Raw genomic sequence first — 55,681 nt, 5'->3', positions numbered from 1 at the left:
GATTGCCAGGTGTCTCACGAACATCCTGACAACCAGCGAATTGCTGCGGCGAATAGCGAGAACGCGAGCGGATACCGAGCTCAGCCCGCAGCGGTCTCCGCGCGGTAGGCGCCCGACGTCTCGAGCACCCACGCGAACTCGAACGCGACCTCGCGCCACTTCTCGTACCGGCCCGACACACCGCCGTGTCCCGCGCTCATCTCCGTCTTGAGCAGCAACGGCGCATCGCCGGTCTTCGTCGCGCGCAGCTTGGCGACCCATTTCGCGGGTTCGACGTAGAGCACGCGCGTGTCGTTGATGCTGGTGATCGCGAGGATCGCCGGGTAATCCTTGGCCTCGACGTTCTCGTAGGGGCTGTACGAGCGCATGTACTCGTACACCTCTGGGTTCTCGAGCGGGTTGCCCCACTCGTCCCATTCGATCACCGTGAGCGGCAAGGACGGATCGAGGATCGACGTGAGCGGGTCGACGAACGGGACGTTCGCGAGGATGCCCGCGAACAGCTCGGGTGCGATGTTCGCGACCGCACCCATGAGCAGGCCACCGGCACTGCCGCCGTCGGCGACCAGCTTCTCCGGGCTCGTGACGCCGGCGTCGATCAGGTGCCGCGCGCACGCCACGAAGTCGGTGAAGGTGTTCTTCTTCGTCAGCGACTTGCCGTTCTCGTACCAGTGCCGGCCCATCTCGCCGCCGCCGCGCACGTGCGCGACCGCGAAGACCATGCCCCGGTCGAGCAGCGACAGGCGTGCGACGGAGAAGGCCGGGTCGATGCTCACTTCGTACGAGCCGTAGCCGTACAGCAGCGTGGGCGCGTTCTCGGGGGTGCCCTTGCGCGCGACGATCGACAGCGGGATCTTCGTGCCGTCCTCGGCGGTCGCCCACTCGCGGCGCTGCTCGTAGAGCGTCGGGTCGAACTCGCCGAGCACCGGCTGCGACTTGAGCAGCTTCAGCTCACCGGTGCTCACGGTGTAGTCGTAGACCCGGCTCGGGGTGATGAACGACGTGTAGCCCAGACGCAGCGTGGGCTGGGTCCATTCGGGGTTCGCGCCCGGTCCGACGGCGAAGAGTTCCTCGTCGAACTCTAGTTCGGTGAGCTTGCCGTAGCCCTCGTCGGTCAACGGCCACACCGCGAGTCGGGTGAGGGCTTCGCGGCGGTAGCCGAGCACCAGGTGTCCCTCGAACGCGTCGACGTCCTCGAGGCGCACGTCGTGCCGGTGCTCGATCAGGGTGCGCAGCGCGGACGGGTCGTCGACGGGAGCCTCGGCGAGGACGAAGTTCTCGGCCTTCTTCCCCGTCTCGGGGTCGACGTCGTTGTGCAGGATCAGGAAGCGGTCCTCACCGGCGATCACGGCGTGCTCGGCACCGTACTCGACACCTTCGCGGCGCGGCAGGATCACACGGAATTCGCCTGTGGGGTTCTCGGATTCGAGCACCCATCCCTCGGTGGTGATCTTCGAGCCGACCCAGATCATGAGGTACTTCTCGCTGCGGGTCGAACCGATCGACACCCAGTACCGCTCGTCGGGTTCGTGGAAGACCTTCACGTCCTCGTCGACGGAGGTGCCGAGCTTGTGCCGCCAGACGGTGTCGGGCCGCCACGACTCGTCGACCGTCTGGTAGAAGACGTGGCTGTGGTCGAGCGCCCACGTCGCTCCCGGTGCGGTGCCGGGGATCTCGTCCGCCCGCATCTCACCGGTGGTGAGGTCCTTGATGCGCAGGGTGTAGCGCTCGTCGCCCACGACGTCGGTCGAGTACGCGAGCAGCGTGCCGTCGTGGCTGATCGAGAACGCCCCGAGCGAGAAGAACTCGTGCCCTTCCGACTCGACGTTGCCGTCGAGGAGCACCTGCTCGCCGGGGAGTTCCACACCAGGCGTGACGTCGGGCGGTGTCCAGTCGTCGGCGTCGGCGATCGGGCACCGGCACTGGATCGCGTACTGCTTGCCCTCGACGGTGCGGGCGTAGTACCACCAGTCACCCATCCGGGTGGGGACCGACATGTCGGTCTCCTGGGTGCGCGACCTGATCTCCTCGAAGATCGCCTCACGCAGCGGAGCGAGATGTTCCGTCTGCGCCTCGGTGTACGAGTTCTCCGCTTCCAGGTACGCGACGACCTCGGGGTCGTTCTTGTCGCGCAGCCATTCGTAGTCGTCGACGAAGGTGTGCCCGTGATGGGTGCGCTCGAGCGGCACCTTCTTCGCGACCGGCGGAGTGATCTTCGAGGAGGTCATATGCGGTCAGCCGATCCAATGGTCGAAGGACAGTCCCGAAATACGTTCGTACGCCTCGATGTAGCGAGCTCGCGTCTTGTCGACGACGTGCTGCGGCAGCGGCGGGGGCGGGGTGTCGGAGGCGCGGTCCCAGCCCGATTCGGGTCCGGTGAGCCAGTTCCGGACGATCTGCTTGTCGAAGCTGGGCTGAACCTTGCCCTCCTCGTACTCGTTCGCGTCCCAGTAGCGGGACGAATCCGGGGTGAGGACCTCGTCGGCGAGCACCAGATTGCCGGCCTTGTCGAGACCGAACTCCAACTTGGTGTCGGCGAGCAGGATGCCGCGGTCGGACGCGTACATGGCGGCGCGGTCGTAGATATCGAGCGTGTCCTGGCGCAGCTTCATCGCCAGGTTCAGACCGACCTTCTCGACGACGTCGTCGAAGGAGATGTTCTCGTCGTGGTCGCCGAGCGCAGCCTTGCTGGCCGGGGTGAAGATCGGTTCGGGCAGTCTGCTGGCCTCGACGAGCCCCTGGGGCAGGGTGACACCGCAGACGGAGCCCGTGGCTTGGTAGTCGAGCAGGCCGGAGCCGGTGAGGAAGCCTCGGGCGACGCACTCGACGGGCACCATCTCGAGGCGCTTGACCACGAGTGCGCGGCCGAGGACCTCCTCGGGGATACGCTCGTCGTCGGGTTCTCCCGCGAGGTGGTTGTTGGTGGCGTCGAGCAGCTTGAAGAAGAACACGCTCATCGCAGTGAGGACCCGCCCCTTGTCGGGGATCGGGGTCTCGAGCACGTGATCGTAGGCCGAGATCCGGTCACTGGCGACGAGGAGCAGGTGCTCGTCGTCGATCACGTACAGATCACGCACCTTGCCGCCGGCGAGGTGTTGGTAGGACTCGAGTGAAGGACGCACGCTGACACCCTAGTGCTCATCGAGTGGGCGTACCGCACCCCGTGGCGGATATCCCACTCGTTCGCAGCCGGGTGGAACAACGAACGTACGAGTGGGAACAGGAGTGGCATGGCCGCATCGTCGCGAGTGGACGTCGGGTTCGGGTCCGAGCGGGGCCCGATCCTCATCGCTCTGATGCTCGCCACCTCCCTCGTGGCGCTCGAGAGCACCATCCTGGCGACCGCGATCCCGACGATCGTCGCGGACCTGGGCGGCTTCACGCAGTTCCCGTGGTTGTTCTCCGCCTATCTGCTCACGCAGGCGGTGCTCGTCCCGGTCTACGGCAAACTCTCCGACGTCTTCGGCCGCACTCCGCTGTTGTTGTTCGGGATCGGGGTGTTCGCGGCGGGTTCGGTGCTGTGCGCGGTGGCGTGGAGCATGCCGACGCTGATCGCGTTCCGCGCGGTGCAGGGACTCGGCGCCGGTGCGGTGCTGCCGATGGCACAGACGATCGCCGGGGACATCTACACGGTCGCCGAGCGCGCCAAGGCGCAGGGCTATCTCGCCAGTGTGTGGGGCATGTCGGCGGTGATCGGCCCGACCGTGGGCGGTGTCTTCGCAGACTTCCTGTCGTGGCGGTGGATCTTCTGGATCAACCTGCCGTTGTGTGCCCTCGCGGCGTGGGTGCTCGTCCGCAACTTCCGCGAGGACACGCCGTCGGGACCGCGACCGCGCGTGGACTGGGCCGGCGCGGCGACACTCGCGGTAGGCGCCGCCCTGCTGATCCTCGGCCTGCTCGAGGGCGGGCAGTCATGGGCGTGGACGTCGGCGACCGGGATCGGCATCTTCGCCGCCGGTGCAGCCCTGATCGCGGTGTTCGTGTGGATCGAGTCCCGCGCCGCCGAGCCGATTCTGCCGATCCGGCTGTTCACGCGACGTGTGCTGGTCACCACCAGCGCGGTGTCGTGCCTGGTGGGCGCGGTCGTGCTGGGTCTGACCTCGTACGTTCCGTCGTTCGTGCAGGGCGCGCTGGGGACCACGGCGCTCGTCGCGGGCTTCACGCTGGCGACGATGACGATCGGCTGGCCGATCGCGGCGGCGCAGTCGGGCCGGCTCTATCTGCGGATCGGTTTTCGCAACACCGGTCTGGTGGGTGCGGTGCCGCTGTTGTGCGGCGCGGCGCTGTTGACGCAGGTCGGGGTGGATTCGGCTCCCGGGGAGGTGGCGCTCTGCTGCGTGCTCGTGGGACTCGGGATGGGGTTGATCGCCAGTCCCGCGCTGATCGCGGCGCAGTCCAGCGTCGACTGGTCCGAGCGGGGCGTCGTCACGGGCGCGAACGCCTTCGCACGTGCGATCGGCAGCGCGGTGGGCGTGGCGGTGTTCGGTGCGCTGGCCAATGCAGCCCTCGGGGGCGCAGCGGCGGACGAGACCGTCACCGGAACTCCCGGTGCGGCGCAGTTGGCGGACTCGGTGGCGCCGGTGTTCGTCGCCGTTCTGGTCTGCGCCGTCCTGCTGGTGTCGTGCGTGTGCCTGATCCCGAACCGTCCGGCGGCGGCCGGGTAGGCGACACACCGCGTGCCTATACCGTTACCTACGAGCTGTTTCGTATTCGCTCGAGATCGGGCACCATCTCTGCGGTGAGAACGACAAGCGGCGGCAAGGACACCATCGACGACGTGACGTACTTCCCCGTCGGAGCTGCGGAGCATGCTCTGCAGCGACTGGCACACGCTACGGCGATGCAGGACACGACGGATTACGAGTCGCTGCGCTCTGCCATGGACGCGGAGTACTTCTGGCGCGGTGTCGCCGAGACCTTCCGGATCGCCGACGAGGCGTTCCGGATCGTGTCGTCCGCGACACGCGACCGGCAGGACATCTGCGCGCACGTCATGGCACGCGCTGCCGACTGGGTGGGCACCATCGAACTCGCCACCGAGGGATCCCGGTTGTACGGCGCGCTCGTCGCTTACACCCAGGGCGTCAGCGAAGGGTATTCGGCCGTGGAGGCCTGGGCGCGCGACGGACGGGTATGACGCGAAAGCGCTGATCGACGCGAAGGCGGGGCCGGGGATCACCCCGGCCCCGCTCGTCGACCCGCAGGTCAGCCCACAGCTTCGAGATCGCCCGTGTCCTCGAACCGCCGCAGCGTCGGGGTCGCAACGAACATGATCGCGATGATCACCACACCGGCCACGCCGTAGATGGTCAGGGCCATCGAGATCGGCACCAGCGAGGCCACGACGCCCGCCGCGACCGCGCCGACGGAGGTACCGGCCGTCACCTGCGCGCCCCACACGGCCGCGATCCGTCCGCGGTACTCGTCGGAGGTGTTGCGCTGGACGGTCGCGTACCGCACGACGTCCGCGAGCGAGTCGCCGAAACCGTGCGCGGCCAGACCGAGCAGCACGACGGCGAGGACGCCGGTCGCGCCGGCACCCACCAGACCGGCGGCGGAGACCGTCATGAGCAGGTACACCACCAGCCCGTACCGGCGGATCGAGCCGGTCCAGCCGCTGGTCAGCGAGCCGACCACGGCTCCGACGGCGGGTGCGGTGTAGAGCAGGCCGACCACCGACGGTCCGACGCCGAGCACCTCGTCGGCGAACTCCGGGATCAGCACGGCCCAGCCGGACAGCAGCATCGCGAGGAATCCGACGATCAGCACCTGCCCCACCACGCGGTTGTGTGCCGCGTACCGGAAACCCGACACCACCGACTTCAGCGGTGATTCCTCCGCCACGTGCGTCGGCGGCAGCGACGGCAGGCGGGTGATGCAGAAGGTGGTGATCGCCGTGGTGAACGCCGCGAGCGCGTAGGCCACACCCACACCACCGGCAGCGATGACGACACCGCCGAGCGCCGGGCCGATCATGGAGCCGAGGTCGGCGGTCAGCGCCATGAGCGCGCCGGCCGCGGCGAGCTTGTCGCGCGGGATCAGGCTGGGGGTTACCGCCATGAGCGCGGTCGACGAGATCCCGCCCGCGATGCCGTCGACGACGGCGAGCACGTAGATCGCCCACATCTGCGGTTCGGGCAGGAACGCGTTGATCGCCAGCAGCGCGAAGGCGACGCCCGCGGTGCCGCGGGCGAGAGCGATGACGTTCCGCCGGTCGTACCGGTCGGCGAGCACCCCGCCCGCGAAGGTGGCCCCGAAGGTGGTCACACCGATCACCGCGGAGACGGCGGCGACCTGCGCCGTCGAGCCGGTGAGCTGGTACACCTGCACGGGCACGGCCACGATGAGGAAACCGAGACCGAACAGCGACACGACGCGTGCGGTGAACAGGTACCGGAACTCGCGGCTGGTCCGCAGCGGGTCGAGGTCGATGAGGAGCTTCTCGAAGACGGCCACGATCACCCGCTCATCCGCGGGTGAGCAGCGCGATCCACTGCTCGAGGTCGGGGGCGGATGCGAGGTCCACGAAGTCGACCTCGACGCCGGCGCTACGCCACTGTTCCACGAGGGCCATCAGCCGGACGGAGTCGAGTCCCTGGTCGACGAGGCTCACCGAGGGGTCGAGTTCGTCGACGTCGATGTCCAGGATCCGGGCGGTGTCGGCGAGGACGGTAGTGCGATCGAGCATGGTGTTCTCCTTGTTTCGATGTGTGCAGGCGCTGTGCCCTGGTAAGCGGTGCCGGTGAGTTCTTTCGCGGCGACGACGACCTGCACCGTCTCCTGCCAGATCCGCGCGATCTCGGCGAGCGTGTCCGCGTCGACCACGTCCGCTGCGGCGGCGAACTCGCATTCCAGAACCGCGCCGTCCGGGGTGTCCTCGGTGATCGCGTCCACCTGCAGGACGTGGTCGAGCGGCATGTCCGGATCCACCGAACCCCCGATCGCAGCGGCGCCCGGTGCACCCGACCACGGGCTGCCCGACGCCTCGCCGAGCGTGAGCCGACCGAGGTAGTTGAAGACGACGGCCGGCGGCACGTACCGGGCGAAGCGGTCGCCGAAGTCCGGGTTCAGTCGACGCAGCAGGCCGAAGCCGATGCCGTTGTCGGGTCGTTCCCGCGACGCGCGGGCCACCGCACGCAGCACCGCGCCCGCGGCGTCGGTGTCCCGGGACGCGGACGCCACGTCGACCTCCGCCAGATCCACCGTCACCGGATACATCGACGTGAACCAGCCGACCGTGCGCGACAGGTCGGCACCGGGGACCACCTGCTCCTCCCGGCCGTGTCCCTCGAGGTCGATGCGGACCTGGTCGCCACCCCGGACCGACGCCACCGCGACGGCGAGGGCCGAGAGCAGGATGTCGTCGACGACGTTCGCGGCCAGGACCCGCTCGGTGACGTCGACGGGCAGCTGCACGCGGGTCGACCGGGTCGAGAGGACGGTGTCGCGTGCCGGGTCGAGCGGGCGCGAACCGAGCATCGGTTCGTCGGCGTCGACGGCACGCTGCCAGGCCGACCACGACGCGGTGATCCGCTCCGAGCGTGCCGCTTTCGCGAGTTCGTCCGCCCACACCCGGAAGGGTGTGCCGCTCGACGACAGGGTCACGGTCTCCCCGCGTTCGGCCTGTTCGACGGCGTCGGCGAGGTCGGGGACGAGGATCCGCCACGACACGCCGTCCACCACGAGGTGGTTCACGACGATCAGGACGCGTCCGGCCTGCTGCGGCCCGAAGTCGAACCACACGATCTGCACCATCGTCCCGTTCTCGGGATCGAGTGCGGCGTACGCGTTCTCACGCTCCTCGTCGAACAACTCGTCCCAGTCCCGGCCCGTGGCGTCGACGCGCCGCACGGCTGCGGTGAGGTCGGGAACGGTCTCGGGGACCGTCCACGACGGCCGGCCTTCGTCGTCGACACGGAAGGTCGAGCGCAGCATCGGATGGGCGGCCACGAGTGCCTCGACCGCGGTACGCAGGGTGTCGAGCGTGAGCCCGACCGGCGCGACCAGCAGTCGCGCCTGCGAGAACCGGGACAACCCCGTCCACTGCTCGAGGGTGTCCCACACGATCGGCGTGACGGTCACCTCGCCTGCCACGTCGCCGACGGCTGCCGGACGGGTCTGTCCGCCGCCACTGTCGATCGCGGCCGCGAGTGCCTCGACGGTGCGCAGTTCGATCACCTGACGCGTGGTGATCCACAGCCCGGCCGCCCGGACCTTCGACACGAGCTGGATCGAGACGATCGAGTCGCCACCGAGGGAGAAGAAATCGTCGTCGATCCCCACCCGTTCGAGTCCGAGCACGTCCGCGACGAGTCCCGCCAGGACCCGCTCGGTGTCGGTACGCGGTGCACGCGCCCCGACCAGCGACGAGAAGTCCGGCTCGGGCAACGCCTTCCGGTCGACCTTGCCGTTGGCAGTGACGGGGAAGGCGTCGAGTACGAGCACCACGGCGGGCACCATGTAGTCGGGCAGACGCTCGGCAACGGCGGCACGGACGACCGCCGGATCGACGGCACCGTCCGGGGTCACGTAGCCGACCAGACGCGTCACTCCACGACTGTCGGTGTGCGCGTCCACGACCGCGTCCCGCACCCCGCGCACCGCGGTCAGCGCGGCCTCCACCTCACCGAGTTCGACCCGGAAGCCGCGGATCTTGACCTGATCGTCGCCGCGGCCGAGGAATTCGAGCACGGGCCGGCCGTCGGCACCACGCACCCGCCGGACGAGGTCGCCGGTGCGGTACATACGGGTGCCGTCGTCGGCGAAAGGATTCGGCACGAACCGCACCGTCGTGAGGTCGGGTCGGCCGAGATATCCGCGGGCGACACCGGCACCGGAGACGTACAGTTCGCCGACCACACCCATCGGGACGGGCCGGAGCATCGCGTCGAGGACGTACGCGCCGGCGCCGTGCACGGCCCGGCCGAGGCACGGTGTGTCGGCGTCGGTGACGGGCCCGATGAGCGAGTCCACGGTGCATTCGGTCGGTCCGTAGAGGTTGAAGGCGCGCCCGTCGGTCAGCTCCCGCAGTCGCTGCCACGACGCCGGATTGACTGCCTCGCCACCGAATCCGACGGAGGCGGGGCGGTGTCCGCTCTCGTACAGTCCGGCAGCGAGCATGCGGTCGAGGAAGGACGGGGTGACCTCGAGGAAGTCGAGTTCGTGCTCGAGCGTGTATGCGACCATCCGTTCGGGATCACGCATGGTGTCCTCGTCGAAGACGTGCACCGTGTGTCCGTCGAGCAGCCACAGGGTCGGCTGCCACGAGGCGTCGAAACCGAACGACCACGCGTGCCCGACGCCGACGGAATCGCGTCCGGACGCCGCTACGGTCGGGACGTAGAGATCCGCGCGGTGGCTCTCGAACAGGTTGAGCAGGTTCGCGTGCGTGACCGCGACACCCTTCGGCAGTCCGGTCGAACCGGAGGTGTAGATGACGTACACGCCGTTGTGCGGGCGCAGCGCACCGCGGCGGTCGGCATCCGTCAGTGGGGCGGTGGAGAATTCGCCGAGTTGCAGGTCGGGGTCGTCGAGCACCACGATCCTCGTGTCGCCTGCGATGGGGACGATACCGTCGAGAACCGAGGCGACCGTGACGATCACCTGTGGTCGAGAGTCGGACACCATGTGCGCCAGTCGATCCTGCGGATAGGACGGGACCATCGGCACGTACACGCCACCCGACGAGATCGCCGCCGCGATCGCGACGACCATGTGCTCGGACCGCGGCAGCGCGAGTCCCACGACCGTCTCCGGTCCGACTCCGGCGTCGACGAGGAGCCGCGCGAGTCGCGCGGAGCGCCCGCCCAGTTCCGCGAACGACAGTGTCGTGCCGTCGGCGACCACCGCAGGTGCGTGCGGGGTGCGAGCGATCTGCCGCGCCAGGAGATCGGCGACGGTCGCCGCTCCGCTCGACGGGGCCGCGGGGGTCGTCGACCGGTCGCTGCGCAGACCGGCCCGCTCGGCGGTCGTGAGCACATCGAGTTGCGCCACGGTGCCGGGGTTCTCGGCGACGAGCTGGTCGAGGATGCGGACGAGGCGCTCCCCCAGTGCGGTGGCGTCGTCCTCGGTGAACAGATCGGTCCGGTACTCGAGGCCGAGGTGCAGTTCGTCCTCCAGTCCCGCGACCAGCACGAGCGGGAAGTTCGTGGCGTCCGAACCCCCGACCGACCCGACCCGCACGCCGCCGTCCCGTTGCGCCGCGTCGAGGGCGTCGCGGTCGACGGGGTAGTTCTCGAAGACGAGGAGGGTATCGAACAGTTCGCCGATCCCGACGGCACGTCGGATGTCGGCGAGACCGACGTACTGGTGGTCCATCGCGCGGTTCTGGGTGCCGTGCGTGCGAGTGACGAGATCGGTGATCGACTCCCCCGCCTGCGTGCGGACGCGTACCGGGACGGTGTTGATGAACAGGCCGATCATCGATTCCACGCCCGGCACGTCGGGGACGCGCCCGGAGACGATCGCACCGAAGACGACATCGTTTCTGCCGGTGAGCGACCCGACGAGAAGGCCCCAGGCGGTCTGCACGAGTCCGTTGACCGTGACGCCCTGTGCGCGGCTCGCTTCGACGAGCCGCCGCGACAGCCCGTCGGGCACGGCGACCGTCAGTTCGGCGGGAAACTGCGGTCGCAGCGCCGTACCGGACGGTGTGACGAGGGTGGGTTCGTCCACGCCGTCGAGCAACTCGCGCCACACTTCGACACCGGCCGCGACGTCCTGTTCGCCGAGCCAGTCGAGGTAGTCGGAGAACGGCACGACCGGCGCGAGTCCGGCGGCGGAACCCCCGGCGGCGTAGATCTGCAGGAGTTCCTGCACGAGCAGCGGGGTGGACCAACCGTCGGAGACGAGGTGGTGCATCGTGAACAGCAGTCGCGCACGCGTCGGTCCCGCGACCACCAGCGTGAAGCGCACCAGGGGTGCGGCCGCGAGATCGAATCTGCGGGTGCGGTCGGCGGCGAGCAGTTCCGCCACCCGCGTGTCGAGTTCGCCGGGCTCGACGGTCCCGAGATCGACGACCTCCCAGTGCGGTTCGGCGGTACGACGGACGACACCGATCGGTTCGCCCGCTGCGCCGAGTCGATAGCCGGTGCGCAGAACGGCGTGCCGGTCGACGAGTGCACGCACCGAGCGCTGCATCGTGCCGGCGTCGACGCGGCCGTCGAGGGCGAGGTCGGTCTGCATCGTGTAGACATCGACACCCTCGGCGACACTGCCCGATCCCGACGGCTCGTCCAGTCCGGCCAGGAAGTACATGCCGCGCTGCAGGGGTGTCAGCGGCACGACGTCCTCGATGCCGTCCGGATTCTCGGCGTGCAGTGCGAGCACCTCGTCGACGGACAACCCGGACGCCGTGAGCACCGACGGCACGGGGACGCCCACGGCACCGCCGGAGACCGTGTCGGTGAGGAGGTGCAGTGCCGCGAGCCAGCGCTGCCCGATCCGGCGGGCCCGATCGGCGTCGAGAGCACCGGTGGCGTAGGTGAACACCGCCGAGAGAGCGGGTCCGTCCGGTCCGTCCTCCGTGATCGCGTTGACGTCGAGGACGTGGTCGAGGGGCATGGCCGGATCGACGGAACCACCGAGCGCGGCCGCCTCGGGTGCGGCCGACCACGCGGAGTCGGCGGTATCGCCGAGGGTCATCCGGCCGAGGTAGTTGAACATCACCTCCGGGGTCCGGTAGCCATCGAAGCGGTCGCGGTCGTCGCCGAGGAAACGCAGGAGACCGAAGGAGATTCCGTTGTCGGGAATGCGTTTCAGCGATTCGGTCGCGTGGGCGACGGCCCGGAGCGGAGCACCGCCGTCGAGTGCACGGTCTCCGCCGAGTTCGACCGTCACGGGGTACAGGGAGGTGAACCACCCGACGGTACGCGACAGGTCGGCACCAGGCACGATCTGTTCCTCGCGTCCGTGACCCTCGAGATGCACTCGCAGGGCGGATCCGCCGCAGACGTCGGTGACGGCGAGTGCGAGGGCCGCGAGCAGCACATCGCCGGTGCCGATACCGAGGGCGGACGGCACCGTGGTGAGGATGCGTTCGGTGACGTCGACCGGTACGTCGATCTCGACGGACGCCGAGGTCGACACGATGTCGCGCTGCGGGTCCAGGGCGCGGCTTCCCACCGCGGGCGAACTCTCGGCGGCGAGGGCGGATTCCCAGAGCGGCCACGATCCGGTGATCCGCTCGGACGAGGCCGCTTCGACGAGCGATTCCGCCCACTCCCGGAAGGACGTCCCGGTGTCCTCCGGCGCTGGCGTCTCCCCGCGGGTGGCCGCGGAGACGGCACCGGCGAGGTCGGGCACCAGGATCCGCCACGACACGCCGTCGACGACGAGGTGGTGCGCGACGACGACGATCCGTCCGGCCTGCTGCGGTCCCGGGTCGAGGAAAACCACGCGGAGCATCACCCCGGCTTCGGGGTCGAGTGCGTCGACAGCCTCCGCCGACGCTTCGGCGATGAGGTCGTTCCACGAAATTTGTTCCGTGGTCGAGTGATCCACTCGCCGGACGAGCGTCGCGGCCTCCGGGATGTCCTCGGGCACGATCCATGTCGCACCGCGACGAGTACGCCCCGACGGTTCCGAGTCGCCGACGGTGAACCGCGAGCGCAGCATGGGGTGGGCCGCGAGCAGCGACCGCACACCCGTGACCAGATCCATCTCCCGCAGGCCGACGGGGGCGACGAGCGTCCGGGACTGGGTGAATCGGCGCAGCGAGTCGAACGATCCGGACGCGAGGGATTCGTGCACGATCGGCGTGACGGGCACCGGGCCGGTCGCCGCCGTCCGGCCTCGCCGGGGTTCCTCGGCGGGTGCCTCGCACGCTGTGGCGAGTGCGGCTGCGGTGCGCAGTTCGAAGACCTGACGGGCGGTCACGCGCAGGCCGGCCGCGCGTAGACGCGACACGAGTTGGATGGAGACGATCGAATCGCCCCCGAGGGTGAAGAAGTCGTCGTGGACACCCACGCGGTCGAGGCCGAGGACGTCGGCGACGGTGGCGCACAGCGTCCGCTCTGTCTCGGTGCGCGGTTCGCCGGCACCCGCCAGGGACGAGAAGTCCGGTTCGGGCAACGCCTTCCGGTCGATTTTGCCGTTGGCCGTGATCGGAAGGACGGGAAGAGTGACGAGCACCGCCGGGACCATGTAGTCGGGCAACCGGTCGGCGAGCGCGGCCCGCACCTCAGCGGTGTCGGGTCCGTCGCCGACGATGTACCCGACGAGGCGGGTGGTCCCCCGGTGGTCGGTGTGTGCGACCACCACGGCGTTCCGCACGGCCGGATGCGCGGTGAGCGCGGTCTCGATCTCGCCGGGTTCCACTCGGAATCCGCGGATCTTGACCTGGTCGTCGTCGCGGCCGACGTATTCGAGTGTGCCGTCGTGCGTCCAGCGCACGACATCACCCGTGCGGTACATGCGGGCACCCGCGACCCCGTAGGGATCGGCGACGAAGCGTGCCGAGGTCAGGTCGTGGCGGCCGAGATAGCCACGGGTGACACCGTTTCCGGAGACGTACAGTTCACCGGCCACTCCGATGGGCACGGGACGCAGCCAGTGGTCCAGGACCCGCACGCTCGTCCCGGGAGTGGGACCGCCGATCGTCACGGTGTCCCCCGCGATGTGCGCGGAAGTCGCGTCGACGGTGCATTCGGTGGGTCCGTAGCAGTTCGTCGCCACCACGTCGCTCGCGGCGAGTCGCTGCCACAGCGCGGTGCTCACCGCTTCGCCGCCCACGGTGACGATCGCGGGAACGTGCCCACCCGGTTCGAGGAGACCGGCGTCGAGCAGGCGGTTCATGAGCACGGGCACGGTGTCGACGTAGTCGATGCCGTGGGTGCGCACGTAGTCGACGATGCGGTCGACGTCGGCACGGTTGTCGTCGGGAAGCACATGCAGCACATGGCCTTCGAAGAGCCAGGTGAGCGCGGCGACCGCCGAGTCGAAGGCGAACGGGTAGGTGAGCAGGACGTGCCACTGCCCGTCGCGCGGCGCACGACCGGCGGCGTGCATGGGCCCGGCGGCCTGTGCGGCGTGCAGGTCGGCGAGATTGGCGTGCGTGACGGCCACGCCCTTCGGCAGACCCGTGGAGCCGGAGGTGTAGACGACGTAGGCCAGATGATCCGGGCGGAGCGGAGCGCGCCGGTCCGCGTCCGTGAGCGGAGCCGACGACAGCGCCGACAGTGTGGACTCGACATCCGGGTCGTCGAGGACCAGCACGTCGACCCCGTCGAGCACCTCACCGAGACCCGCGCGCACGGCCTCGGTGGTGATCACCAGACGCGGTGCGGCATCGGTGATCATGTGCTTCAACCGGTCGGCGGGATAGGACGGGTCGAGCGGCAGATAGGCGCCTCCGGCGGTGAGGACGGCAACGATCGCGTCGACCATGGCGCCGGTCCGGGAAAGCGCGAGACCGACCCGGTCGTCGGGTCGCACGCCGCGGTCGACGAGCAACCTCGCCAGTCGCGCCGAGGCCGCGCCGAGTTCACCGAACGACGATTCCTGCTCACCGCACACCACTGCGGGTCGGTCGGTGCCGGTGGTGAACCGGTGCGCGAGCAGGTCGGCGACGGTGCCGCTCGACGGTGCCGCGGGTGCGGTGGACCAGGTGCCCAGTACACGTTCCCGTTCCGAGGACGGCAGGATGTCGAGGTCGGCGACAGGCGCATCGGGCCGGGCACACAGGGCCTCGAGGATCGCGACGAGGCGGGCGCCCAGGGCGGCGGCCTCGTCCGCGTCGATCAGCGACGGGCGGTGGTCGAGCTTGACGACGAGCCGATCGGACATGCCGGCCGTGAGGACCAGCGGATAGTTGGTGGCGTCGCGTCCGTCGACGCCGGTGATCGTCACTCCCCCGGCGCGTTGCGCTCGCTCGAGGGCGTCGCGGTCGACGGGATAACTCTCGAAGACGGTGAGGGTGTCGAACAGTTCACCGATCCCGACGGCGCGCTGCACCTCGGACAGGCCCAGGTACTGGTGATCGACGGTGCGCGACTGCTCGAGCTGTACGCGTCGCAACAGTNGACGGTCGCGGCGGGATCGAGCCGCACCCGCACCGGAACGGTGTTGATGAACAGCCCGATCATCGATTCCACGCCGACGAGTTCCGGAGGGCGGCCCGAGACCGTCGCGCCGAAGACGATGTCGTCGCGGCCGAGCAGACCGGACAGGAGCATCGCCCACGCGCTCTGCAGCACCGTGTTGAGCGTGACGCCGCTCGCGCGGGTGAGCTCCGCGAGGTTCGCGCCGAGCCCGTCGGGGACCGGAACCTCGAGTTCGCCGCAGCGTTCCGACGAGCGGGTCGCTCCCGGCGGTGCCACGAGCGACGGCTCGCTCACACCGTCGAGCGCCTCCTGCCACAGCGACCGGGCGGCCTCGCGGTCCTGGCGCCCGAGCCACGCGAGGTAGTCGCGGTAGGGGCGCACGGACGGCAGGCCCGACGCCGATCCCCCGGCGGCGTAGATCTCGAGCAGCTCGCGCACGATGATCGGGGACGACCAGCCGTCGACGACGATGTGGTGGGCGGTGAGCAGCAGGCGCACCTCGTCGGCGCCGAACCGCACGAAGGTCCAGCGAACGAGCGGCGGTTGCGTCAGGTCGAACCAGTCGTGCAGGTCGTCCTCGACGATCTGCTCGAGCCGGCGTTCCGCCTCGGCGCGTTCGAGACCGGACAGATCCTCGCTGCGCCAGGGATTCTCCACGCCCGACACGACGAGACCCGCCGTACGGCCGTCCTTACGGGGACGGAAGCACGTGCGCAGCGCCGGATGACGGTCGAGCAGCGCCTGCGCGGAGGCCGCCATCCGCTCCTCGTCGACCGCCCCCGAGAGTCGCACCACCGATTGCACCGTGTAGGCGTCGGGATCGGCCGCAGCCGTGTCGTCGGATGTCGAGCCGGTCGGCGCCGCAACGGTACTCAGGTAGAGCAGGCCCTGTTGCAGCGGCGAGAGCGGAACGATGTCTTCGAGCGCAGTGGAACGGGTCATCTGTCGCTTTCGGTATGGACGGTCATTTCGGGCACGGACGACGAACGGCCCCCGCGCCGGGACGTCGGGGGCCGTTCGGTCGGTGGTGCGGGGCGGGCCCGCAACAGCGACTACTCCTGGTTCTGGTTGGCCGGAAGTTTCGCCAACTCGGCATCGATGGAATCGAGTGCCAGCAGAGCGGTTTCGTAGGTCGCTGCACTGGAGTGCTTGACGGCGACGAGGTTGCCGGCCTTCACGGCGGGAAGATCCTGCCACAGCGGGGAGGCGAACAGTTCCTCCAGCTCGGGCGGCAACGAACCGTCGGCCTCGACACCGTAGACGATCACGTCGGCCTCGCCGAGGTTCTCGGGCAACTGCTCGACCGACAGGTACTCGGCGTGAACTCCCTCGGGATCGGTCGGCTCACCGAAGAAGTCGAACCCGAGATCGTCGAACAGGTTGGTGGTGTACGACGAGGCGTATTCGCGGGAGAACTCACCGGGCTCGGTACCGCACACACCGCAGACGCCGGCGAACTTCAGGCCCCCGAGCGAGTCGGCGTACTTGTCGGCGATCTCGGCAGCGCGAGCCTCGTACTCCTCCTTGAACTCCCCGTAGGAGTCGCTGACGTTCGCGGCATCGGCGTACTGCTCACCGAGTTCGCGCCACTCGCCCGGAACCGTGAGCCCGACGAAGACCACCGGGGCGAGCGCCTCGAGCTTGGCCACGTCGACCTGCTCCTGCACGCGGGCCGGGACGCCCATGATGATGAGGTCGGGATCTGCGGCGGTGACTGCCTCGTAGTTGAGCTCCGAGACGGCGCCGTCGGGAGCGACCTTCGGCAGCGCCTCGTAGGCGGCCAGGGTCTCCTCGTCCATGTTGTCGAGCTCGCGGCTCCACTCGCATACGGCGGCGAGGTTCGCGCCGGCCTGGATGAGCGGGAGGGTTGCGTAGCCGCAGGACACGATCCGCTGGGGGTCGGCCGGGATCTCGATGCTGCCGTTCTGCGCTTCGAAGGTGCGCGTCGCGGCGGAGTCGGTGCCGCTCTCCGCGCTGCTGCTGTCGCCGTCGCTCGAACATCCCACAAGTCCGACGGCCAGCAGGGCTGCCGCGCCGAGCGCCGCGGCGCCCCGCGCGCGCTTGCGTTCCAGAACGCGCATCGTTGTTCTCCCAGAGTCTCCCGCCGGGGCGCGTTGCCCCGGTCACGATTGGTTAGGCTAACCGAAAGAGACCGCCTCGCCAAGCGCTCCGTCCTCAGCCGAATTCGAGCGCGAAATCGTCGATCTCCGACTGGTCGAGGTCGTCGAGCGTGAGGTCGGACGGTGTGAACCCGCCCGCGTCCTCGTCCGACGCGTGCCCGGCGAGCGCACGCAGCGCCGCGATCCACTCGTCGGCCAACGCCGACACTCTCTCCGCAGGAACGAGATTGGGGCTGTACCCGAACATCCCGCGCAGCACCGGCTCGGCACCGGAATCGTCGGTGAGCACACCGATCTCGACGGCGTGCGCCACGGGCATGTCGGCTTCGGTGGCCCCACCGAGCGCCGAACCCTCCGGAGCACCGGCCCACGCCTGCCCTTCGGTCTCGCCCAGCGTGAACCGGCCGAGATAGTTGAATCCGATGTCCACAGCGCCGACGCTCGCGAGTTCCGGGCCGCCCACTGGGTCGAGATGCCGCAGCATCCCGAATCCGATTCCACTGTCGGGGATCTCCCGCAGCTGTTCCTTCACGCGTTTCAGAGCGTCACCCGCGCTCGCTCCGCCGGCATACGCGTCGGCGACATCGAGTCCCGCGACGTCCAGGCGCACCGGATAGAGCGTGGTGAACCACCCCACCGTGCGCGACAGATCCGCCCCCGGAACGGCCTGTTCCTCACGGCCGTGCCCTTCGAGGTCGACCGCGACCGCCCCTTCGCCGCACACCCGCGCGGACGCCAGCGCCAATGCTGTGAGCAGGACGTCCTCGACACCGGCGTGGAACCGCTCGGGAACGGTCGTGAGCAGCGCGTCGGTGAGCTCGGAAGGAACCTCGACCTGCACCCTCGCGGTTTCTGCCATGGTGTGCCGCGTGGGATCCGGATCACCGGACGCCAGACGCACGCGTCCCGCCGGGGCGAGGATGCGCCGCCACAACGACAATTCGGATCTGCGCGCCGGCACTCCGTCGAGCAGTCCCCGCGCCCAGCGGCGCAGCGACGTGCCTGCGCGCACCGGGGCGACACCGTCGACCGCACCGGCGAGATCGGGCACCAGGATGCGCCACGACACACCGTCGACGACGAGGTGGTGCACCGCGACGAACACCCGTCCCGGCGCGTCGGGACCGGCGTCGAAGAAGATCACGCGCACGAGCGCGCCGGCGGCGGGATCGAGTTCGGCATAGGCGATCCCGGTCGCGGCGACGATCGCCTCCTGCAGGTCGACCGAGTCCGAGACGTCCACGCGGGTCACGACATCGGCGGCGTCGACGGAACCGACCGGGCGGACATCGAGCACCCGTGCCTGCGGATCGAAGACGGCCCGCAACGCGTCGTGCGTGTCGAGCAGGGCCTGGACGCCGTCGGTCAGCCGGTCAAGCGTCAGCCCTGCGGGCGCGAGGAGCAGCCGCGACTGCGCGTAGCGGGCGTACGGTCCACCACGGTCGAGCATGTCGTGGACGATCGGAGTCGCCGGGACGTCCCCGAGTGCCGCCTCGACGTCGACCGTCCCGGGCCCGTCCTCGATCTCCGCGACGCGGGCGAGTCCCGCCGGGCTGCGGTGTTCGAAGACGTGCCGCGCGGTGAACCGGATCCCGGCGGCGCGCGCCGCGGACACCAGCTGGATGGACACGATCGAATCGCCACCGAGAGCGAAGAAGTCGTCGTCGGGGCCCACGGCATCGAGTCCGAGCACCGACGCCGTCAGCTCGCACAGGCGTTGTTCGAGTTCGTCCGCCGGCAGGCGACTCTCGGTGGCCGGCGTGAAGACCGGCTCGGGAAGTGCTCTGCGGTCGATCTTTCCGTTGCGGGTGACCGGGAGCTCGTCGAGCACGACCGTGACGGCGGGGACCATGTGGTCGGGCAGCCGGTCGGCGACGTACATCCGGAGGGTGTCGGGGTCCGTCGTTCCGGCCGCGTAGGCGACGAGCCGCTTTCGACCCGGTTCGTCCTCGCGGACCACGACCGCCGCGGCACTCACCGCGGGATGGCCGCCGAGCACGGTCTCGACCTCACCGAGTTCGATGCGGAAGCCGCGGATCTTCACCTGGTCGTCGGTGCGGCCGAGGTAGTCGAGCACCGGGCCGTCGGTGCCGGAGATCCTCCAGCGCACCAGATCGCCGGTGCGGTACAGGCGCTCGCCGCCGGTGCCGAAGGGGTCGGCCACGAACCGTCCCGCGGTCTGCGCGCTCCGGCCGAGATAGCCGCGGGTGACGTGCGGGCCGCCGACGTACAGTTCGCCGGGCACGCCCGGGGGCACCTGCCGCAGGTGCGCGTCGAGGACGTACACCCGGCCGCCGTGGATCGGCGTTCCGATGTTCGGGGTGCTGCCCGGGGTGAGTACGACGCCGGTCGCGTCGACGGTGCATTCCGTCGGACCGTACATGTTGCTCACGCGCACATCGGTTTCCGCAGCGAGCTGCGACCACAGCTCACCCGGTACCGCCTCGCCGCCGAGCACCATGGACTCGGGACGGTGCGGCGCGGCGGGGTCGAGGAGCCCCTCGGTGAGCAGGCGACCGGCGAGCACCGGACCGCAATCGAGTGCGTCGATGCGGTGCCTCCGGACGTACCGGACGATCCCCTCGGCATCGGCCATGAGGTCCTCGGCGAGCACGTGCACGGTGTGGCCGCCCAGCATCGCGAGGAGAGGCTCGACGGACGAGTCGAACGCGAAGGTGTAGCTCAGCAGCACGGTGCGTCGGCGCGTCGCGGGATCGCCGACGGTACGGGTGCGCACCGTCTCCCACAGGTTCACGACACCGCGGTGCGGTACCACCACACCCTTCGGGGTGCCGGTGGATCCGGAGGTGTAGACGAGATAGGCGGTGGTGTCCGGGTGCACGTCCGGCAGGTGCACGTCCGGGCCGGGGCCGGTGATCGATCCGGCCGCGTCGACGTCGAGCACGACGCCCACACCCGCGTCGCGGAGCATGAACTCGTTCCGGTCGGCCGGTTGCTCCGGGTCGAGCACCAGATAGGCCGCTCCCGACTTCCACACGCCTAGGATCGCCGCGACCAGCACGGATTCGCGCGGAAGACTCAGTCCCACGACGTCTTCGGGACCGATCCCGTTCGCGACGAGGTGACGGGCGATCCGGTCGGACCACGCATCCAGGTCACGGAAGGTCAGACGGCTCGACGACGTGACCAGCGCGGTCTCCTCGCCGTAGCGCTCCACGGTGCGAGCGAACAGTGCGGGCAGGCTCCGCGGTCCGGAGCGATCCGGGAGCGCGGTCGCATCACCGGCGCGCAACACCTCACGCTCGGAGGCGGTGAGCAGAGCGAGCTGCGAGAGCCTCGCGTCCCGATCGGCGCACACCGCGGCGAAGGCCCGCTCGACCCGCGCGGCGAAGGCCTCGGCGGACGACTCGTCGAACAGGTCGCGGGCGTACTCGACGCGCACGCACAAACCACCGTCGGATTCCTCGATGACGCCGAAGGTGAGGTCGAACATCGCGGTGTCGTTCGCGACAAACGACGGTGTAGGCGTCAGGCCGTCGAATCCCGTGATCGCCGGCGGGCTCTGGTACTGCACCATCACCTGGAACAGGGGGTGCCGGGCCGCGCTGCGCTCGGGGTTGAGGGTCTCCACGACGCGGTCGAACGGGACGTCCTGGTGCGAGTACGCCGCGACGTCGGTGTCCTTGATCCGGGCGAGCAGCTCCCGCACCGTGGGGTCGCCCGAGAGGTCGGTGCGCAGCACCACCATGTTGACGAAGAAGCCGACGAGGTCCTCGAGTTCGGGTGCGGGCCGTCCCGCGGTGGGCGATCCGAGCGGGATGTCCTCGCCCGCGCCGCTGTGCGACAGTGCGACCGCCACCGCCGCGTGCACCATCATGAACATCGTGGTGCCGGTCGTGCGCGCGGCCTCCCGGATCGTCGCCGCGCGGTCGGCGGGGATCCGGTGCTCGACACCGCCACCCGCGTAGGAGGCCACGGTCGGGCGCGGGCGGTCGACGGGGAGGTCGAGTTCGGCCGGGAGACCGTCGAGCTCCTTGCGCCAGAACGCGAGTTGCCGTGCGGAGAGCGAGTCCTCGTCGTCCTGGTCGCCGAGGAGTTCCCGTTGCCAGATCGCGTAGTCGGCGTACTGCACGGGCAGCGGTGCAGGCTCGTGGGAGTCGCCACGTACGTGCGCGGAGTAGAAGGTGCCGAGATCGCGCAGCAGCAGCGGCGTGGACAATTCGTCGCTCGCGATGTGGTGGGCGAGCACGAGCATCACGTGCTCGTCGGGCGCCATCGTGAACAACCGGATCCGCAACGGGATCTCGCGTTCGAGATCGAACGCGTGCCGGGCCTCGGAATGCAGGCGCCCGGTGAGCGCGTCGCGGTCGACGGCCTCGACCGCGAAGGGAACTGCGACCCCGGCAACTTCTTCCACTCCGCGCACCTGCTGCATCCCCACGCCGTCGCGTTCGACGAGAACGGTGCGCAGACTCTCGTGGCGCGCGAGCACGTCGGAGACCGCCTGCCGCAGTGCATCCGGGTCGATCGGTCCGTGCAGGTCCACCGTGATGGGGACGTTGTAGGTCGGACTGGGCCCTTCCATGCGGTACATGAACCACAGCCGCTGCTGCGCATACGACAGTGGTGCAAGGGACAGGGCCGCCGGATCGTTCTCACCGCGCGGGACGAGCGCCGGTCCGGCCGGAGCGGCGGTCGGGTGGTCTCCACAGTGCGCGGCGAGCGCGACGACCTGCGGATGATCGAAGACCGTCCGGATCGGCAACTCCACACCGAGCTCGTCACGGATGCGGGCGAGCAGTGTCGCGGCGCTGAGCGAGTGCCCGCCGAGCGCGAAGAAGTCGTCGTCCGCGCCCACCGTGTCGAGACCCAGGATGTCGGCGTAGATCCGGCACAGCGTCCGTTCGGTCTCGGTCTCCGCGACGCGGGACGAGACCATCGACGAGAAGTCCGGTTCGGGCAGCGCCGTGCGGTCGAGCTTGCCGTTGGAGGTCAACGGCATCTCGTCGAGGACGACGAGGGCCGCGGGAACCATGTACCCGGGCAGGAACTCGGCGACGAGACGGCGCGCCTCGACCGGTTCGGGCACGTCCTGCCCCACGAGATAGCCGACGAGCTGCGCAGCACCGGAGGGATCGGTGCGCACCACCGTCGCCGCACGGGACACGCCGGGGATGCGCAGCAGAGCGGCGTCGACCTCACCGAGTTCGATGCGGAATCCTCGGACCTTGACCTGGTTGTCGACCCGGCCGCGGTAGACGATGCGGCCGTCCTCGGTCCACTGCACGAGGTCGCCGGTGCGGTACAGGCGGGCGTACGGACCCGAGGAGTCCTCCGAGTACGGATTCGCGACGAACCTCGTGGCGGTGAGTGCAGGCGCGTCGAGATATCCCCGGACCACACCCGGCCCGGCCACGTACAGCTCACCTTCGGTTCCGGCGGGCACGGGTGCGAGTCCCGCGTCGAGGACGTGGACGCGCAGGTTGGCGACGGGACGGCCGACGACCGGTGTCTCGGCGTCGGCGACCTCCGCGACGAGGACGTCTACGCTGCACTCGGTGGGGCCGTAGAAGTTGAAGGCCGCACCCCGGCGTTCGCGCAGGCGGCTCCACAACCGCTCGGAGACGGCGTCGCCGCCGAAACCGAGGGTGGGCACGGTGCCGTCCGGGAACAGGCCGTCGTCGACGAACTGCTCGAGCCGGCTCGGTGAGAACTCGACGAAATCCCATCCCTCGTCGAGGGCGCGGCGTGCGAGTGCCGCCGGGTCGCGCTGAGTCGCCTCGTCGACGATGTCGACGGTGTGCCCGGCGAGCATCCACAGCAACGGCTGCCACGACGCGTCGAATGCGAGCGACCAGGCCAGTCCGAGGCGGACGGATTCGCGGCCGGCCTCGCGGGCGGCACGGGTGAACACCTGGGCGCGGTGGCTGTGGAACAGGTTGACCAGCCCACGGTGGGGTACGACGACGCCCTTCGGTCTGCCGGTGGAGCCGGACGTATGGATCACGTAGGCGATCGAGTCGGGTGTCAGCGGGCCGCGCTCCGAGTCGTCGAGCGGAGCGTCGGACACGGCGTCGAGGTCGAGATCCTCGAGCACGACGCGCTTCGGCACCCCCGTCACCTCGGCGACCCGGTCGTCGGTCGTGCGGGTGGTGAGGATGCAGACGGGGTCGGTGGAGCCGAGGATGTGGGCGAGGCGTTCGAGGGGCTGATCGACGTCGAGCGGGACGTAGGCGGCGCCGGTCTCGAGGACGGCGTGGATCGCGATCAGCGCGTCGACGGTGCGGGGCAGCGCGAGGGCCACCCGCGCGTGCGGCCGGCCGAGATCGAAGCTCGAGACGAGGTGGCGGGCCAGGCGGTGCACCCGCGCGCCGAACTGTGCGTAGGTGAGCGTCACATGGGCGTCCGCCGCTGCCGGTGCGTCGGGGGCCGCCTCGATCCTCTCCCGCAGCAGGTCGACGAGGGTCAGGCCGGGGTCGAACGGGATGTCCGGGCTGCGGCTCCAGTCGTCGAGGATCGTCCGTCGCTCGTCGGCGGTCAGGACGGACACCTGCGCGAGCGGGGTGTGCAGATCCCGCTCGGCCACCGAACCGAACAGCATCTCCAGCCGCTCGGTGTGGATCGTCAGATCCGCCTCGCTGTAGACGTCGGCGTCGACGTCGACGAACACTTCGAGTCCGGCACTGCCGTCGAGGGGCCGCACGGTGACCATGAAGTCCTGCAGGGGTCCTCGGGCGACCGAGTGCACGGCCGCACGCATGTCGCCGAACCGGAGCGAGTCGCCGAACGGTTTGACGTTGACCGACGGGCCGATGACGCCGCGGGATCCGGTCGGTAGTCGCAGGTCGCGCTGTATGTCCTCGGTGCGGTAACGATAGTGGTTGCGGCACAGCGCCACTCCGTCGCGCACCTGCGCGACGAGCTCGACGAGCGTGGCCGATGCGGTCGGATTCAGGCGCAGCGGAACGACATTGACCGCGGTGATCGGCACCCGCAGTGCGGCGCTGCCGAGCCGGTTCATGACGGGGAAACCGAGCGTGAGGTCCTCGCGGCCGGTAACTCCGCGCAGGTAGGCGGCGACGAGCGCGGTGACCGCGTCACCCCAACTCGCGCCGACCTCCTTGCCGAGAGCCACCAGACCGCGCTGCCGGTCGGCGTCGAGGGTGAAGCGCGTGCCACGGGAGCGCCGCGCGATGCCACCCGGGCCGGTCCGCAGGGCGACCGCTTCGTCCACGCCGTCGAGGTACGCGTTCCAGAAGTCACGGTCTGCGTCGAAGTCGGCCGAGTCGCGATAGTCCGATTCTTCCCGTATCACCGATTCGACCGAATCGAACCGTGCGGCAGCAACTTCCGTACCGGCGACCGCGGCGCTGTAGCGCTCGGCGATGCGCCGGTTGAACAGCGAGAACCCGAAGGCGTCGAGGACGATGTGATGGGCACGCAGGTAGAGCAGGACGTGATCGTCGGCGAGTCGCAGGACCGCGGCCCGGACGCACGGATCCACCGACAGGTCGACGGGCCGCTCGAGGTCGCGCGCCATCCACTCGTGGGCCGCCTGCCAGGGGTCCGCCGCGGAGGTGAAGTCGACGGTCGGGGCGAGATCGAGTGTGCGCGCACCGGGAATCCGGACGACTGTACCGTCGGCGAGGGTCTCGAACCCCGCGACCAGCACCTCGGCCTCGGATGCCGCCTTGGAAACCGCTGTGACCAGCGCTTCCTCGTCGACCGCGCCTCGCAGTTCGATGCATTCCGAGGTGTTGAACAGCGGGTTGTCGGGGTTCAGTTGCTGGGCGAACCATACGCCCGACTGTGCGCGCGACAGAGCGAGCCGTGAGGCGTCCGGTCCGGCTAGGGGCACTGGAGATCCTCTTTCCTTCGATCGAAACGATTGGCTGGGAACGGAATCCGCTGATGTGCGCGCTGCGGCGCCGGAGGGCACAGTACCAAAGGTTAGGCTTACCGTATATGTTGCTCAGTGATCGTGTGTCCTGTGGCGCGGTCCTGCCAGCAGACCTCCTCAACCGGAAGGTACGAGAATGCAAGTGCCGGTCCTCGGCGCAACCGCTACCGACCGGGCCGAGCGGCCCGTCGCGCACCCGTTCGTCCTGTCCCGCCCGCACGGCACGGTGATCGCCGAAGGCGTGAGCGAACACTTCGACCGCGCGTCCGCCGCCGCCGACGCCCTGCGCACCGGACAGGTCGCCGCGATCGTCGGAGCACTGCCCTTCGCACCCGACGGTCCGGCCGCACTGACCGCTCCGAACACACTCCATCACTCCCCCGCGCACTACGACGCACCGGCCGCCGACCTGCCCCCGATCACGATCACGGGCGCATTGCCGTCGGAAGACGAGCACATCGATCGGGTCGAGACCGTACTGCGCCTGCTCCGCTCGGACGACAACGACCTTCTCAAGGTGGTCCTGGCCCGGGCACTCGCCCTGCGCGCCGACCGGCCCGTCACCCCGCACGACCTCCTCGTCGCTCTCACGCGAAACGATCCGCTGCACAACGGCTTCCTCGTCGACCTCACAGCAGCCGGTGGCGTGTGGACGGGACGTCACCTGGTTGGGTCGAGCCCGGAGGTGCTCGTGCGCCGTCGCGGAGATCGGGTCACCGCTCACCCCCTCGCCGGATCCGCACCGCGGCATTGCGACCCCGGGATCGATCGGGCGACGGCCGACAGGCTCGCCGGCTCCGCGAAGAACCTCGCCGAGCACGCGCACGTGATCGATGCGATCCGCGCCGCGCTCGAACCGTTGTGTGTCGACCTCGACATCCCCGAGCAGCCGACCGTGACGAGCACGCGCCAGCTGTGGCATCTCGGCACTCCCATCGAGGGTCGCCTGCACGATCCGGGTGTCACGGCCCTCGATCTCGCACTCGCGGTGCACCCCACCCCCGCGATCTGCGGCACGCCGACCGCGGCCGCCCGCGATCTGATCCTCGCGACCGAGGGTGACCGGGGCTTCTACGCCGGTGCCCTCGGATGGTGCGACGCCGCGGGCGACGGCGAATGGTTGGTCACGATCCGCTGCGCCGTCCTCGATGCCGACGGTGTCGGGCTCACGGCCTACGCCGGGGGCGGTATCGTCGCCGACTCCGACCCTGCCGACGAACTGGCCGAGACGACCGTCAAGTTCGGCACCGTCCTCGATGCACTGGGAGTACTCCGATGACCGAGGCCGCACCATCCCCCGTCACGCTCGTCGTCGGAGCCGCGCAGGGTATCGGCCGCGCGACCGCCGAGGCCCTGGCGCGTGCCGGTCACCGTCTCGTGCTCGCCGACCGCAACGCCGAAGGACTGCGCAAGACTGTCGCGCTGCTCGGCGGCTCCGTCCCCACCTACCCCGTCGACATCCGCGACCACGACGCCGTCGCCTACCTCGTCGAGAACATCGAATCCGAGCACGGACCGATCGAGCATCTCGCGCACGTCGCAGGTGTCTTCACCACGGGCTCGGTGCTCGACTCCGATCCCGAGGACTGGCAGCACATGTACGACGTCAACGTCACCGGCCTGCTGTCGGTCCTGCGTTCGGTCGGACGGGCCATGCGGGAGCGGAGGTCGGGTTCGATCGTCGTCGTCGGATCGAACTCCGCGGGCGTGCCACGCATGGGCATGGGCGCCTACGGATCGTCCAAGGCCGCGTCCACGATGATCGTCCGGATCCTCGGACTCGAGCTGGCGCAATACGGGATCCGCGCCAACATCGTCGCGCCGGGTTCCACCGACACCGCCATGCAGCGCTCGCTGTGGGAGGACCCCAACGACGACGCCGGCGCACGCAGCGCCATCGAAGGTGACCTGTCGCAGTTCAAGGTCGGCATCCCCCTCGGCCGCATCGCCGAGCCCGCCGACATCGCCGAGGCCATCGAGTTCCTGCTGTCCGATCGTGCTCGTCACATCACCATGCAGGCGCTCTACATCGACGGCGGCGCCACCCTCCGCGCCTGACCGACAGACCTGCATCGACCCTGATCCCGAAAGGAAACGTTCCGTGACAACCGGTTTCGAGCGCACGCCGCTCGCCGACACCGCCCGCTACCCCGAGGAGTTCGCCGAGCGGTATCGCGCAGCCGGTTACTGGACGAACGAGACCTTCGGCGAATTCCTCCCGGCCCGCGCCGCCCGGTTCGCCGGTCGCATCGCCGTCGTCGGACACGACGCGACGGGCACCTGGCGGCGCATCACCTACCGCGAACTCGACGACGCCTCGGCCCGCGTCGCCGCCGGTCTCGCCGACCTCGGGGTCCGGAAGGGCGACCGAGTAGTCCTGCAGTTGCCGAACATCGTCGAGTACACCGAAGTGCTCTTCGCGGTCTTCCGCCTCGGTGCGCTCCCCGTCTTCTCCCTGCCCGCGCACCGCGCGTCGGAGATCGGCTACTTCTGCCGGTTCAGCGACGCCGCAGCGTACGTGATCGCCGCCGAACACGGCGGATTCGACTACCGCGTGCTCGCCCGGCAGGTCGCCTCCGAGATGGAGAATCCGCCGGTGGTCGTGGTCGCCGGTGAGGCCGAGGAATTCACTGCGCTCGGGTCGTTGCGCGACCGCGAAGCGGCGCCGATCACGGAGAACGACGCCGGAAACGTTGCCTTCCTGCAGCTGTCGGGTGGCACGACCGGAACGTCGAAGCTCATCCCCCGCACCCACGCCGATTACCTGTACTCCGTGCGCGAATCCGCGGTGATCTGCGGAGTGGACGAGAACACCCGCATGCTGGTCGCGCTGCCGGCGGCGCACAACTTCCCGATGAGCTCGCCGGGCATCCTCGGTGTGCTGCACGCCGGCGGCACCGTCGTCCTCGCTCCGGATCCGAGCCCCGACACCGCGTTCGCCCTCATCGAGAGCGAGGGCGTGACGATGGCGTCGCTCGTCCCGCCCCTCGCGCAGGCGTGGCTGTCGGCGCGGGCCCGCACCGAACGCGACCTGTCGTCGCTCGAGGTGCTGCAGGTCGGTGGTGCGAAGTTCCCGGCCGAGGCCGCCAAACGCGTTCGCACCGAACTCGGCTGCACGCTGCAGCAGGTCTTCGGTATGGCGGAGGGTCTCGTCAACTACACCCGGCTCGACGACGACGAGGACACCATCGTCACCACCCAGGGCCGGCCGATCAGCCCCGACGACGAGATCCGCGTCGTCGACGATACGGACGAGCCCGTCGCCGCGGGCACCACCGGCCACCTGCTCACCCGCGGCCCGTACACGATCCGGGGCTACTACAATGCGCCGGAACACAATTCGATGGCATTCACCCCGGACGGCTTCTACCGCACCGGCGACATCGTCCGGCTCACCGAGCACGGCTACATCGTCGTCGAGGGACGCGCGAAGGACCAGATCAATCGCGGTGGCGAGAAGATCGCGGCCGAGGAGGTCGAGAATCATCTGATCGCGCACCCGGCCGTGCTCGACGCGGCGGTGGTGTCGATGCCCGACAAGTATCTCGGCGAGCGCACCTGCGCCTTCGTCGTCACCGAGGGGGAAGCGCCGAAGGCCCTCGCGCTCAAGAAGTTCCTGAGGGAGCGAGGGCTGGCCGAGTACAAGATCCCCGACAAGGTGCAGTTCGTCGACGCCTTCCCGGTCACGGGAGTGGGCAAGATCAGCCGGAACGAACTGCGGCGCGCCCTCGCGGCCACTCTGAAGGACTGATCTCGCTCCGCGACGACGGGATGACTTCACCCCGTTCGGCTCGAGCGTCGAGGATTGCGTAGCGGCCACCGCGGGCGACGAGGTCGTCGTGCGTTCCGCGTTCGACGATGTGGCCCCGGTCGAGGACCACGATCTCGTCGGCGTTCCGCACGGTCGAGAGCCGGTGCGCGATGGTGATGGTCGTGCGTCCGCTGCGCGCGGCGTCGAGGGCCTGCTGCACGGCGTGCTCGGTGTCGTTGTCGAGGGCGCTGGTCGCCTCGTCGAGCACGAGGACACGCGGGTCGCGCAGGAGCGTGCGGGCGATCGCCAGTCGCTGTTTCTCACCACCCGAGAAGCGGTATCCGCGGGCGCCGACGACGGTGTCGTAGCCGTCCGGCAGCGAGACGATCAGGTCGTGGATGTGTGCGGCGCGGGCCGCGGCCTCGATCTCGTCGTCGGTCGCGTCCGGCTTCGCGTAGCGCAGGTTCTCCCGGACGGTCGCGTGGAGGAGGTAGGTCTCCTGCGACACCACGCCGACCAGTCCGGCGAGATCGGCGAGCCTCATGTCGCGCAGGTCGACACCGTCGATGCTCACGCGTCCCTCGACCGGGTCGTACAGTCGTGCGACGAGCGAGCCGAGCGTGGTCTTGCCCGAGCCGGTCTCGCCGACGAGCGCGACCTGCGCCCCCGCCGGGACGTCGAGATCGATGCCGTCGAGGGCGTTGCGGTGCGCTCCTTCGTAGCGGAAGCTCACGTTCTCGAACCGCACCCGGCCGGCGACGGTCGCAGGGTCGACGGGCACCGGATCGCGCGGGTCGTCGATATCGACCGGAAGGTCGAGGTATTCGAAGATGCGGCTGAACAGGGCCAGCGAACTGGTGACGGAGACACCGACGTCGAGCAGGCTCATCAGCGGCCGGAACAGCGCGCCCTGCAAGCCGGTGAAGGCCACCAGGGTGCCGATCGTCATGCCGCCCGAGGTGGCCGGCAGACCGGCGACGAGATAGAGGACGGCGGGGATCGCCGCGAAGACGATGTTCATCGTGGCCATGCGCCAGCGGCCGGACAACTGCGCGTGCACCTCGAGATCGGCGAGTTCCTCCGACGTGCGGGCGAACTTGTCGGACAGTGCTGGGCCGGTGCCCAGCGTCTTGACGAGCAGCACGCCGCTGACCGACAGTCCTTCGTCGATCTGCGACTGCATGTCGGCGAGGCGCCGTTGCTGACGGGCGGTGACGGCGCGGCGCATGAGCGCGACCCGGCGCGTGAGCCAGATGGCCGGCGGGAGCACGATCAGGGAGAGCAGGGCCAGTCGCCAGCTGAGGACCGCCATGGCGATCGCCGTGCCGACGACGGTGGTGACGTTGGACGCCAGTGAGGTCGCGGTGTTGGTGACCACGGACTGCATGCCACCGATGTCGTTGGTCAGCCGCGACTGGATCTCACCGCCGCGGGTGCGGGTGAAGAAATTCAGCGACTGTCGCTGCAGGTGGGAGAAGACCCGGGTACGCAGACCGTGCATGACGTTCTGGCCGACGGTCGTGGAGATCCAGGCCTGGACGACGGACAGGAGCGAGCTCGCGACGGTGACGGCCAGCATGCCGCCGACGGCCCACAACAGCAGGCTCACGTTCTGGTGCGGGATGGCATCGTCGATGACGGCGCGGACGAGGAAGGGCGTCGCGAGGGAGATCACCGACGAGGCGATGATGAGCGCGACGACGAGGGTGATCTTCCACCGATAGGGCGCGAAGAGGGCGCCGATACGGCGCAGGCTCACCGGGGCCTCGCGGAGCTGCTCGAGATCCTTCTTGTCGATCCTGCCGCGGCTGCCCGGCTTGCCGCCGAGAGTGGGTGGGGGCTGCATCATGTGCGCCACCTCGATTCGTGGTTCGTGACTCGTACTTGTTGAGGTTGCCTCATTGAGTGTTAACCGTCAAGTGAGGTAATGTGACCACCATGCCGGATTCACCCGTCGCACTGCGCGATCTCCTCCTCACCACCACGCGTACGCTGCGCCGACGCTGGCACGACCTCCTCCAGCCGTGGGGATTGTCACCCCACGAGTACCGGGCGCTCGACGTCATCGGACGCGCCGACGACCCGATCCGCCTCGGCGTCGTGGCCAAGGAACTGCGCATCGTCCCCCGCTCGGCCACCGAGGTCGTCGACCGCCTGGAGTCGCGGGGTCTCACCGAGCGACTCCCCGATCCCGCCGACCGACGCGCGGTCTGCGTGCGACTGACCGACGAGGGCCGCAGGATCCGGGCCGAACTGGCCTCGGCCCGCGATGCCGACGCCGTCGAGATGTTCGACCGGCTCGACGCCGCGGAACGCGCACGACTGTCCGATCTGCTGCACAAACTCGTCGACGACCGGCCGCGCTGATCCCTTCCGGTTCCGGGTACTCACATTTCCGACGGCGGCGACGTCTTCCCTACGAGTGTCCGTGCCGATCGAGGAGAGCCCTGTGAAGACCATCGACAGTCTGCAGTCGCGCGTCGACGCACTGAACCTGCCCGAGCTGACGAGCGAGCTCGACGAGAACGGCTGCGCCCTCACCGGGCCGCTGTTGAGCGACGACGAATGCACCGAACTCGCGGCCCTGTGGGACGACGACGCCCGCTTCCGCACCACGGTCGACATGAGCCGCTACGGGTACGGGCACGGCACCTACAAGTACTTCGGCTCACCCGTCCCCGACGCCGTCGCACACCTGCGCTCGGCGTTCTACCGGCAGCTGCTCCCCGTCGCGCGCTCGTGGGCCGAACGCCTCGGCGATCCGGCACCCTGGCCCGACGACTTCGACGACTGGCTCGACATGTGCCACGCGGCCGGCCAGACCGACCCCACCCCGCTGATGCTGCGCTACACCACCGGCGACTGGAACGCCCTGCATCGCGATCTCTACGGCGACCTCGTGTTCCCACTGCAGGTCGTGATCGGGCTCGACCGGGCGGGCGTCGACTACACCGGCGGCGAGTTCCTGTTGGTCGAACAACGGCCCCGCGCGCAGTCGCGGGGCACCGTCACCGTGCTCGAGCAAGGCCACGCGCTGATCTTCACCACCCGCGACCGACCGATCCGGTCGGCGCGCGGATGGTCGCGGGCGCCGGTCCGGCACGGCGTGAGCACCGTCCGATCGGGCCTGCGTCGCACGCTCGGCTTGGTACTGCACGACGCCGTCTGAGCGTCCTCGGTGCTACCCGACGCGACCTACGCCGCTTCAGCGTTCGAAGATCCGCCTCGGATTGTCCACGAGCATCGTGGTGATCTGCTCGTCGGTCACGCCCCGTTCGCGCAGGGCCGGCAGCACCTCGTCGCTGATGTGGTTGTAGTTCCAGTTGGGCACGGCGGTGTGCTTCACGTCGTGCGGGAACCAGTCGATGAAGCACGACGCATCGTGCGAGAGCACCATGCGCTCGGTGTAACCGGCCTCCACGAGCGCGACCACCGTGTCGACGCGCTGCTCGAACGGCAACAGCAGATCGAGGCCGAAGCGGTCCATCCCGAGAATCGAACCGGCGTCGGCAATGCGACGCAGGTAGTCCAGATCGGTCGAATCACCGCTGTGCCCGATCACCACCTTGGTGAGGTCGACACCTTCCTCCGCGAGCACCCGCTGCGCCACCTGCCCCGACCCGGTATGCGGATTGGTGTGCACCGTGATCGGCACACCGGTCTCGACGTGCGCCTGCCCCACCGCTCGCATCACGCGCTCGACGCCCGGCGTGAGTCCCGGAATCTCGATGGCGCACTTGAGCATTCCTGCACGCACCCCCGTGCCGGCGATGCCCTCGCGGATGTCTTTCACGAACAGTTCGGTGAGCGGCTCCGGTCCGTCCACCAGCAACCCCGGCCCGACGTTGTGGAACTGGAACGGCAGGTCGTTGTAGGTGTACAGGCCCGTCGCGACGACGATGGAGATGTCCACCCGTTCGGCGACGCGCTGGATGCGCGGAATGTACCGGCCGAGACCGACCACCGTGGGATCGACGATCGTGTCGATGCCGCGCTCCGACAACGCCTTCAACTTCGCGACCGCGTCGTCGACGCGTTCGTCCTCGTCCCACGGGCTCGGGTAGTCGGGAAAGTTGGTGCGGATCTCCTCGCCGAGTACGAAGACGTGCTCGTGCATGAGGACTCTGCCCAGACGGCCCGTGTCGAGAGGGCCGCGAACGGTGTCGACGGATGTCATGACCGGTGACGCTAGGACACCAACGTGGGCAGGGGCAATCGATTTCACGAATCGGTGGGAGTCGACTCCTCGAGGGCCTGACGGTAGCGACGCATGCCGCGCAGCCACCGGTCGTAGTCGGCGCCCTTGTTCCGGTACATCTCGAGGACCTCCGGGTGCGGAAGGATCAGGAAGTGCTCCTCCTCCATTGCCGCGAACACCGTCTCCGCGACGTCGACGGGTTCGAGCACCGCACCGGCGGTCGTGACGGCCCGGGTGGCGAGTTCACCGAGTGCGTGCCCGGATGCGTCCCCCGAGTACAGCAGAGGTGTGTTGACGCCCATCGGGCACAGGCAGCTCACCCTCACACCCTTGTCGCCGTAGGTCACCGACAGCCACTCGGCGAAACCGACGGCCGCGTGCTTGGTGACCGAGTAGGTGGCCGAGCCGATCTGTGTGAGCAGGCCGGCCGCCGACGCCGTGCTGACGAAATAGCCCTCGCCACGTTCGACCCATCGGGGTACCAGCAGTCGCGCCGCACGGATGTGTGCGCGCAGGTTGACGTCGAAGGACTGCTCCCAGACCGAGTCCTCGATCTCCAGGCCGGGCACACCGGTGACACCCGCGTTGGCGAAGTACAGGTCCACGGGACCGAACTCCGCTTCGGCGCGCTCGACGAGGCCGCGGATGTGTTCGTCGTCGGAGACGTCCGCCGCCACCGCGACGGCGCTCCCCGGCGTCTCCTCCTCGAGCGTCGCGACGACGCGCTGCGCCGCGTGTTCGTCGAGGTCGGCGACCACCACTCGTGCACCTCGCTCGACGAGGCCGGCAGCGATGGCGCCGCCGATTCCGCCGCCCCCGCCTGTCACGACGGCCACTCTGCCTTCGACCTTCATCGCTGATACCTCCCCGTCGAATCGCAGTGCCGTCCCGTGCGGCACAGTTGGTACTGAACCTGTCTACACGTATCACCGGCTGTAGGTACCGCTCACACGCACGGAGGTCGAGCACCCGGGATGGACGAATTGTTCTCCGTCTCCCGTCCGCGACGCGAGATCGCGCCGGGCGCCGTGCATGTGCCCGACTGGCTCGACCCGGGCGAACAGCGCGAGCTCGTCGAGCTGTGTCGTGATTGGGCGCGCCCGCCGGCGCCGATGCGGCACACCCTGCTTCCGGGTGGCGGACGGATGTCGGTGAGCACGGTGTGCCTCGGATGGCACTGGTCGCCGTACCGCTACACCCGCACCGCGGTCGATGTCGACGACGCTCCCGTTCCGCCGCTTCCCGACCGGCTCGTCGAACTCGGGCGGCGTGCCGTCGCCGATGCCTACGACGATCCGGCGGCCGGGAGCGGGTACGAGCCCGATACCGCTCTGATCAATTTCTACGACCGCGACGCGCGGATGGGGATGCATCAGGACAAGGACGAGCGGGTGAGCGCGCCGATCGTGTCGCTCAGTCTCGGGGATGCCTGCTTGTTCCGGTTCGGCAACACCCAGTCGCGCGGCCGGCCGTACACCGACGTGTGTCTCGAGTCCGGCGATCTGTTCGTCTTCGGCGGTCCGTCGCGGTTCGCCTATCACGGGGTGCCGGTCGTGTATCCGGACACCGGCAGTTCCCGCTGCGGACTCACCGCGGGGCGCCTCAACATCACCCTGCGGAGTACCGGACTTGCTTGATCGAACCGCTCGAAAATTCCGAACGTTCGGTCTGTGACTTTGTAACCAACTACACTCGGAGTAGCGTTTCGCCGACGAGAAATACGTCAAATCGGACGATGTTCTCGTGCGGTAGTCATCGGTGTCGGGGTCGATCACAGGAGACTGCCATGCCCGACTTCGCTTGTCGTCGTGTCCTGGCGATCATCGCAGGACTCGCCCTCGGCCTGACCGGACCCGTCGTCGCCGCCGCCACTGACGGCACCGCGCCCACCGCCGGCGCGGAGACCTTCCGTCCGTGCCCGGAGCGGTTCGTCATCGCGGTCGACGGAACCCGCAACATCGACACCCCGGATTCGATCGATCCCGATTCACCCCTCGCGAAGATCTCGGCGCGGTACGCGGCACCCGGCACGGTGGTCGAGCACATCCGCTATCCCGCCGTCGTGGTTCCGGTGCCGGAGTCCGGGTCGAGCGAGGGATCGGGGCGACTCGCGTACGACGAGTCCAAGAGGATCGGGCATCAGCGCCTGCGCGAGACGATCACCGTCCGGCACGGTTCGTGCCCCGACAGCGAGCTCGTCGTCCTCGGTTACTCGCAGGGCGCGTCGATCGCCGGCGACGTCCTCGCCGAGATCGCGGCCGACGGTTCGGTGCCGCCGGAGCGGATCAGCGGTGTGCTGTACTCCGACCCGCGTGACACCCGGGGAGTCGAAACGCTGTTCCCGGGCGAGGTCGTCCCGGGCATCACGCTCGGTGGCGGTCGCGACGACTTCGGCACGATCGCCGTCGAACGGATCTGCATCGAGGGCGACGCGGTCTGCGACGGCGTGACACCGGAGGAGAGCGAAGGGTGGTTGGGCGAGAACGTCACCGGCTACCTGAGGCTGCACACGACCTATCCCGACTACGACCCGTGAGGATCGTCGCACCCGGGAGAACCCGGGCCGGGATATACCGGTTCGGTATCGTCGGTTCATGAGCGTCGAGTCCCCGGCCACCCACCTTCCTGCTTCCGGTGATGATCCTCTCGCGCTGGAGCGGCAGGTGTGTTTCGCTCTCGCCGTGGCGAACCGCGCCGTGCTCGCGGTCTATCGACCGATCCTCGACAAGCTGGGACTGACCCACCCGCAGTACCTGGTGATGCTCGCCCTGTGGGAACGCTCGCCGCTGACGAGCAAGGAAGTGGGGCAGTTACTCCAGCTCGACTCCCCCACGCTGTCTCCCCTGCTCAAGCGACTCGAGGCGCTGGGCCTGATCACCCGCGCGCGCAGCGCGGCCGACGAACGGCAACTCGTCCTCGAGCTCACCGACGCCGGCCGGGCGCTGCGTGCCGAGGCCGAGTCGGTGCCGGGACAGGTCGTCGATGCCCTCGGTGTCGGGCTCGACGAACTCCAGGACCTGCACGCCGCGCTCGTGCGCGTCAACGCGGCGGCGTTGAAGGCCGGAGCACTCTGACAGCTCGGTAGCTGCCGCAACCCCGACGGCTCGCGGCAGCACTGTCCGACCGTCTTCTATCGATACGCATCGGCACGGTGCGAAATCGCGGTGACCTCGACCGTGCGGTTCGCATCATCGATCAGATACAGGACGCGATATTCACCTCGCCGGGCGCTGTACGCCGGCGCAAGAGGCGGATTCAACGGCTTCCCCACCCGCTTCGGATTCTCGAGAAGGGGTCCTGTGACGAACTCGTATACCGCAGTTGCTACCTTCTCCGGCAACGACCTCGCCATGGCGCGTGCAGCCGACCTCGCCATCACCAGCCGATACGGGTGGTCCGGAGTGCTCATTCCTCGGACGACCGAGCATCACGCATCAGCTGCGTCAATTCCTGTACATCGACGACGTCTCCCGACTCGACCTCCGTTCGGCCCTCGACGTGCGCCCGCAGCAGATCCGTATCCGACAACACCGCGATCGTCTCCTGCATCGCGTCGTAATCGTCGGCACCGAGAAGCACCGCGGCGCGGTGCCCGTTGCGGGTGATCTCGAATCGCTCGTGTGTGCGCTCGGCCTCATCGACCAGTCGTGACAATTGCGCCCGCGCGTCGGCAACAGGAAGAGTCGTCATGTACATAATTCTAGCGAATTACTATGAGAAGTCTCAGGTCATTCCGTTCGCGCCGGTTCCGACACCGGCTTTCGACGGGAGGCCACGAACGCCAGGACGAGGCCGAAGGCCGCCCAGCACAGCACAGCACAGCAGGACGATCGTAGGTAAACCCGCGCCGGCGCCGTCGTGATCCGGCCGGACGGTCGGTGACCCGGGGCGCCGCACGCGCGGACGCCCCGGGACCGGCTCAGTGCGGGAGTTCGAGCGTCGTCGGCACCAGCGGAACCGAGGCCTCGCCGGTGTAGACGAGGAAGGTGAACGACTCCTGGAAGTACAGGTTCACCGTCTCTGCGTCGTGCGAGAGGTAGCCGATCGACAGATCCTGGCCGACCTGCAGGTCGTAGTCGCCGCCGCGCGTGGTCAGCACGAACGCGCCGTCGATCGCCGGGGCCCAGATGAGGTCGCCGTCGATGAGGCGGCGCAGTTGTTCGCGGATCGGGTAGCCGTGATCGGACGTCTCGCTGACCTTGGTGTACTCGTCGGCGCCGAGCAGGATCGAGTACGGGCCACCCACACCCGCCAGTCGCAGCTGCGACAGCGCCTGGCTGATGATCTCCGGGAAGTCGCGGGGATCCTCGGGTAGCTGCAGGGACGGGTTCGACGACGACGCCCGGATGCCCTCGATACCCGCGGCCGCGTAGCCTTCGAAGATCGCGCGGTCCTCGGCGAAGGCGATCTGGCGGGCCGCTTCCTTGACGGGGTCGAGGTCGATGTCGCGGGAACCGCGCTCGACGCTGTCGATCTCCTCGCGCGACAGCGTGAACGGCACCCGCAGTTCGACGACCGGCGCGACGCGGTGCTGACGCGCCCGCACTCCGGCGGCCGGGGGTTCGATCTCGCGGGTGCGGCCGAGACCCACCGCCGCGAAGTCGGTGCCGTGCGGTCCGGAGAAGTCGACGACGGTGCGCCCGGCGACGTGTCGCTTGAAGGTGCGTGCGGCCTCCTCCTCGATCTCGGTCCATGCTGCCTCGGAAATCGGGGCGAGGTCGCGATACAGATTGTTCACAGGGTCGAACTCCTTCGCAGAGCGCCAACTCCGAGTGATCCGTCGGCAGGCCGGCCGGCGGTCGAGGCACTCGGATCTTCGTGGGAGGGAATTTCCGCCGGTGACGGCGGAAGATCTTCGAGGAACTCCAGCGAGGGGCAGAAGAACAGCGATCCCGTCACCGCGGTGGAGAAGTCCAGGATGCGGTCGGTGTTGCCGGGCGGGCTGCCCAGGAACATGTTGCGCAGCATCTGCTCGGTCACCTCCGGGGTGGCCGAGTAACCGATGAAGTAGGTGCCGAACTCGTCGGCGCCGAAGCTGCCGAACGGCATGTTCGCGCGCACGATCTGCTGCTCGACCCCGTTCTCGTCGACGATCACGTTCAGTGCGACATGCGAATTCGCGGGTTTGGTCTCGTCGTCGAGCTCGATGTCGTCGAGCTTGGTCCGGCCGATCGCCCGCTCCTGCTCCTCGACGGTCAACGAGTTCCATGACGCGAGGTCGTGCAGGTATTTCTGGACGACGACGTAGCTACCGCCGGCGAAGTCCGGATCCTCGTCGGAGACCAGGGCCGCCTCGACGGCCTCGTCGTCCTCGGGGTTCTCGGTTCCGTCGACGAAGCCGAGCAGGTCGCGGCGTTCGAAATAGCGGAAGCCGTGCGTCTCGTCGACGACCCGAGCCGCACCGCGCAGCCTATCGTTGATCTTCGCGGCGAGTTCGAAGCACAGGTCCATCGTCGACGCGCGGAGGTGGAACAACAGGTCGCCGGGGGTCGAGGGGGCCTGGTGCCGACCGCCGTCGAGCGGGACGAACGGATGCAGTCCGGCGGGCCGGGGGCCGTCGAACAGCCGGTCCCACATATCCGAGCCGATGCCGGTGACGACCGACAGGCCGCCCTCCGGGATGCGGAAACCGACCGAGCGGCGCAGGCCCGAGAGATCTTCGAGCAGATCCCGCACGGTGTCCTCTGCGCCCTCGTCGACGGTGACGACGAGGAAGATCGCCGCTTCGGTGAGCGGGGTCAGTATCGGTTGTGCACGAACCACTCCGACAACGCTAGTGCACCCCGCACGAAACAGGCGTTCGCGGCACGCCGACGTTCGTCACTGCACAACTGCAGCGTCAAGGCACCATCCAGCCCAGCACCGAGGTGGACTGCAGCCACACGAGGACGGCGAGCACCGCGAGACCGGCGATGCTCAGCGGCCAGATCCGGCGCATGAGCAGCCCGTCCTTGCCGGACAGTCCCTTCACCGACGACACCAGCGCGAGGTTCTGCAGTGCGATCGGGGTGCCGGTGGTGCCGCCGGCCATGTTCCCGGCGACCAGCACGGTCGGGTCGAGTCCCGACTGCTGGGCCGCGGCGACCTGCAGGCTGCCGAACATCGCGTTGGAGGCGGTGTTCGAGCCGGTGACCACGACGCCGAGCCAGCCGAGCACCGGCGACAACAGCGCGAACGCCACGCCCGCACCGGCGAGAAAACCGCCGATCGTGGCGGTCTGCCCGGACAGGTTCATCACGTACGCGAGGGCGAGGACCGCCGTCACCGTCGCGAACGACCACCGCAACTGCACGACCGCCGCGACGAAGCATCGCACCGCGTCGGCCACCGCGACCTTCAGCACCGGTATCGACAGCAGCGCGGCGACGAAGACGAGGCTGCCCGGGGCAGTGAGCAGATCGATGGTGAAGGTCTCCGCGGTGGGAACGTCCCCGTCGGCCGTAGTCACGTCCACACCCGGCCAGGGGAACGACAGGCTCGCGTTCGACAACAGCGACGCCACCGGACCGAACCGGCTGACGAGGAAGACGACCACGATCAGGGCGTAGGGGGCGAACGCCTCGACGACGCGTCGACGCGAGTCGTGGATCCGGTCGGATGCGGCCCGGCGGGCCTCCCGATGCATGGGGTGCACCTTCACCGCGACCAGCAGCACGAGCAGACCGGCCACGGCACCGGCGATGTTGCTCAGCCCCACGGCGAGATAGCTCGCGCACACGAACTGGGCGGCGCCGAAGGCAAGTCCGACGACGAGCGCGACCGGCCACGTCTCGCGAACTCCGCGCCATCCGCCGACCACCGCGACCAGCACGAGCGGAACGAACACCGCGAGCAGGCAGACCTGACGCGCGACGACCGGTCCGATCTCGTCGATCGGGATCTCCGAGACGCGCGACATCGTCAGGATCGGTGTGCCCATGACGCCGAGCGGGGTGACGACGGAGTTGGCGAGCAGCGACGCCGCGGCCGCACGCACCGGCGGCAGACCGGCACCGATGAGCACGACGGTCGCGACGACGATGGGGGTGCCGAAACCGGCGACCGCCTCGAGCAGCGCGCCGAACAGGAAGGCGATGACGATGGTGAGGATCCGCGGATCCGGGGATATTCGCCCGAAGGCGCGGGTGAGGACGTCGAAGTGCCCGGATTCGACGGTGAGCCGGTACACCCAGACGGCGTTGACCACCGTCCACATGATCGGGAAGAGACCGAAGACCGCACCTTCGACACCGGCACTGAGCGCGGACCCGACCGGCATGCCGTAGACGGCGGTGCCCACGATCAGGGCCACGACCACCGCGATTCCCGCGGCCGAATGCGACCGCAGTCGGAAGACGGCGAGCAGGACGAGCATGGTCAGCAGCGGGAGTACCGCCACCAGTGCCGACCACGCGAGCGACCCGCCGACCGGCGCGATCGGCTGAACGTATGCACCTGTCACTGCATCACGACCGGTGTGTCTGCACGGCGGTGCGGATGGTGGCGGCCGTGCCGTCGAGCACGGTCCGGTTCGGTGTCCGCCAATCGGCTCGGATCCCGAAGCCGTCCCCGGCGCTGCGCGGCACGAGGTGCAGGTGCACGTGGAAGACCTCCTGGCCGGCGGCGACGCCGTCGGCGAGGAACATGTTCACGCCCTCGATCGGGAGGTCGGACGCGCGCATCGCCGTGGCGATCCGTTGCCCGGCGGCGAACACCTTCGCTCCGTCGTCGGGATCGAGTTGTGCCAGTCCGGAGGCGTGCCGCTTCGGAATCACGAGCAGATGCCCGGGAGTGAACGGGCGGATGTCCATGAACGCGAGCACGTCGGGTTCGTCGAGCACGACGCTGGCCGGCGACTGCCCGGCCACGATGGCGCAGAAGATGCAGTCCGTCACTGTGGCGTGGACTCCTCCGCACGTGCGGGTCCGCGGGCGGTTTCGAGCAGGCGTAGCAGTTCGCCCTGCACCGTAGGACGGGCGCGCACCGGGTCGTCGCTGTGCGCGAGACACAGCATCGCTTCCTCGACGGCCGCGACGAGCAGGTGCGCGAGCACCGACGTCCGCGTGGGCGACGCCTCGTAGGTCTCGGGATCGAGGGTGACGAGCATGCGCTCGATGGCCTTCAGCGAGGAGTGCCGGTGGGTCTCGCGGACCTCGGCCCAGCCGAGGACCGCAGGGGCTTCGATGAGCAGCAGCCGGCGGGTCGCGGGGTCGTAGACCGCGTCGAGCGAGGCGAGCACGGCCTGGGTGAAGCCCTCCCAGGCGTCCTCGACCGGTTCGGCCGGGACCAGGGAGCTCTCCGCTTCCGACTGGAGTCGTTCGATGACACCGCGGAACAGATCCCGCTTGTCGGCGAAGTGGTGGTAGAGCGCACCGCGCGTCACCCCCGCCACCGAGACGATCTCCTCCGTGGCCGCCGCCGCGTATCCGTCGCGCAGGAACACCTCGCGCGCTGCATCGAGCAGCGCGGTGCGTGTTCGCGCTGCGTCACGCAACCGACCCGTATTTCCCGGTTTCACCGACACTTCGTTCTCTCCTGCTGATACCGCCACCCCCATCGGACACTCCCCCCGGCAGTCGGTTCCCGTGATTCCTGTCGAATCGGCTTCCTACAGAATCGGCGCCGGCGTGTACTTCGCTGCTTCCGGATACTGCGTCACGAGGTCCTGCACCGCCGCGACGACCGCTTCGACCTGCGCGACCGCAGCTCCGGCGAAGACCTCCCGGTCGGCCAGTGCCGCGTCGAGCGCGGCGCGGTCGAGCGGCAGCCGGTCGTCGGCGGCGAGACGGTCGAGCAGATCGGGTTCGCGACCCTCCTCGCGCATCGCGAGTGCGACGGAGACCGCATGCTCCTTGATGACCTCGTGTGCGGTCTCGCGACCCACCCCGGCCCGGACCGCGGCCATGAGGACCTTGGTCGTCGCGAGGAACGGCAGGTACCGCACGAGTTCCTTCTCGATCACCGCCGGGTAGGCACCGAACTCGGCGAGGACCGTCAGGAAGGTCTCCATCTGGCCGTCGATCGCGAAGAAGGCGTCGGGAAGGGCCACACGGCGGACGACGGAGCAGAAGACGTCGCCCTCGTTCCACTGCGCGCCGGCGAGCTCGGCGGCCATGGAGGCATAGCCGCGCAGGACGACCTGCAGGCCGTCGACGCGCTCGCACGAGCGGGTGTTCATCTTGTGCGGCATCGCGGACGATCCCACCTGGCCGGGCTGGAAGCCCTCGGTGACGAGTTCGTGGCCGGCCATGAGCCGGATGGTGTGGGCGAACGACGCGGGACCGGCGCCGACCTGCACGAGCGCGGAGAGCACGTCGTGGTCGAGCGAACGCGGATAGACCTGGCCGACGCTCGTGAAGACGTTCGCGAAGCCGAGATGCTGCGCGACCTTCTGCTCGAGCTGCGCGAGCTTGGCGGAATCACCGCCGAGCAGGTCGAGCATGTCCTGTGCGGTGCCCATCGGGCCCTTGATCCCGCGCAGGGGGTAGCGGGCCATCAGTTCCCGGACGCGCTGCAGCGCGATGAGCAGTTCGTCGGCGGCCGACGCGAAACGCTTGCCGAGGGTGGTGGCCTGCGCCGCGACGTTGTGCGAGCGACCGGCCATGACGAGCGAGGCGTACTCGGTGGCGCGCTCGGCGAGGCGTGCGGCCACGGCGACACCGTGGGAGTGGACGTGCTCGAGCGACCGCAGGATCTGCAGTTGCTCGACGTTCTCGGTGAGGTCGCGGCTGGTCATGCCCTTGTGGACGTGCTCGTGACCGGCGAGGGCGTTGAACTCCTCGATGCGGGCCTTGACGTCGTGGCGGGTGACGCGCTCGCGCTGGGCGATGGACTCGAGGTCGACCTGCTCGATCACGCGTTCGTAGTCGGCGATCGCCTCGGCGGGAACGTCGATCCCGAGTTCGGCCTGCGCCCGCAGCACCGCGAGCCACAGCTGCCGCTCGAGCACGATCTTGTACTCGGGCGACCACAGGTCCCGGAGTTCGGGGCTGGCGTAGCGGGTGGCGAGGACGTTGGGGATGTGGCTCACACAAGTGAGTTTACGGTCCGGGTCTGCTCCCGTATTCCCCGACCTCAATCCTCGACCGGGGGCGCGACGGTCTCGACGACGTCGAGCAGGATGCCGCGCGCGAGCGAGCGCGGGTCGGGATCGAGCTCGCCCAGTCCGCCGAGGACCGCGCCGTCCACGACCGCCACGAGCCGACGCACCTCGCGGGGCCGCACCGATCGGCAGCAGCGTTCGAGCAGGTCGGTGAGCAGGTGGTCGATCTGCTCGCGCATGCGGACCTGCACGTCACGCAGTTCCGGATAGCGGGCTGTCGCGACGCACCGCTCGTACCGGGAGATCAGGCGTTCGCGGTCGATGCCGCCGTCGCAGTCCCGCGGTCCGATGAGCAGTTCGACGATGAGATCGGCCGTGCCCTCGAGACTGCGCGGGAGCGGCTCGATGTCGCGGACGCGCTCCCGCATCGCGTCGAGTTCCCGCTCGCTGTTGTAGTCGACCGCGCATGCGACGAGGTCGTCGAGCGATTCGAAGTAATAGGTGGTCGATGCGAGCGGCAGGCCCGCGCGGGTGGCGACGGCCCGGTGGCGGACGGCGTCGATCCCCCCTTCGAGGATGAGGTCGGCCGCTGCCTCGACCAGCGCCTGACGGCGCCGTTCGCCCTTCGGAGTCGCAGCAATCGACACCTTCTCATGGTGACAGTCCCGACCGTCTCACCAGGGGAAAACGGAAGTGGAGACCAACCGGTACCATTGCGCCCGCCCGCGCGTGTCGAGTCCTCGGCGAGCGCAGCCCCGCGAGTAGATCATCGAACGATCGGAGCCGTACCGGATGAGACGTCGACGCTTTCTGCAGGCATCGCTTCTCGGGGCCGCCCTGGCGGGTGCCGGCGCCGCGGCGCCGGGCATGTCCGGTATCGGCCTCCCGCGTGCGGACGCGCTGCCCGTCGGGGTCGACGAGTACCGCCGACTCGTGCCCGAACTGTTCGTTCCGCCGCCCGCCCCGCCGGAGCATTCCGAGGTCGTCGTGGTGGGCTCCGGTTTCGGTGCGAGCGTCGCCGCGCTGCGCCTGGCCGAGGCCGGGAACCGGGTCACGATGCTCGAGCGCGGCATGCGCTGGCCCCGCGACCCGCACCGCGAGATCTTCACGACCGACCTGCTCGCCGATGGTCGCGGCTACCACCACCGCACCCATTTCACCGGACCGACGGGCATCCCGGTGGTGTGCGACGACTTCGCCGGTGTCCTCGATGTGGTCGACTACCCGAACATGTCGGTGTGGCGCGGCGCGGCGGTGGGTGGCGGATCGATCGTGTTCACCGGAGTGATGATCGCTCCCGAACGGCACCTCTTCGAGCACGTCTTCGGCGGCCGTCTGTCCTACGACGAGATGACCTCCACCTGGTACCCGAAGGTGCGCTCGATGCTGCGCCTCGACCCGATGCCCGACGACATCTACAACGCCGCCGAGTTCACGCACTCGCGGCGATGGGACGACGACGCGCGCGCCGCCGGTTACAGCCCGCACCGCATCGACGGCATCTGGGATTGGGACGTCGTGCGCGCCGAACTCGCCGGCTCGGTCCGCCGATCGGCCGTCGCGGGCGAGAGCAATCTCGGCAACTCGAACGGCGCGAAGTTCGATCTCACGCAGAACTACATCCCGGCGGCAGAGGCGACCGGGCGCACCCTGGTGTGCCACGGTCACCGGGTGCTTGCGATCGGTCAGAACGGCGACGGCCGCTACCGTCTCGACGTGCAGGCCGTCGACCCGACGGGGGTGGTGCTGCGCACTACCACGATCACGTGCGACCGCCTCGTCCTCGGCGCCGGATCGATCGGCACGACCGAACTGCTCGTCAAGGCGCGGCACACCGGTTCGCTGCCGAACCTCGACGAGCGCGTGGGCCGGGGCTGGGGCACCAACGGCGACGCGGTGCTCGTCCGCTCGTTCGCGCTCACCGAGGGTTTCGGCGGCGACCAGGGCGCGCCGTCGGCGTCGCGGATCGTCGACGAGTCCGGTCTGCCGCTGAGCCTCGAGAATTGGTTCGTCGCGGGCACCGCGAAGGACGTCGGGATGCTCGCCTCCCTCGGCATGACCCTCGACCCCACCCGTGCCGACTTCGCGTACGACCCGGGTGCCGATCGGGCGGTTTTGAACTGGCCGACCGGTGGCGAACGCGAGAGCGTCGACGCCCTGCGGGCCGTGCACAACGCGATGGCGCAGGCCGCTGGCACGATCCCGGGCGCATCGCCGATGGCCGAGGACGTCAACGCGACCTTCACTGCGCATCCACTCGGTGGTGCGGTGCTCGGCGAGGCGACCGACGGTTACGGCCGCGTGCACGGCCATCCCGGTCTCTACGTCGTCGACGGCGCGCTGATCCCGGGCAGCACCGGCACCGCGAACCCGTCGCTGACCATCGCGGCGCTGGCCGAACGGAACATCGCGCGGATCATCGCCGACGGGCGGTGACCCGGCCGCGGCGGTCCGGCACGGCGTTCAGGAGACGGGCAGCCAGGCCGCGAGCCGGTCGAGCGCCGCGGTGACGTCGGCAGTCGAACCCGCGAACGACAGCCGCACGGTCTCGCCGCCGCGCACGGTGTCGAAGTCGACGCCCGGTGCGAGCGCGAGCCCGGTGTCGTGGAGCAGCCGCGCGCACCACGCCGTCGAGTTCTCGCCGTCGAGCAGATGGCCGATGTCGGCGTAGACGTAGAAGGCGCCGTCTGCCGGTGCGAGTTTCGTGATGCCGAGATCCGGCAGCCCTTCGAGCAGCAGTTCCCGGTTCACCGCGTAGCGGGAGACGTGCCCGTCGAGTTCGGTGCGGGCCTCGGTCCCGAACGCCTCGACCGCCGCGAACTGCGAGACCGACGGCGGGCACACCGTCATGTTCGACGCGAGTCGCTGCAGAGCCGGACGCATCGTCTCGGGCGCGAGCATCCAGCCGAGCCGCCAACCGGTCATCGAGAAGTACTTCGACACCGAGCCGATCACCACCGAGTCGCGCGAGGTCGCCCACGCCGTCGAGGTCGCCGGTGATCCGGTGCCCTCACCGGTCTCGGACCGGACGGTGCCGAACTCGATGCCGTGGTAGATCTCGTCGGAGATGAGCAGGCTGCCGTGCTCGTCGCACCAGCGCGCGAGCGCCGCGAGCTCGGACGGTTCGATCATCGTGCCGGTCGGGTTGGCGGGGCTGGCGACGACGATTCCCGCAGGCGGAGCGTCGAGTTCCTCGAGCATCGCGACGGTGGGCTGGTAGCGGGTCTGCGGACCGCAGTCGAGTTCGACGACACGACAACCGAGCGCGGCGAGGGTGTTGCGGTAGGCCGGGTAGCCGGGGCGGGCGACGACCACGGTGTCGCCGACGTCGAAGGCCGCGAGGAACACCAGGGTGAAGGCGCCGGACGAGCCGGTGGTGACGACGACGTCGTCCGCGTCGACGTCGATGCCGTACTTGTGGCGGTGGTACGCCGCGATCTCCTCGCGCAGCGGCAGGATGCCGAAGGTCTCCGTGTAACCCAGCAGTTCCGCATCGATCGCCAGGTTGGCGGCCCGGAGCACGGGAGCGGGTGCGGGGGTCGACGGTTGTCCGGCGGCGAGACTCAGGACGTCGCCGTGGCTGCGCTGCCGCTCGGCGGCCGCCTTCCACACATCCATGACATGGAACGTCTCGATACCGGAGCGTTGGGATTCGGGGCGCACGTCGACGACGGTAGTACGCCCCGCGTCGTTCGTCAGAGCCGGACGCGCTGAAGTCGGGTGAGGGCACCCCACGCGATCGGATAGTCCTGACGATCGACGACCTTCACCTGCGTGGCCTCCGCGTCGGGTTCGGGCGTCGGTTGCGGCACGACCGGCAACAGCAGATGCGAGTCGAACTGTCCGCCGGCGTGCACGATGTGGAAGCCCTTGTTGATGGTGCGATCGTGCCCGACGCGTGGGTTCTCGTCGAGGTCGTGGCCGGCGATGACGAGCACGAGGCTCGATCCGGCTTCGAAGAAGGTGCTGTGCGGCATGATCTCGATGTCGACGGGCACGATCTGGTCGGGCAGCAACGGCCAGTACTTCGTCTGGTCGTGGACGGGCCGGTAGGCGGTGGAGGCCTCCGGGTCCAGCGCCCGCCGCGAGACCCGCATCCACCCGTGGGCTACGAATCCCTTCTCGTAGCCGCCGTGGCCTTCGAACCACACGTCGCGGCCGTGCTCGTCGCGCTTGGCGAGCCCGACGAACAGGTCCATGTCGTTGGCGTCCTTCGCCTGCACCCACAAACGCAGCGCCGCGTGCCCGGTGATCTCGGTGTCCTCGTCGAAGGTGTGGGTGAAGACGAGTTCGTCGCCCGCGACGGGGAAGGTGCGGCGGAACTGGCTGCTCTCGCACGGGGTGGTGCTCAGGTCGGCGTTCGCGTGGTCGAGGTGGAATGCGACGTAACGGGTGTCGGGGACCGGCCACTCGGATTCGAGGCGTTCGGAATAGGTGCGCAGGTCGTGGCGGGTCTCGAGACGGATGCGCGGGGTGTCCTCGAAGCCGTTGTCCTCGTCCTTGAGGAAGCGGTCGAAGAATCGTCGCTGGTAGTCGAGGGCCTCGTTGCCGTAGAAGGTCTGCCACATCTTCCGGCCGTGGGTGTAGAGCCACTTGTGCTCCGACGCGATGCGGCGGTAACCCTCGACCGACCCGCGGGCGCGTGGGCCCTGATCGGACCACGAGACGCCGACGAGCGCGGGCACGGTGACGTCCTCGAGCCGGGGCGGCGGGGCGAGGTGACGGAAGAAGTCGGGGAAACGGCGCCGCAACCACGGGGTGAACCGCCGGAGGGAGGCGGCGCCGCAGCGGGCCCCGGTGTTCATCGCGCTGTACCAGAACTCGCTGTAGCGGGTCTCGGGGATGCCGCCCTGGGTGAGGATGTCGCGGCAGGGATCGCTCACACCTTCCCAGGGTGCGATGGCCGCGAGACAGGGCGGGTTGAGCGCGGCGGTGTACCACTGCAGTGTGGCGAGATAGTCGGCGCCGGCGAGGCCGACGCGGCCGTTGCTCCACTCCTGACCACCGGCCCATTCCACGACGGACGCGCAGTCGAGCGCGGCCCGGCCGAGCAGCAGGCGGGGACGGCCGCCGCTAGCGTGATGACCGCGCATGTCCGCGACGACGAGGACGTAGCCGCGAGGAACCCAGTAGGCGGGGTCCGGTGCTTCGAAGGAGGTGCAGTCACTGATCTCGAGATCGCCGATGTGGTTGCCGGATTCGGCGAGGTCGTCGAAGTCGACGGGATACCGGTCGACGCCGGCGTCCTTGCCGTAGGGGGTGACGGCGACCAGCACGGGGCAGCGGTCGTGCTCACCGGAGTCGGCAGGACGGTAGACGTCGGCTCTCAGTACGGTGCCGTCGCCCGTGCGGATGGGCACGTCGCGCTCGACGAGGACGTCGTCCGGCAACCCGTGGACGACGACGTGGTGGTGCCGTAGCGGTGTCGGGTCCGGCGTCGGCGTTCGTCTTCGAGAAACCATGCAGTCACCCCTGGCGGCATCGAAATGCACCGAGTGTGCAACATACACCCGGTAGGTGCAAGGGTGAAGGACGAGAGTGAAAGGCTAGACCGAGATCCGGCCCTCGACGGCCGCCAGACCGATGTCGCGGCGGAAGTGACCGCCCGGCAGCTTGACGTCGGCGAGCCGATCATAAGCGGCCTCGCGCGCGGACGCGAGATCGGCACCCACACCGATCACGTTGAGCACGCGCCCACCTGCGGAGACCAGCGCGCCGTCCTCGCGACGCTTCGTGCCGGCGTGCAGCACCGTGTCGCCCTCGGCGCCGGTGATCACATCGCCGGTGCGCGGGGTGGACGGGTAGTACTCGGCGGCGAGCACCACGGTCACCGCGGCGCCGTCCTTCCAGCGCAGCGGCGGAAGCTCGGCGAGCGTGCCGGCGGCGACCGCCTTCAGGGCCTCGCCCAGCGGGGACTCGAGCAGAGCGAGCACGGCCTGGGTCTCCGGGTCGCCGAAACGGCAGTTGAACTCGACCACGGCCGGGCCCTCGGCGCCCATCGCCAGACCCGCGTAGAGCAGTCCGGAGAAACCGCATCCGCGGCGCACCATCTCGGCCGCGACGGGCTCCACGACCTCGGAGACGATCCGCTCGACGCTACCCTCGGGCAACCACGGCAGCGGCGTGTAGGCACCCATGCCACCGGTGTTGGGGCCGGTGTCGTCCTCGCCGACGCGCTTGTGGTCCTGCGCCGGGAGCAGCGGCACGACCGTCTCGCCGTCGACGAGGCAGAACAGCGAGACTTCGGGACCGTCGAGGAAGGACTCCAGCAGGACGGGGTGCCCGTTCTCGAGGATCTCGGCGGCGTGGTCGCGGGCGGCGGCGCGATCGGTGGTGACGACGACGCCCTTACCGGCAGCGAGACCGTCGTCCTTGACCACCCAGGTCGGTCCGAACCGGTCGAGCGCCTCGTCGAGGGTCGCGGGTGTGTCGACGACCTCGCTGTGGGCGGTGCGCACACCGGCGGCGGCCATGACGTCCTTCGCGAACGCCTTCGATCCCTCGATGCGTGCGGCGGCGGCGGACGGTCCGAAGCAGGGGATGCCCGCGGCGCGGACGGCATCGGCGACCCCGAGGACGAGCGGAACCTCGGGACCTATGACGACGAGGTCGGCCTTCTGCGCGGTGGCGAGGGCGACGACGTTGTCGGCGGAGGCCGCATCGACGGGGAACAGCTCGGCGACGTTCGCGATACCGGGGTTGCCCGGCGCGGCCAGCACGGCGGTCACGCCGGGGTCGCGGGACAGGGCGAGAGCAAGAGCATGTTCACGGGCACCGGAGCCGATAACGAGTACGCGCACGCAGGACAGACTACGGGACCGGTCTCCACACGAGATCGGCGCGGGAACGCGTGCGCTGAACGGCTTCCGCATTGGGCAGATCGACGGTCCGCACCCATTCGCGTGCGCCGTCCTCGTCCCGTCCGTGGTGGCGGTGCCGGCGCACGAGACGTCGCGTGAGCGTGCGGCGGGGTGCGTCGATGTAGATGACGAGGTCGAGCAGCGGGCGGATGTGTTCCCATCCCCCGGTCTCGAACATCAGGTAGTTGCCCTCGGTGACGATCACCCGGGCATCGGCCGGCACAGCGTGCACCGCCGCGATCGGTTCGTCGAGCGGCCGGGAGAAATCCGGGGCGTAGATCGTCTCGTCGCGGCACTGCCGCACCCGGCTCAGCATGTCGCGGAAGCCGGCCACGTCGAAGGTGTCGGGCGCCCCCTTCCGGTCCCGCGCGCCGAAGGTGTCGAGCTGCCGGTTGGACAGGTGGTAGCCGTCCATCGGCACCTGTCCGGTGGAGACCCCCGCGCATCGGAGGGCGTAGACGAGCAGCGCCGTGGCGCGACTCTTCCCGGCACCCGGCGGCCCGCACAGACCGACGACCGTGCGCCGATCCGCGGGAAGCCCGACGAGGACGTGTGTGACGAGTTCGTCCACGAGCACGCGCAGCGGCGCCTCCCGCACGCTCCCGTCACCTTCCATGAGCCCGACGATACGACCGCCCGCGACCGTCGGAGTCGCCGTGAGCTCTCGACACGCCCACCCGACTGATCTATCGTTATTTCGAAAGTTCGGAATTTCGAACTGTCACCCCGACACGGACGGATACCGCCATGCCGAACAGGATCGGAACCACCCTCGCCGCGACGAGCGTCGTGATCGCTCTGGCCGGATGCGGGCAGAGCACTCCACCGGANGGACGCGTCCGCCCCAGCCGGTGAATGCATGCCCACCCCCGCCGCGGACGTGAGCACCGCCGAAGGCTGGATCGGCTACCTCGCCGAGAACCCCGACACGGTCGCCATCGCGGTCGACGACGGCAACGGCGGGACCTTCGAACAACGACCCGACGAGCGGCAACCGCTCGCGTCGGCTGTGAAGGTCGTGCATCTCGCCGCCTATGCCCGCGCCGTCGCAGCCGGTGAACTCTCCCCCGACGAGCGCGTACCGCTCGCCGACTGGGAACGCTGGCATCTCCCGGACACCGACGGCGGCGCACACCCCCGGGCTCTCGAACGGCTCGGTGTGAACGACCCGGAGGACACCGTCACTCTCGACGAGATGGTGTCGGCGATGATCCAGGAGAGCGACAACGCGGTCCCCGACTACCTGCGCGACCGCCTCGGCGACGACGCCCTGCGCGAGGCCGCCGCCCAGGGCGGCTGGGACGACTTCACGCCGCCGACGATGCTCGGCAACACACTCGCGCTGCTCGACCCGACACTCGACGATTCGTCGGCGGTCTGGGACGCCGCGCGCCGCTACGCCTCCGACCCCGCCTACCGCGCCGAAGCGGTGCAGCACCCGGCGCCGGAGGATTTGTTCGCCCGGGTCGACCGCGTCCAGCGTTTCGACAACACCGGATCGGCCGCCGAGCTCACCGCCCTGCATCGCGCGATCGCCGACGGTTCGTTCGGTGCCGGCGGCGACCTCGCGCGTACCCACCTCGAATGGCAACCGTCCACGGTTCCGGGATTCGAGGGAGTCGGATTCAAGGGCGGTAGCCTGCCCGGCATCCTCACCGACGCAGTCACCTTCCGCCGCGATGACGACACGATCGCGACCACGGTGATGCTCGCGTCCGGCATGTCGGACAGCGACTACGCGGAAGCCCTCGAATCGTTCGCCCATCAGGAGATGCTCGCCGCGGCAGCGAACGATCCCGATTTTCTCGAGCGGATACGCTGCGCGATGTGAGCGACGGCGACGTGAACGACGAGTACGAGGCCCGGCTCGCGGATCTCGAACGCCGTGTGCGGATCCTCGAGGGCGACGCGACCCGCCGGGGCGCCGGGGACGGTCCCGGTGGCACCGGTCCCGTGGCGGACGTGGCAGGAAGCACGGGGTCCGTGACCTACGGGGGCTTCGTCTCCCTGCACGGCCACGTCCGCTGGAACATCGAGTACGACGCGGGCGCATCCCTCGCACTCGATCCCGTTCCCGTCGCCGCCGTCCTCGACGCCTTGGGCAACCCCGCGAGGCTGGCGATCGTGCGGACTCTGCTGCGCGGGCCCGCCACCGCCACCGAACTCCAGGAGGCCACCGACCTCACGTCGACCGGCCGGCTCTACCACCATCTCCGGGCTCTGTCGGCTGCGCGGGTGGTCGAGCAGGGAAGCCGAAACCGCTACCGGATCGCGCCGGAGAAGGTCGTGCCGCTGCTGGTCCTCACCGTCGCGGCGGCCGATGTCGGGGAACAGCTCCGGTGAACCCGGTGTCCCTTATCCTCCCGGTATGACTTCCGTGTTCAGCAAGATCATCGCCGGTGAACTGCCGGGCCGTTTCGTCTGGCAGGACGACGACGTCGTCTCCTTCCTGACCATCAACCCGTTCACCGAGGGGCACGTGCTGGTCGTGCCACGGCAGGAGGTCGATCACTGGCAGAGCGTGGACGACGACCTGTGGGCGAAGGTGAACGACGTCGCCCGCATCCTCGGTCGCGCCGTCACCGCCGCCTTCGACGCCCCGCGCGCCGGCCTGATGATCGCCGGCCTGGAGGTCCCCCACCTGCACCTGCACGTCTTCCCCGCCTACTCCCTCGGCGACTTCGATTTCGCGACGGCCGAGAAGGATCCGTCGCCCGAATCGCTCGACCGCGCGCATCGCAAGATCAAGGACGCCCTGCGCGAACAGGGTCACGGCGAGCACGTCCCCGACTGATCCGCTCGACGGGATATCGGCGGAACAATTCCGACCGGTATCCCGTTGTGTTCCTCGTGTCTTCTACTCCACCGAGTTCCCCAGCCCCGGCCGGTACGGCCGAGCCGCAGGCCGCTGCCGCACCGCGCGCCGGTCTTCTGATCGCCGTTCTCGTCGGGGCCGCATTCGTCGTCATCCTCAACGAGACGATCATGAGCGTCGCGCTGCCGAAGCTGATGGTCGAGTTCGACGTCGGCGCAGCCACCGCCCAATGGCTCACCACGGCGTTCATGCTGACCATGGCCGTCGTCATCCCGATCACGGGTTACCTGCTCACCCGGCTGTCGCTGCGCACGGTCTTCGCGATCGCGATGGGCAGCTTCCTGCTCGGCACCCTGATCGCCGCGAGCGCCCCGATCTTCCCGGTCCTCGTGCTGGGTCGTGTCGTCCAGGCCGTGGGCACCGCGGTGATGTTGCCGCTGCTGTTCACGACGGTGCTCAACCTGGTTCCCGCCGATCGTCGCGGTCGCACGATGGGCGTGATCTCGATCGTCATCGCGGTCGCTCCCGCGGTCGGCCCGACCATCGGTGGCGTCGTGCTCGACCAGCTGAGCTGGCGGTGGATGTTCTGGCTGGTGCTGCCGATCGCGGTCGTCGCGACGGCGCTCGGCCTGAGCTGGATCCGCAGCGTCACCGAACCGGTCGCGGTTCCGCTCGACGCCCCGTCGGTGGTGTTGTCGGCCCTCGGGTTCAGCGGTCTCGTCTTCGGTCTGAGCAGTCTCGGTGAGGCCGCCGAGGGCGATCCGCTCATGCCGCCGTGGCTGCCGCTGGTCGTCGGCATCGCGTCGCTGACGGTCTTCGTCCTGCGTCAGATCCGCCTCGGCGACGGCGCCCTGCTGGACATGCGCGCGTTCCGTACCCCGGCGTTCTCGCTCGCGGTTGCACTCGTCTCGGTAAGCATGATGTCGCTGTTCGGCACCCTCATCCTGCTGCCGATCTACCTGCAGAACGTGCTGGGTCAGTCGACGCTGACCACCGGCCTGATGCTGCTGCCCGGTGGTCTGGTCATGGGTCTGCTCGGCTACATCGTCGGACGCCTGTTCGACCGGTTCGGTCCGCGGCCGCTCGTCGCACCGGGCGCGGTCATCGCCTGCGTCGCGATGTGGGGCATGACGACCTTCGACGCGACCACCACGATCGGCACGGTCATCGCCTGGCACGTGCTGCTCAACATCGGCCTCGCGTTGATGTTCTCGCCGCTGCTGACCTCGGCACTCGGAGCGCTGCCGCGGCGGTTGTACTCCCACGGCAGCGCCATCGTCAGCACCATGCAGCAGGTCGCCGGTGCGGCCGGTACGGCGTTGTTCATCACGGTGCTGACCCGCACGACCGTCGCGGGCGCCGAGAGCGCGGGCGATCCCGCCGGTGCGCTCGCGGACGGTGTCCACGGCGCGTTCACGGGGGGCGCGGCGATCGCGGTGATCGCAGTCGTCGGCTCCCTGTTCGTCCGACGGGCCCCGGAGCCCGAGGCGGATGCGGTGGAGGTGTCGGCCCCCGAGACCGCCGGAACGCACTAGCCGGCAGTACACACCGGCCCGGCACTCACGCGCCGGTCGTCACGACTTCCCTGTTCGACGGGAAGCGTGGCGGCCGGCGCGTTGCTGTCCGCACACGGTTCGTGGAGGAAGGCGTCCAGTTCGACCCACGAGGTGTCGCGTGCGGCGCTGCCGGACGGATGCTGGATCTCGCGTTCGATCGCGGTGAGGCGGTAGGCCGTGCGGACGATGGGTGCGGGCACCCCGCCGAAGACGGCGTCGAGCAGGCCGAGTGCGGGCTCGGCGACGAACAACGACCACGCGTTCCGCGGGGCCTTCCCGACCACGTCCGTGATCCCCATGTATGAGCTCGGAGAACCTGTCCGACGGCAGTGCTATCAAGTGATGCATGACGTGTTCACAGTGCAACCACGATCTCGACCACTGCCACGGCACTCTCGTGCTCCACGCCGATACTCGGGTCGACTGCACCGAACCCGACTGCGTCGACTTCGAGATCGTGCGGCACACCCTCGTTCTCGACTGCATCGAACTGGACGGCGGATGTTCGTGCACGGTGATTGCGCAGGAATCGCAGCTACTGCGCGTGTCCTGAGCAATTTGCCAATACTCGCCCGGAATTCCTAACCTCGACGGAGGTGGCCGCCGGTCGGCCTCCCGGACGAGCGCACCGTACCCGGCCAGCGACAAGACGGTGCAGGAGCGTTGTACGTCATGGCCTGGATCGTTCTCGTCCTCTCCGGTGTGCTCGAAGCCGTGTGGGCTACAGCCCTCGGCAGATCTGCCGGTTTCAGCCGGCTCACCCCGACACTGGTGTTCGTCGTCGCCCTCGTCCTGAGCATGGCCGGGCTCGCGTATGCCCTGCGCACCCTGCCGGTCGGGACGTCCTACGCGATCTGGGTGGGTATCGGCGCCGCTCTCACGGTCGGATATGCGATGGTCACCGGCACCGAGACCGCCTCGCTGCTGAAGCTCGCACTGATCGCGGGCATCGTGCTGTGCGTGGTCGGTCTCAAACTCGTGCACTGACGTTCTCGGGCCTCACGTTCTCGGACTGACGTTCTCGAGCACTGACCGTTACAGTCGGTTCCATGAACCTCGGGTCCGTACTCGTGATGCCGGTGCGTGTGGGTCTGACCGCCGCAGAGGTCGCCCTGAGCGTCGCCGAGACGGTCGTCGGCACCGTGCGGGTCGCGGTGTCGCCCACCACCTACTCCGCGCTCGGCGCGGTCGGCCTGCCCGACACCCGCAGTTCGGTGGGTCTGCTGCAGCAGATCTCGAAGCTCACGTCGGAGGACCGTGGACTCGGTCACGCGTTGCGTCCCGGCGGTCCCCTCGACCGGCTGCTCGCGCCGGGCGGTCCCGTGGATCGGCTCACCGAGCCGGGTGGCCTGCTCGATCGGTTGCTCGAACCGGGCGGACCCGTCGACCGGCTCACCGCACCGGGTGGTCCCCTCGACCGGATCCTCGCCGACGACGGTGCCCTCGACCGTCTCGTGT

General features: G+C 69.2%; 42 protein-coding genes, 1 pseudogene and 1 riboswitch (1 of these 44 only partly in view). Of the genes and pseudogenes, 18 read left to right on the top strand and 25 right to left on the bottom strand.

Going from position 1 to position 55,681, the window contains the following annotated elements; translation table 11 throughout:
- Positions 1-80: 80 nt before the first annotated feature.
- A complete protein-coding gene (locus QR64_RS14640; protein WP_039585893.1) occupies positions 81-2,228 on the bottom strand; it encodes a S9 family peptidase in 2,148 nt (715 codons plus the stop codon).
- Between the two features lie 6 nt (positions 2,229-2,234).
- The gene (locus QR64_RS14635; RefSeq protein ID WP_039585890.1) at positions 2,235-3,122 is read right to left on the bottom strand and encodes a phosphoribosylaminoimidazolesuccinocarboxamide synthase; all 888 of its coding nucleotides are present in this window, start codon (positions 3,120-3,122) and stop codon (positions 2,235-2,237) included.
- Positions 3,123-3,230: 108 nt separating this feature from the next.
- On the opposite strand from QR64_RS14635, the gene QR64_RS14630 reads away from it, so the two are divergent.
- Both QR64_RS14630 and QR64_RS14625 read left to right on the top strand, forming a co-directional pair.
- Positions 3,231-4,664: an MDR family MFS transporter gene (locus QR64_RS14630; RefSeq protein ID WP_039585889.1), complete on the top strand. Its 1,434-nt coding sequence runs from the start codon at positions 3,231-3,233 to the stop codon at positions 4,662-4,664.
- Positions 4,665-4,738: 74 nt separating this feature from the next.
- Positions 4,739-5,137: a hypothetical protein gene (locus QR64_RS14625; protein WP_006551838.1), complete on the top strand. Its 399-nt coding sequence runs from the start codon at positions 4,739-4,741 to the stop codon at positions 5,135-5,137.
- Between the two features lie 68 nt (positions 5,138-5,205).
- On the opposite strand, the gene entS is transcribed toward QR64_RS14625, so the two are convergent.
- The 6 genes and pseudogenes from entS to QR64_RS14600 all read right to left on the bottom strand — a co-directional run bounded on the left by entS (position 5,206) and on the right by QR64_RS14600 (position 24,980).
- Complete coding sequence (gene entS / locus QR64_RS14620; protein ID WP_039585906.1) at positions 5,206-6,456, bottom strand: enterobactin transporter EntS; 1,251 nt, start codon at positions 6,454-6,456, stop codon at positions 5,206-5,208.
- A 10-nt stretch (positions 6,457-6,466) separates the two neighbouring features.
- Positions 6,467-6,688: a phosphopantetheine-binding protein gene (locus QR64_RS14615; RefSeq protein ID WP_006551840.1), complete on the bottom strand. Its 222-nt coding sequence runs from the start codon at positions 6,686-6,688 to the stop codon at positions 6,467-6,469.
- Positions 6,610-15,019: pseudogene (locus tag QR64_RS14610) on the bottom strand (amino acid adenylation domain-containing protein); the annotation flags it as partial. The gene QR64_RS14615 and the pseudogene QR64_RS14610, both read right to left, overlap by 79 nt.
- Before the next feature lies 1 nt (position 15,020).
- On the bottom strand, positions 15,021-15,983 hold a 963-nt coding region (locus QR64_RS27905; RefSeq protein ID WP_235367152.1), incomplete at its 3' end, for a condensation domain-containing protein.
- Between the two features lie 110 nt (positions 15,984-16,093).
- Positions 16,094-17,122 carry an ABC transporter substrate-binding protein gene (locus QR64_RS14605; protein ID WP_039585887.1) on the bottom strand — a complete coding sequence of 343 codons (1,029 nt, stop codon included), beginning with the start codon at positions 17,120-17,122 and terminating at the stop codon, positions 16,094-16,096.
- 94 nt (positions 17,123-17,216) lie between these two features.
- Positions 17,217-24,980: a non-ribosomal peptide synthetase gene (locus QR64_RS14600; RefSeq protein ID WP_039585885.1), complete on the bottom strand. Its 7,764-nt coding sequence runs from the start codon at positions 24,978-24,980 to the stop codon at positions 17,217-17,219.
- A gap of 178 nt (positions 24,981-25,158) precedes the next feature.
- On the opposite strand from QR64_RS14600, the gene QR64_RS14595 reads away from it, so the two are divergent.
- From QR64_RS14595 to QR64_RS14585, 3 genes are read left to right on the top strand one after another with little or no spacing between them, the layout of a single operon-like run.
- Positions 25,159-26,301, top strand: a complete 1,143-nt coding sequence (locus tag QR64_RS14595) for an isochorismate synthase MenF (RefSeq protein WP_039585883.1) — start codon at positions 25,159-25,161, stop codon at positions 26,299-26,301.
- Positions 26,298-27,080: a 2,3-dihydro-2,3-dihydroxybenzoate dehydrogenase gene (locus tag QR64_RS14590; protein ID WP_006551845.1), complete on the top strand. Its 783-nt coding sequence runs from the start codon at positions 26,298-26,300 to the stop codon at positions 27,078-27,080. Before QR64_RS14595 ends, QR64_RS14590 begins: the two co-directional genes overlap by 4 nt.
- A gap of 43 nt (positions 27,081-27,123) precedes the next feature.
- On the top strand, positions 27,124-28,773 hold the full coding sequence (locus tag QR64_RS14585; RefSeq protein WP_033096846.1) for a (2,3-dihydroxybenzoyl)adenylate synthase: 1,650 nt from the start codon (positions 27,124-27,126) through the stop codon (positions 28,771-28,773).
- On the opposite strand, the gene QR64_RS14580 is transcribed toward QR64_RS14585, so the two are convergent.
- The gene (locus QR64_RS14580; RefSeq protein WP_039585905.1) at positions 28,724-30,622 is read right to left on the bottom strand and encodes an ABC transporter ATP-binding protein; all 1,899 of its coding nucleotides are present in this window, start codon (positions 30,620-30,622) and stop codon (positions 28,724-28,726) included. The two genes, QR64_RS14585 and QR64_RS14580, sit on opposite strands and share 50 nt — an antisense overlap.
- An 89-nt stretch (positions 30,623-30,711) precedes the next feature.
- Here QR64_RS14580 and QR64_RS14575 point away from each other — a divergent pair, with 89 nt between their 5' ends.
- Both QR64_RS14575 and QR64_RS14570 read left to right on the top strand, forming a co-directional pair.
- The gene (locus QR64_RS14575; protein ID WP_039585904.1) at positions 30,712-31,140 is read left to right on the top strand and encodes a MarR family winged helix-turn-helix transcriptional regulator; all 429 of its coding nucleotides are present in this window, start codon (positions 30,712-30,714) and stop codon (positions 31,138-31,140) included.
- A gap of 82 nt (positions 31,141-31,222) precedes the next feature.
- Positions 31,223-31,942 (top strand): 2OG-Fe(II) oxygenase, encoded by a 720-nt coding sequence (locus tag QR64_RS14570; protein WP_019290045.1) that lies wholly within the window; start codon positions 31,223-31,225, stop codon positions 31,940-31,942.
- 36 nt (positions 31,943-31,978) lie between these two features.
- On the opposite strand, the gene QR64_RS14565 is transcribed toward QR64_RS14570, so the two are convergent.
- Positions 31,979-32,950, bottom strand: a complete 972-nt coding sequence (locus QR64_RS14565; RefSeq protein ID WP_039585881.1) for a phosphotriesterase — start codon at positions 32,948-32,950, stop codon at positions 31,979-31,981.
- A gap of 44 nt (positions 32,951-32,994) precedes the next feature.
- Positions 32,995-33,825 carry an SDR family oxidoreductase gene (locus QR64_RS14560; protein ID WP_006551851.1) on the bottom strand — a complete coding sequence of 277 codons (831 nt, stop codon included), beginning with the start codon at positions 33,823-33,825 and terminating at the stop codon, positions 32,995-32,997.
- Positions 33,826-33,945: 120 nt separating this feature from the next.
- On the opposite strand from QR64_RS14560, the gene QR64_RS14555 reads away from it, so the two are divergent.
- The 3 genes from QR64_RS14555 (at position 33,946) to QR64_RS14545 (ending at position 36,045) form a co-directional block, all read left to right on the top strand.
- A complete protein-coding gene (locus tag QR64_RS14555) occupies positions 33,946-34,608 on the top strand; it encodes an alpha-ketoglutarate-dependent dioxygenase AlkB family protein (RefSeq protein ID WP_039585878.1) in 663 nt (220 codons plus the stop codon).
- Positions 34,609-34,757: 149 nt separating this feature from the next.
- Positions 34,758-35,507, top strand: coding sequence for a cutinase family protein (locus tag QR64_RS14550; RefSeq protein WP_052227314.1), 750 nt, complete (start codon positions 34,758-34,760; stop codon positions 35,505-35,507).
- Between the two features lie 58 nt (positions 35,508-35,565).
- Positions 35,566-36,045, top strand: coding sequence for a MarR family winged helix-turn-helix transcriptional regulator (locus QR64_RS14545; RefSeq protein WP_039585875.1), 480 nt, complete (start codon positions 35,566-35,568; stop codon positions 36,043-36,045).
- Positions 36,046-36,101: 56 nt separating this feature from the next.
- On the opposite strand, the gene QR64_RS25910 is transcribed toward QR64_RS14545, so the two are convergent.
- The 9 genes from QR64_RS25910 to QR64_RS14505 form a co-directional block, all read right to left on the bottom strand.
- Positions 36,102-36,323, bottom strand: a complete 222-nt coding sequence (locus QR64_RS25910; RefSeq protein WP_033096848.1) for a type II toxin-antitoxin system RelE family toxin — start codon at positions 36,321-36,323, stop codon at positions 36,102-36,104.
- Between the two features lie 53 nt (positions 36,324-36,376).
- Positions 36,377-36,667 carry a type II toxin-antitoxin system Phd/YefM family antitoxin gene (locus QR64_RS14540; RefSeq protein ID WP_006551856.1) on the bottom strand — a complete coding sequence of 97 codons (291 nt, stop codon included), beginning with the start codon at positions 36,665-36,667 and terminating at the stop codon, positions 36,377-36,379.
- Positions 36,668-36,890: 223 nt separating this feature from the next.
- A complete protein-coding gene (locus QR64_RS14535; protein ID WP_006551857.1) occupies positions 36,891-37,709 on the bottom strand; it encodes a family 1 encapsulin nanocompartment shell protein in 819 nt (272 codons plus the stop codon).
- Complete coding sequence (locus QR64_RS14530) at positions 37,706-38,734, bottom strand: Dyp-type peroxidase (protein WP_024102977.1); 1,029 nt, start codon at positions 38,732-38,734, stop codon at positions 37,706-37,708. The genes QR64_RS14535 and QR64_RS14530 overlap by 4 nt, the downstream gene beginning before the upstream one ends.
- A gap of 76 nt (positions 38,735-38,810) precedes the next feature.
- Positions 38,811-40,412 carry an L-lactate permease gene (locus QR64_RS14525; RefSeq protein ID WP_039585873.1) on the bottom strand — a complete coding sequence of 534 codons (1,602 nt, stop codon included), beginning with the start codon at positions 40,410-40,412 and terminating at the stop codon, positions 38,811-38,813.
- Positions 40,413-40,416: 4 nt separating this feature from the next.
- Positions 40,417-40,845 carry an HIT family protein gene (locus QR64_RS14520; RefSeq protein WP_039585870.1) on the bottom strand — a complete coding sequence of 143 codons (429 nt, stop codon included), beginning with the start codon at positions 40,843-40,845 and terminating at the stop codon, positions 40,417-40,419.
- The gene (locus QR64_RS14515; protein WP_033096851.1) at positions 40,842-41,444 is read right to left on the bottom strand and encodes a TetR/AcrR family transcriptional regulator; all 603 of its coding nucleotides are present in this window, start codon (positions 41,442-41,444) and stop codon (positions 40,842-40,844) included. The genes QR64_RS14520 and QR64_RS14515 overlap by 4 nt, the downstream gene beginning before the upstream one ends.
- A gap of 114 nt (positions 41,445-41,558) precedes the next feature.
- A complete protein-coding gene (gene purB, locus QR64_RS14510) occupies positions 41,559-42,980 on the bottom strand; it encodes an adenylosuccinate lyase (protein WP_006551863.1) in 1,422 nt (473 codons plus the stop codon).
- Positions 42,981-43,024: 44 nt separating this feature from the next.
- Positions 43,025-43,639, bottom strand: coding sequence for a TetR/AcrR family transcriptional regulator (locus QR64_RS14505; protein ID WP_006551864.1), 615 nt, complete (start codon positions 43,637-43,639; stop codon positions 43,025-43,027).
- 145 nt (positions 43,640-43,784) lie between these two features.
- On the opposite strand from QR64_RS14505, the gene QR64_RS14500 reads away from it, so the two are divergent.
- A complete protein-coding gene (locus QR64_RS14500) occupies positions 43,785-45,428 on the top strand; it encodes a GMC oxidoreductase (RefSeq protein WP_039585868.1) in 1,644 nt (547 codons plus the stop codon).
- Between the two features lie 27 nt (positions 45,429-45,455).
- Here QR64_RS14500 and QR64_RS14495 read toward each other — a convergent pair whose 3' ends face one another.
- From QR64_RS14495 to QR64_RS14480, 4 genes are all read right to left on the bottom strand, one after another.
- Positions 45,456-46,655 carry a pyridoxal phosphate-dependent aminotransferase gene (locus QR64_RS14495; protein ID WP_019290068.1) on the bottom strand — a complete coding sequence of 400 codons (1,200 nt, stop codon included), beginning with the start codon at positions 46,653-46,655 and terminating at the stop codon, positions 45,456-45,458.
- Positions 46,656-46,687: 32 nt separating this feature from the next.
- Complete coding sequence (locus QR64_RS14490; protein WP_231913211.1) at positions 46,688-48,454, bottom strand: CocE/NonD family hydrolase; 1,767 nt, start codon at positions 48,452-48,454, stop codon at positions 46,688-46,690.
- Between the two features lie 84 nt (positions 48,455-48,538).
- Positions 48,539-49,792 (bottom strand): phosphoribosylamine--glycine ligase, encoded by a 1,254-nt coding sequence (purD, locus tag QR64_RS14485; protein ID WP_006551868.1) that lies wholly within the window; start codon positions 49,790-49,792, stop codon positions 48,539-48,541.
- Between the two features lie 10 nt (positions 49,793-49,802).
- A complete protein-coding gene (locus tag QR64_RS14480) occupies positions 49,803-50,468 on the bottom strand; it encodes a nucleoside/nucleotide kinase family protein (protein ID WP_024102972.1) in 666 nt (221 codons plus the stop codon).
- Between the two features lie 243 nt (positions 50,469-50,711).
- On the opposite strand from QR64_RS14480, the gene QR64_RS14475 reads away from it, so the two are divergent.
- The 4 genes from QR64_RS14475 to QR64_RS14460 are packed head-to-tail and all read left to right on the top strand — an operon-like array spanning position 50,712 to position 54,202.
- A complete protein-coding gene (locus tag QR64_RS14475) occupies positions 50,712-51,683 on the top strand; it encodes a serine hydrolase (protein WP_039585865.1) in 972 nt (323 codons plus the stop codon).
- Positions 51,680-52,195, top strand: a complete 516-nt coding sequence (locus tag QR64_RS14470) for an ArsR/SmtB family transcription factor (RefSeq protein WP_019290073.1) — start codon at positions 51,680-51,682, stop codon at positions 52,193-52,195. The genes QR64_RS14475 and QR64_RS14470 overlap by 4 nt, the downstream gene beginning before the upstream one ends.
- Before the next feature lie 25 nt (positions 52,196-52,220).
- Positions 52,221-52,646: an HIT family protein gene (locus QR64_RS14465; protein ID WP_006551872.1), complete on the top strand. Its 426-nt coding sequence runs from the start codon at positions 52,221-52,223 to the stop codon at positions 52,644-52,646.
- A 56-nt stretch (positions 52,647-52,702) separates the two neighbouring features.
- On the top strand, positions 52,703-54,202 hold the full coding sequence (locus QR64_RS14460) for an MDR family MFS transporter (protein WP_235367150.1): 1,500 nt from the start codon (positions 52,703-52,705) through the stop codon (positions 54,200-54,202).
- Here QR64_RS14460 and QR64_RS14455 read toward each other — a convergent pair.
- On the bottom strand, positions 54,199-54,522 hold the full coding sequence (locus QR64_RS14455) for a hypothetical protein (RefSeq protein WP_039585861.1): 324 nt from the start codon (positions 54,520-54,522) through the stop codon (positions 54,199-54,201). The genes QR64_RS14460 and QR64_RS14455 overlap by 4 nt on opposite strands.
- Before the next feature lie 47 nt (positions 54,523-54,569).
- Between QR64_RS14455 and QR64_RS14450 the strand changes: the two genes are divergently transcribed.
- The 3 genes from QR64_RS14450 to QR64_RS14440 form a co-directional block, all read left to right on the top strand.
- Positions 54,570-54,776: a hypothetical protein gene (locus QR64_RS14450; RefSeq protein WP_006551874.1), complete on the top strand. Its 207-nt coding sequence runs from the start codon at positions 54,570-54,572 to the stop codon at positions 54,774-54,776.
- Positions 54,777-54,816: 40 nt separating this feature from the next.
- Positions 54,817-54,882, top strand: a riboswitch (guanidine-III (ykkC-III) riboswitch).
- A gap of 13 nt (positions 54,883-54,895) precedes the next feature.
- On the top strand, positions 54,896-55,210 hold the full coding sequence (locus QR64_RS14445; RefSeq protein ID WP_006551875.1) for a DMT family transporter: 315 nt from the start codon (positions 54,896-54,898) through the stop codon (positions 55,208-55,210).
- Positions 55,211-55,272: 62 nt separating this feature from the next.
- On the top strand, positions 55,273-55,681 hold the 5' portion of the coding sequence (locus tag QR64_RS14440) for a hypothetical protein (protein ID WP_019290078.1). The gene runs 422 nt beyond the window's last position; the window shows 409 of its 831 coding nt (coding positions 1-409); it begins with the start codon at positions 55,273-55,275; the stop codon falls past the right edge of the window.

This window comes from Rhodococcus sp. Chr-9 (genome assembly GCF_000801125.1).
Classification (GTDB): domain Bacteria; phylum Actinomycetota; class Actinomycetes; order Mycobacteriales; family Mycobacteriaceae; genus Rhodococcus; species Rhodococcus pyridinivorans.
The sequence above is the reverse complement of the archived record's forward strand: the minus strand, read 5'-3'. Positions and strand labels throughout refer to the sequence as shown.

Excerpts from the sequence above, each read along its gene's own strand:
- QR64_RS14465 (WP_006551872.1), top strand. The coding sequence starts at position 52,221 with ATGACTTCCGTGTTCAGCAAGATCATCGCCGGTGAACTGCCGGGCCGT.
- QR64_RS14455 (WP_039585861.1), bottom strand. The coding sequence starts at position 54,522 with ATGGGGATCACGGACGTGGTCGGGAAGGCCCCGCGGAACGCGTGGTCG.
- QR64_RS14615 (WP_006551840.1), bottom strand. The coding sequence starts at position 6,688 with ATGCTCGATCGCACTACCGTCCTCGCCGACACCGCCCGGATCCTGGAC.
- QR64_RS14500 (WP_039585868.1), top strand. The coding sequence starts at position 43,785 with ATGAGACGTCGACGCTTTCTGCAGGCATCGCTTCTCGGGGCCGCCCTG.
- QR64_RS14575 (WP_039585904.1), top strand. The coding sequence starts at position 30,712 with ATGCCGGATTCACCCGTCGCACTGCGCGATCTCCTCCTCACCACCACG.
- QR64_RS25910 (WP_033096848.1), bottom strand. The coding sequence starts at position 36,323 with ATGGCGAGGTCGTTGCCGGAGAAGGTAGCAACTGCGGTATACGAGTTC.
- QR64_RS14555 (WP_039585878.1), top strand. The coding sequence starts at position 33,946 with ATGGACGAATTGTTCTCCGTCTCCCGTCCGCGACGCGAGATCGCGCCG.
- QR64_RS14630 (WP_039585889.1), top strand. The coding sequence starts at position 3,231 with ATGGCCGCATCGTCGCGAGTGGACGTCGGGTTCGGGTCCGAGCGGGGC.
- QR64_RS14595 (WP_039585883.1), top strand. The coding sequence starts at position 25,159 with ATGCAAGTGCCGGTCCTCGGCGCAACCGCTACCGACCGGGCCGAGCGG.
- QR64_RS14550 (WP_052227314.1), top strand. The coding sequence starts at position 34,758 with ATGCCCGACTTCGCTTGTCGTCGTGTCCTGGCGATCATCGCAGGACTC.
- QR64_RS14540 (WP_006551856.1), bottom strand. The coding sequence starts at position 36,667 with ATGTACATGACGACTCTTCCTGTTGCCGACGCGCGGGCGCAATTGTCA.
- QR64_RS14545 (WP_039585875.1), top strand. The coding sequence starts at position 35,566 with ATGAGCGTCGAGTCCCCGGCCACCCACCTTCCTGCTTCCGGTGATGAT.
- QR64_RS14640 (WP_039585893.1), bottom strand. The coding sequence starts at position 2,228 with ATGACCTCCTCGAAGATCACTCCGCCGGTCGCGAAGAAGGTGCCGCTC.
- QR64_RS14560 (WP_006551851.1), bottom strand. The coding sequence starts at position 33,825 with ATGAAGGTCGAAGGCAGAGTGGCCGTCGTGACAGGCGGGGGCGGCGGA.
- QR64_RS14565 (WP_039585881.1), bottom strand. The coding sequence starts at position 32,950 with ATGACATCCGTCGACACCGTTCGCGGCCCTCTCGACACGGGCCGTCTG.
- QR64_RS14490 (WP_231913211.1), bottom strand. The coding sequence starts at position 48,454 with ATGGTTTCTCGAAGACGAACGCCGACGCCGGACCCGACACCGCTACGG.
- QR64_RS14445 (WP_006551875.1), top strand. The coding sequence starts at position 54,896 with ATGGCCTGGATCGTTCTCGTCCTCTCCGGTGTGCTCGAAGCCGTGTGG.
- QR64_RS14590 (WP_006551845.1), top strand. The coding sequence starts at position 26,298 with ATGACCGAGGCCGCACCATCCCCCGTCACGCTCGTCGTCGGAGCCGCG.
- QR64_RS14450 (WP_006551874.1), top strand. The coding sequence starts at position 54,570 with ATGACGTGTTCACAGTGCAACCACGATCTCGACCACTGCCACGGCACT.
- QR64_RS14605 (WP_039585887.1), bottom strand. The coding sequence starts at position 17,122 with ATGCGCGTTCTGGAACGCAAGCGCGCGCGGGGCGCCGCGGCGCTCGGC.
- QR64_RS14480 (WP_024102972.1), bottom strand. The coding sequence starts at position 50,468 with ATGGAAGGTGACGGGAGCGTGCGGGAGGCGCCGCTGCGCGTGCTCGTG.
- QR64_RS14475 (WP_039585865.1), top strand. The coding sequence starts at position 50,712 with ATGCCCACCCCCGCCGCGGACGTGAGCACCGCCGAAGGCTGGATCGGC.
- QR64_RS14580 (WP_039585905.1), bottom strand. The coding sequence starts at position 30,622 with ATGATGCAGCCCCCACCCACTCTCGGCGGCAAGCCGGGCAGCCGCGGC.